This window comes from Streptomyces mangrovi (genome assembly GCF_900114215.1).
Lineage (GTDB): Bacteria > Actinomycetota > Actinomycetes > Streptomycetales > Streptomycetaceae > Streptomyces > Streptomyces barkulensis.
This window is the reverse complement of record NZ_FOSG01000006.1, coordinates 57,672-113,731: the sequence shown is the minus strand read 5'-3', so window position 1 is coordinate 113,731 and position 56,060 is coordinate 57,672. Positions and strand designations below refer to the sequence as shown.

Sequence of the window (56,060 nt, the reverse complement as noted above, 5' to 3'; positions counted from 1 at the left end):
AGGAGTTGCGATGCTCGGCCAGCTCCGGGATGCGCAGCGGCTCCGGGTGGCGGATCAGCTCGCCCAGCAGCCCGTGGCCCGACGGCAGCGGGCCGATGGCCTTGACCGTCTCCGCGTCGATGCCCACCGGGATGAACTGGGACAGCCTGCCGTCCTCACCGATGACGCCGAGGGCGCCGTACTCGGCGTCGACCAGCAGCACCGCCGCCTCCACGATCCGCTGGAGTGCGTGGGACAGCTCCAGCTCCTGCCCCACCGACATCACGGCCTCGAGCAGACTGTGCACCCGGTCCCGGGTGCCGCGCACCGCGTCGACGCGAGCCTGCAGCTCGTCCAGCAACTCGTCCAACTGCAACCGAGGCAGACGCCCTGCGTCCTTCTCGCTCCCCATGCCCACCGGTCCTTCCGTCAGGCCTCAGAGCCTTTACCCAAAGGTATCGGTTCACCCCGGCGGACCGCTGCCCCACCCCAGGGGGTCCGGTCCAGGCCGCTCTGTCTGACCTGTTCGACCTGTTCGATTTCTAACTTTGTCATATGAACTGCTTGGCACACTATTTAGTCGGACGGGGATCCGACGGCCTCTCCTCGCTCGGCTCATCGGGTGAACTGCGGCGCTCCCGGGACAGGTGCCTCCGCCCGGCCGGGAAAGTCTCCACCTCGGACGCCCCGGCCCCGGGCCGGGTGTCCACCGAACACCGAAAGCGCCCGAGGACACCCGAAGAGCACTGGAGAGATCCATGGACATGCCCGCTGTGACCGAATGCGCCGTGGAGCCCTGCGCGTACAACAGGGAGCACGCCTGCCACGCGCTCGCCATCACCGTCGGCGACCCCCAGCAGGCCCAATGCGACACGTTCTTCACCGCTCCGCGCAAGGGCGGCAGCCCGGAGGCCGCCGCGCACGTCGGCGCCTGCAAGATGTCGGACTGCCGGCACAACACCGACTTCGAGTGCCAGGCGACCGGCATCTCGGTGGGCGCCCTGCACGGCACGGCCGACTGCCTGACCTACTCCCCGAACTGACCCGTCCCCGAGCCGGCCCCACCACTCCCCGTCCCGCCCGTCACCGGACCGCGGCAGCGCCCCGGAACGGGCACCTCCTGTGAGATCCCGCCCACCGGTTGCGGATACGGCCTCGCGGGGTACCCGGTCTCGTACCCGGGGCGCGCGGAGGCCGGACCACGGCACCGGAGGGCGGGCTCCGGAGAGCTTCGGAGAGCGGTGACGACCATGCACGCGGAACTGGGAGACGAGCTGATCATCGAGAGTCCGGCCACGGGCGTCGCCCGGCGGGACGGCGAGATCATCGGGCTGCACCACGGCGACGGGACACCGCCGTACGACGTGCGCTGGTCGGACACCGGCCGGGTCTCGCTGGTCTTCCCCGGGCCCGACGCCCACGTCCGGCATCTGCACCACCGCGAGGACCCGGGCACCATCCCGGGCACCGCCCCGGACACCGCGCAGCCGGGCGGGGCCGGCGGATCCGGCCGGGGGTGACCCGGCCGGATCGGGCCGTAGCGCGTCGTGCCGCGGCACGACGCGCTACGGCCCGATGTCGAGCACCTCGCCCGGCGGGCGGCGCGGGGTGCCGGGCCCCGGCGGCCCGTATCCCAGCCGCAGCACCATCTGCACCCGACCCCGGCCCGACACCGGATCGCGCAGCGGCCACCGCAGGTCGGGCCACTCAACGGGCTGGGTGGCCGGCGAGCCGACCAGGCCCTCCAGGGTGGCCAGCAGCAGGACGCGCTCCATGGCCTGCCCCGCCCTCAGCCAGTCCCCGGGGCGGTCCTTCACCGTACTGAGCAGGGCGATCCGCGGTTGCCGCTCGAAGGTCTCCGAGCGGCGCCCGGCCACGCGCCCGGTGCCCGCGAAGTCCCGTACCGGGGCGCGCCCGTCGAACTTGCGCGGCCCGAAGGCGTACTCGGGGACCCCGTCACCGGCCGTGTCCACACCACCTACGGGGTCCGCCCCGGCGGTCGCGGCTGTCGCGGCGGCTCCGGTGCGGGTCCAGTGGGCCAGGTCCTCCGCCTCGCCGCGGTCGGCGCGGTTGCGGGCCTCGGCCTCCTCCACCAGTTCCAGCACCCACCGCAGATGCCTCGGCCCCGGGAAGTCCAGCAGGGCTCCCTCCCTCAGGGCGGCGTCGGACAGCGCGGTGCGCAGCGTCTGGGGGATCTCGGTCCCGGTGAACGGCAGGCGGCTGGTGTGGCGGCGGTGGACGGCCGGGTGGAGCGCGCCGATCCCGTCCTCGCCGTCTCCACCGCCCCCGGATCCCTCGCCGTCCCCGGGGCCGGCCGGACGCACCACGGCGAGCAGGGCGGGATCGTCCGGGTCCGGCAGCAGCCGGGTCACCGGCCGCAGTCCCTCGTGGGCGAGCGCGACCCTCAGGTTGAACAGGGCGGCGCCGCAGCTGACGTGGAGGGCGCGCCCGTCGGGATCGGCGTGCGGGAGCTCCCGGCCGAAGTCCGCGCGCACCTGGAAGGCGCCCTCGCTCCTCGAATAGCGGAACCGCCACGGCTGGGTGTTGTGCATGGACGGAGCCGCGGCGGCGTCGCGGACCGCGGCCGTCACTCGTTCGTCGGACATCTCCCGTGTGCTCATCGGGCCTCCCCGCTCCTGACGGCCCGCCGACCTGCCGGTGTGGACGGCTCAGAGGGGCGCGCCCGCGGGCCGGGGGCGCGCCCGGGACCCGGTCGAGCCGGGTATCGAGCCAGGCGCCGACCCCGGATCCCCGGCCGTGGCCGGGGATCCGGGGTCGGCCTGGGTCAGGGCCCGGGATGCGCCACGCCCTCGATGTCGGTGCGCGCGACGCTCAGCAGCTTCTGCGCCAGGTCGTTCATCGCGCGTCCCGCCGCGAGTTCGTCGCCGATCTCGGGGACGTCCCTGTCGTGCGGATTGCGCCGCGCGACGCCCTGCCCGCTGATCTCCGTGCCCCCGAGGTCCAGTACCGCGTGGGCCTTCGTCGTGCCCTCCTCCTCGAAGAGGTGGAGGCGGACCTTCCAGTCCTGTGTGTGAGCCATCGTCTGCTCCCTGGGGTGGTGCGGGGCCGATGGGTCCGGATGCGTTCGGCCCGGTCCGTGTGTCCGCGCCTGCCGCGGCCCTCCCCGGCCGTCCCGGCACGGCCGTGTCTCCCGCGGCGCACTCCGCCCGCCGGCCCACCGGTTCCGGTGGTCGCCGCACCGGGCATAGCCGGCGCCTCCTCGGCGTGGATACGCCCGCGGCCTCCGCCTTCCACGGTAACCCCGGTGCCGTGAGGGTTCCATCGGACGGCGTACGGGCCGCGCCCCGGTCCGGACGGGCGCGGGTTTCCGAAGCGGCCTTCCCGGTACTCCCCACCGGGCGGGGCCGTCGTCCGCGCGGACCCCGCACGACCTCAGCACGCGCTCGACAGCACGCCCGACGGAAGCCAGGGAGCCACAGGATGCCCACACCCCCGACCTCCGGTCCCGGCTCCCGCTCCGGCGCCGACCCCGGCACCGGAGCGGGAGCGGCACACTTTCCGCGCGCGGAGGCCGGCGAGACCCACACCGCGGTGCTGTTCTTCCTCGGGGACCGCGTCTACAAGCTGAAGAAGCCGGTCGGCCTGGGGTTCGTGGATTTCACCACCCTCGCCGCCCGGCGGCGGGGATGCGAACGGGAGATCGAGCTCAACCGCCGTTTCGCGCCCGACGTCTACCTGGGGCTCGCGGAGATCCGCTGTCCTTTCGATCCCCCCTCCGGACGGGAGGAGGACGGCGGGCCCGAGCCGGTCGTGGTGATGCGCCGTATGCCGGCCGGGCGCCGGCTGTCCGCCCTGGTACGCCGGGGCGAGGACGTACGGGAGCCGCTGCGGGCCGTGGCACGGCTGCTGGCGGCCCGGCACGCGGACTCCCCGCGCGGCCCGGAGGTGGTGCGCGAGGGCACCCGGGACGCGCTCGCCGGGCGCTGGGAGGCGAACTTCACCGAGGTCCGCGCCCTGGAGGACGCCATCGAGCTGCCCGAGGGGGTGCCCGAGGCCGAGCGGCTGGTGCGCCGCTACCTCGGCGGCCGCGAGGTGCTGTTCGAGACGCGCATCCGCCGGGGCCGGGTCGTGGACGGGCACGGCGATCTGCGGGCCGAGGACATCTTCTGCCTCGACGACGGCCCGCGTGTCCTGGACTGTCTGGAGTTCGACGACCGGCTGCGCTACGTCGACGGTCTGGACGACGCCGCGTTCCTCGCGATGGACCTGGAACGGCTGGGCGCGCCGGACGCGGCGGCGTTCTTCCTGGCCCGCTACAGCGAGTACTCCGCGGACCCCGCGCCGCCCTCCCTGTGGCACCACTACGTCGCCTACCGCGCCTTCGTCCGCGCCAAGGTCTCCCTCATCCAGGCCGTCCAGGGCGCGCCGGGGGCACGGCAGGAGGCGCGGGGGCTGGTGACGACGGCCCTGCGCCACCTGCGCGCCTGCGCCGTACGCCTGGTGCTGGTCGGCGGGCTGCCGGGCCGCGGCAAGTCCACGCTCTCGGGGGCGCTGGCGGACCGGATGGGCGTCACGCTGCTCAGCAGCGACCGCGTCCGCAAGGAGCTGGCGGGCATCCCGGCCGAGCAGCCGGCGCCCGCTCCTTACGGCGAGGGCCTGTACACGCCCGAGCGGACGCGCGCCACCTACTCCGCCCTCCTGGACCGCGCATCCGCCCTGCTGTCCTCGGGCGAGTCGGTGGTGCTGGACGCGAGCTGGACGGACCCGGAGCAGCGGGAGGCGGCCCGGCGGACCGCCGGGCGCGCCGGCGCGGAGCTGGTCGCCCTGAACTGCCGGACGCCAGGTGATGTGGCCGACTCCCGGCTGGCCGGCCGCGCACCGGGGGTCTCCGACGCCGGGGCGGAGGTGGCCGCCGCGATGGCGCGGCGGGAGGCGCCGTGGCCGGAGGCCGTCACCGTGGACACCTCCGGCCCGCTCCGGGCGGCGGCCGACCAGGCGCTGGCGGCGGTGTACCCGTACGGCACCGGGCCCGCGCCGGCCTTCCGCCGCCCCTACATGGAGCCGGGCTGACGGGCGGCCGGGCTGACGGTCGAGAGGGGCCGGGCCGGGTGGAGGTGCGCCGGGCCGCGCGCGGAAGGAGACTGCGGACATGACCGGACAGATGACCGTCCCCGGAGCGCTCACCACGGACCTGTACGAGGTGAGCATGGCCCTGGCCTACCTGCGCGAGGACATGACCGGCGAGGCCGTCTTCAGCCTGTTCGTGCGGAAGCTGCCGCCGCACCGCGGCTTCCTGGTCGCGGCGGGGCTGGAGTCGGCGCTGTCGTACCTGGAGGGGCTGCGGGTCGGCGCGAGCGAGGCCGCCGCCTTCGCCGAGGCGCTGCACCGGCCGGTGGAGGACCTGGAGCCGATGCGGGGCCTGGAGTTCACCGGCGAGGTGCGGGCGGTGCCCGAGGGGCGGATCGTGCTGGCGGGCGAGCCGCTGCTGGAGGTGACCGCCCCGCTGCCGCAGGCACAGCTGGTGGAGACCTGTCTGCTCAACCAGCTCAGCCACCAGACGGCCGTCGCCTCGAAGGCGGCGCGCTGCGTCCTGGCCGCCGGCGGCCGCCCGGTGGTGGACTTCTCGCTGCGCCGCACCCACGGGGTCGAGGCGGGCCTGCGCATGGCCCGGCTCGGCGCCCTGGTGGGTTTCGCCGGCACCAGCAACGTGGCCGCGTCCGGCGCCTACGGCATTCCGGCGGTGGGCACCATGGCGCACTCCTTCGTGGAGGCGTACGAGGACGAGGAGGCGGCGTTCCGCGCCTTCGCCCGGGTCCATCCGGGCCCGGTGACCTTCCTGGTGGACACCTACGACACCGAGAAGGGCGTGCGGACGGCGGCGCGGGTGCTGCGCGACCTGGGGTACGGGCCCGGCTGCGCAGTCCGGCTCGACAGCGGCGACCTGGGCGAACTGGCCCTGCGCGCGCGGCGGATCCTGGACGGGGCCGGGCTGGAGGAGGTGCGGATCACCGCCAGCGGCGGTCTGGACGAGTACGGCGTCGACCGCCTGGTGCGCTCGGGCGCCCCGATCGACGTCTACGCCGTGGGCACCCGCGTCGGGGTCTCGGCCGACGCACCCTATCTGGACTCCGCCTACAAGCTGGTGTCCTACGACGGGCGGCCGGTGATGAAGCTGTCGGCGGCCAAGGTGACCGCCCCGGGGGCCAAGCAGGTCTTCCGCGGCCCGGGTTTCGCCGATGTCGTCGCCCTGCGGGAGGAGGAGCCGCCGCCCGGTGCCGAACCGCTGCTGGAGACGGTGATGACCGGCGGCCGGCGCGTCGCCGCCCCCGCGACCCCGGCGGCCGCCCGCGCGCGTTTCGAGACCGATCTGGCCCGGCTGCCCGACGAGGCGCGGCGTGTGGTGGATCCGGTGCCGCCGCGTCCCACCGCCTCCGGGCCCCTGTCGCGCCTGACCGCCGAGGTGCGCTCCCGTATCGAGGAGCGGGTGTCCGGAGGCCGTGCGGCGGCCGGCTGACCCGCGCAGGTCGCGGGCCGTACGGCGGCGCGGCACGGCCCGCGGCGCGACGGGCCCCGGGCGGTGGCCTGGTCGCCGCCCGGGGCCCTTGGGAGGGGGAGCCGCCGCTCCCCCGGTCAGTCGGTCAGTCGGTCAGTCGGTCAGTCGGTCACGGTGATCTGCGAGGCGGGGTCGGTCGCGTCGGTGATGTCGTAGGTGGCGTTGAAGACGGAGCTGCTCGCGCTGGTCGGGCAGCCGAACCCGCCGACGACGTCGACGGGCACGGAGACGTTCGTGAAGGTGAGCTTGGAGGGCGCCCCGTTGGTCCAGGTGCCGGGGATCGAGGCGCCGGCGTCGGGCGCGGCGGTCACGGTGCAGTTGGCCAGGCCGCTGGTCTGGACGACCAGGCCGCCGCTGGGCATGGACAGGGTCGCGGTGGACGGAGCCCCGTGCTGGACGGAGACGCCCCATTCACCGCTGGTGGTGACGGTGGCCCAGACGCCCGGCATGCTGGTGCGGCAGGAGCTGTAGGTGGGTGCGCTGAGCGGGCCTCCGACCGGGCCGGCGGCGTTGTGGTTGTCCGGCGCGGCGGGGACGCGGTTGGCGTCGCCGGAGCCCGTGGGGGCGGAGCTGGAGACCGTGCAGGTCACCGTCACGATGCCGGCCTTGAAGGTGGCGCTGCCGTTGAGGTCGGCGGCGAAGTAGTGCCCGGCGGGGGTGACGGTCGTGGAGCCCGCGACGGCGGCCGGCTCGGCCGCGGCGGTGCCGCCGCCGGCCAGGGTCAGGGCGGCCGCGGCGGCCAGACCGGCGCCGATGGACAGGGGGGTGCGGGAACGTGATGCGCTGAGGGTCACGCTTCCTCCTCGACTAAGGGGGGGTTGGGGTGGGGGGATTCCGGCGCGGGCGCCGTCCTCGGCTGCCAGCCGAAGACGAGCCCGCCGCCGATGAGTCCGGCGACCGTCCCGATCAGGAAGCCGCCGAGATTGGAGAGAACCAGCGCGGCCGCGGCGATCATGGCCGTGAGGATGCCGGTGAGAGTGCGGTAGTGCGGCGTGAACCAGGCCGACAGGCCCAGCACGATCAGTACGGCGCCCAGGAGGACGGACATGGCGCCCGCGACCCCCTGGTGCAGCATGACCTTCATCGGGGCCAGGGGGATGACCGCGATCTCCACGCCGGCGGCGACGGTGACCAGCCCTCCCCAGAAGGGCCGGCCGCGGCGCCAGCGCCGCCATCTCAGAAGCATTCGCGCTTGCCCTTGGTGATCTTCATGCTGAGGTCGGCGAGCTTGAACGTGCCCGCGTTGGTCGCCCACGCGGTCTGCTTCAGATCGCTGATCTCCAGGGTGTCGGCCTGCTGGGAGAAGGCGTCCTGCATGCCCTGGCCGCCTTCGGGGCCCTTGTCCAGCGTGGAGGCGTCGCGGCCGATCTCGATGTTCTTGAACGAGGCGTCACCGGAGAGCTGGGTGGCGTCCACGAACAGGTCGGTGGCCTCCACCGGCTTGTCGCCGGTCCCGGCGGAGAGCTTGAGCGAGATGTCGCCGAGGATGGGCAGGGTGGTGACGACGGACTGGCACAGGCTCTCCATCTCCGCCTTCTTGATGCCGGTCACCGCGACGGGCAGCAGCTGGTCGCGGGCGTTGACGTCCACGCTGCCGTACTGCACGAAGCCTTCGCCGGTGAGCCGGTCCGCGGACACCTTGAACTGCTGGCCGGACACGGCGAACGACGCGGCGAGGGCTCCCTCGGCCAGCGCGACGGCCAGTACGCCGGTGACGGCGAAGCCGGGCACGCACACGGCGGCGAACCTGCGCCATCTGACGCGGCCGTCCACCGGTCTCTCCTGCTCGTCCTTCATGAAACACCCTTCCGGCGGAGCCCGCGAACATCTCGCGGACGTGCCTGTGGCATACGGATTGCGAGGTTCTGTGCTGGTGCGGTGCTGGTGCTTGCTCGGTGCCTGCTTGGTGCTGGGCGGGTGCACGCGGCCCGGTGACGGGCCGACACCCGCGGTGGCGCGGCTCCACCCCGCGCCCGGCCGGGGCACACGGGGGGCTCCTCCGGTATTAGTGAGCATGTCAATACCGGCGAGTAGGTTGACTGTATGTACGCCACTGGTCACTGGCAAGGTTCCGCACAGCTCCTTTTCGGCCATTCGGCGCCCCCCGACGACCCTCCGGCGTCCCTTCGCCGGCACTCCGCGAAAGGGCCGGCCCCGGAACCCTTGAAGGGTTCCGGGGCCGGCCCGGGGCACGTCGCGCGGCTCGGGGCCGCCTCGGCCTCAGCGGCCGCCGCGGCGGCTCCGGCTCGTCGTCGTCCTGCGGTATCCGAACGGGCCGGGAAGGTTCATCGACGTGCTGCGGCGTCCCCTGGACCCGAACGTGCGCCTGGGCCCCTTCCCCTTGCCCAGGGTGAGCGACCAGGAACGGCGGTTGCGGTTCAGTCGCACTCCGGGCAGGATCCGGATGCTCTTGCGGAACGTGACGGCCATACGGTCCTCCTCGGCTCGGCTGTCCTCGGCGTACCCGGCGGCGAACCGCCCCGCCGAGTACGGATGTTGCCCGTATGCCCGACTTCGGCTCCACTGAACTCAGCCGTCTCCGCCCTCCCTGCCGCTCTCCCCCTCCTCCGGCGAGGCGGCGCGGCGGGCCGCCTCCGTCAGGGCCTGCTCCCTGTTCATCCCGACGAGCACGGCGGCCGGGACCGCCGCCGCGGCGCAGCCGCCGTCGTGGTCGTACGCCAAGTCGTCCAGGAAGTCCCGCCTGCGCAGGGACCACACGCGCGGACGCACCGTCAGCGGGCGCCCGCGCAGCAGCAGCGGCCCCCCGCACACGCAGCAGTGCGTCACCTCCGGCTCCCACGGGCCGCCGACGGCGCGCACGACGGACTCAGACATCGCGCCCCTCCCTCCTGTCCTCTCTCCGGCCGGCCTCTCCCCGCCCGTCCTCTCCCCCGCCGGCCCGGGCGGCGCGCAGCAGCGCCCTGCGCGTCCACCACTCCCGCAGCGTCCATTCCAGCTCCGCCAGGGCGCCGGCCGCCAGCACGGCGCTCGCCGCCCAGCGGCACGCCGCGTGCCAGAACGAGGCTCCCTCGGGGGCCGCGAGGGCCAGCGCCCCGCCCGCGCCCAGCAGGGCGATCCCCAGGTTGTAGGTCAGGGCCGCGCGGCGGCTCAGCCGCAGCCACTCCCCGAAGTGGCGGCGCTGCTCCCGCCGCAGCAACTCACCGGAGGGCCTGAAGGAGTCCGGCGGGTGCCAGGTCTCCACGTCCGCGGGGGAGTAGAGGTGCCGGCGGGCGTGGAAGCCGTACTGCACGCTGCCGACGAGCGCGGCGAAGGCGAGGGTGAGCAGCAGCATCGCCGGCCCGGGCCAGCGGAACTTCTCCGCGTCCGCGCCCAGCACGCCGACGGTGGCGATGCAGGCGCCGGCCAGCAGCGGCGCCGCGACGAAGTGCGCCGCCTCGGAGGCGCCGCCCTGCCCCAGCGGCACCGGCCTGCCCCAATTCCCCTGCCCGTCGGCCATGTTCACCCTCCCCCACGCCGTCCCCACACCGTCCCCGCACCAGTTTCCCGGCCGAGGGCGCGGCCCGTAAAGCGCCCTCCGAACGCACCGGTCAGCCACAACCGGCAAGGTGACGCACGGAGCCTGGGGGCCCTGGTCAGGGTGGTCCGCCGGGCGCCACTACGATCGGCTTCGTGGAGCGGGAGGAGCGGGAGGGGGCACCGGTGTCGGCAGGTGTCGGGCTGGCATATCTGCCGACGCGGGCCGACATGGCCGAGGCCCTGCGCGCACGGTCCGGTTCCCCCGCGCGCTGGTGGCTTCTTCCATTGATCGCCGGGCTGATCACTGCGGCCGTTCCTGTGGTTCTCCTCATGCTCTCGGCACCCAAGGGCGTGACTGTGCTGGTGGCCGTAGCCCTGTGCCCGGTTCTGGGGAGTCTCGTGGGCGGGTGGGTGAACCAGCTGTACCGGGTGCGGCAGATGACCAGGTACGCGCGTTCCCAGGGCGAGTACACCATGCGGGCGGACGACAACGGCGTACACGCCGCCACAGCACTCGTGGAGACCACGATCCCGTGGGCGTCGTTCCGCCACTACATCGAGACGGCGAACCTCTTCGTACTGGTCATCGACGACACTGTGGGCGGAATGGCCCTACTGCCGAAGCGCGGACTGCGCGGCGGGGCGGACGTCGACGGGATCCGGGCGGTCGTGGCGCGGCACCTCGAACCGCTTCCGTCCAGCGTCTGACCGGGCGGCGAAATCCCGCGGAGGGCGACACCGGCCGGTCGGGGTCACCGCCCTGAACCGACGGCCCGTGGCTGAATGCCCCAACGGTCACGATCAGAATCGTAGAGGGGACGGCATTGCTGTGCCCTGTGTCTCCAGGGGAGTTGGGAACACAGGGCACAGGCGCGACGTGAACGTCAGACGTGCGAGCGGGACGCCAGACCGAGGAAGGACGCCCAGGCGTCCGGACCGACCGCCAGGCCGGGCCGGGCGGTGTCCTTGGAGTCCCGTACGCGGACGCTCTCGGGACGGGTGGCGACCTCCACGCAGTCACCGCCCTCACCACTGCTATAGCTGCTCTTGAACCAAGCCGGTTCAGCCGTGCTCGGCTTCGACTCTCGATCCCTCATGTCTCTCCCAGCAACCTCTCGATGAAGGCCATCGACTCACTCGGAGTGAGCGCCTGAGCACGGATGATCCCATACTGCGCTTCGAGTTCACGGACTGACTTCCGTTCCGTGTAGAGGGTGCTGCTCTTCTGTACCTCGGCATAAGCGATGCGTCGTCCCTCACTGGTCTCGATCAGTTTGAACGGACCAGCGAGACCAGCGTGTTCCTCACGATTCGTCGGCATCACCTGTACATCCACGTTCCGCTTCTGCCCGACCTGGAGGATCCGCTCCAACTGGCCTCGCATGACGCAGGTGCCACCGATAGGCCGCCGCAGCACCACCTCTTCCATGACATAACTCATCAGTGACACAGAGCCCTTGGTGAAGACCTCCTGTCGAAGCATGCGAGCCGCCAGACGCCGTTCGATCGTCTCGTCGTCCAGCGCAGGCCGGTGCATCTCGAAGACGCACCGCGCGTAGTCCTCCGTCTGCAACAGGCCGTTGACCACCTGCGAGTCATAAGCGTGCAGCTCGACGGCTTCCCGTTCCAGCGTCGCCGCCCCCTGGAAGAACAGGGGATAACGGGCCTTGCGGATCTCCTCCTTCATCTCCTTGAGGACTTCGCTCGCGTCCAGCATCTCGTCGGCCTTGTCGATGAAGTGGTCCGACGGGATGCGCCGCCCCTGTTCGATCGAGGCGATCGTCGCGGGCGAGTAACCCGTCACCAGGCCGAGTTCCTCACGGTTCATGCCCAGGCGCATCCGGAACCGCTTCACCTGGCGGCCGAACACGTACAGCACCCCCGTGCCGCGTTCGAACTCGAGCTGTGTGTCGTCGTCCGTCCCGACTTCGGTCATGCCGTCCCCTTCCGTCACCGGGCGCAACGCGGCTCCGCCGCGTCACGACACGGCGCGGAGCGCGTACAACGGCCGCCGGAACGCGTACAACCGCTCCCGTGCGGCCCGCGTCCCTCGCGATCACGCGTGGGCAACTGCCCGGCGGCGCACCGGCGTCCTCGGGGCATGACGTCTTCGAGATCCGGTCCGTCCCCGGCGCTGATCTTCTGGCCGCACTGCGGCCGGGGAGCCGACTCCGCCGATCCGGCCGGCTGCCCCGGCATCCTCCTGACCGGCCACAGCACATGCCTGGCCCACCTGGACGAGGCCGACCGCACCGCCCACCTGGCCGCCCTGTCGCCCGGCGACGACATCGACCTTCGCGGCACGCCCTTCACCCAGGACCTGCTGAACGAGCTGTTACGCGCGCTCACCGACCCCGCCACGAACCGGCCCCGCCTCGGCACCCTCCTGCTCGAAGGGGCGCACTTCGACGGCGGTCTCCGGCTCGACGGCGCGGACCTCGGCGGCGATCTGCGGCTGGAGGGCGCGCGCGTCGACGGCGACGTCTCCATCGGCGGAGTGAGCGTCGGTGGCGAGATCTCGTTCCACGAGGCGCGGATCGACGGCGACGTGCTGCTCGGCGGGACGGAGACCGGGGGCGACCTCTCGTTCCAGCAGGCACGGATCGGCGGCCACAGCCTGCTCACCAAGGTGCGAACGGGCGGCGACCTGCTGTTCGTCCGGACGGAGATCGGCGGCTACCTCATGATCGGCGAGACCGCGACAGACGGGGGCGCGCAGTTCTACGACGCCAGGATCGGCGGGCCCGTCCAGTTGCTGCACACGCGGATCGGCGGCTCCGCCGGGTTCGCCTGGGCGCGGGTCGACGGACACCTCTCGTTCCACGACACACGGGTCGGCGGACGCGCGTGGTTCACCGGGACGGTGATCGGCGGCGACGCCCGGTTCGCGGGGATGCTCTTCGAGCGCACCACCAAACTGGGGCCGCTGGTGTGCGCGGGAACGCTGGATCTGTCGGAGGCGGTGTTCGGAACCGCCGTGACCGTCGAGGCGGCGGCGAAGGCCGTACGGTGCAGGCGGACGCGGTGGACCTCCACCGCCGCGCTGCGGCTGCGGTACGCCGAGGTGGACCTGAGCGACGCGGTGCTGGAGTACCCGGTCGGCGTCGCCGCCCACGCCCGGCCCTTCGCCGCACACCGTTCGAAGGTCCCCGAGCCCGGCCTGACCGATCCCCGGGTAAGCGTCGTGTCGCTGCGGGGCGTGGACGCGGCGCATCTGATGCTCACCGGCACCGACCTCACCGACTGCCTCTTCGCCGGGACCGTCCACCTCGACCAGCTGCGGCTGGAGGGGCACTGCCGCATGGCCGCCGCTCCCGCCGGGCTGCGTCGGCGCGGGCTGCGGCCGGTGCGCCGGACGCCGCGCCGCACCCTGGCCGAGGAGCACCACTGGCGTGCCGCGCACGGCGGGCACGGGGACGGCTGGACGCCCGTCCCACGCGGGGAGGAGGTGCCGGAACCGGCCGTACTGGCGCCGGTGTACCGGCAGTTGCGCAAGGCTCTGGAGGAGGGCAAGGACGAGCCCGGAGCGGCGGACTTCTACTACGGCGAGATGGAGATGCGCCGCCACGACCCCGGAACCCCGTGGGCCGAACGCGCCCTGCTGGCCGCCTACTGGGCCGTCTCCGGGTACGGGCTGCGCGCGGCCCGTGCGCTGGGCTGGCTGGGAGCGGCGATGCTGGCCACCATCGTGCTGCTGATGGGCTTCGGGATCCCCGAGGACTCCCCGAAGCAGGAGGCGACCGGCACCGTTCCGCCCGGCGGCGGCACGGTCACCCTCACCATCGACAAGGCGGATCCGCGCAACCCCACCGGAGACAGGTTCACCGGCGAACGCTTCGAGAAGGCGCTGAACGTCACGCTCGACTCGGTGGTGTTCCGCTCCTCCGGCCAGGACCTGACCACCACGGGCACCTACACCGAGATGGCCTCCCGCCTCGTCGAGCCCGTCCTGCTGGGCCTGGCGGTCCTGGCCGTCCGCAACCGCGTCAAACGCTGACCCGGACGGAGGCCCTCGGCTGGCAGGCATACAGCCCCGGCGCGACCACCTACGTCGGGCCCTCGGGCGGCATCGTCCGGCCGGACCCGGTCGCCGTCTGCGTCGACGTCGTTCCCGTCCCGGAGCCCAGGACGGCGGCGAAGAACCGTGTACACCTCGACCTCGCCACCCCCTCCGAGGCCCATCAAGCGGAGCTGGCCGCACACCTTGAGGCTCTCGGTGCGACGCCCGCCGACGTGGGCCAGGGCGAGGTGCCGCGGACATGCATGGCCGGTCCCGAGGGCCGCGAGTTCTGCGTCCGCTCCCTGTCCTGACGCCCCGGCACGGAGCCGTACCGGCATGTCGGCACACGAATCCTGTGCTCATCAGCCATGGGTGTCCAGGCCGTTGCGGTCGAGTGCCGAACGGAGTCGACCGAGCCACTCGATGCCCAGCCGGCGTCCGCCGGGGAGTTGGTCGTCCCGGTCCCAGCGCCACGCCGTGATCATCGCCAGCACGAGGATCCGGCACTCGCGCAGCAAGTCCCGGTCCACACCCGGATAGTGCTCGCCGACCTCCTCGGGCGCGTGGGCGAGGTCGAACTCGACGGGCCCGTGGCAACAGGTCTCGAAATCTATGAACAGCGGCCCGTTCTCCGTGCTGAGCACGTTGCCCGGGTGCGGCTCGCCGTGCAGCAACTGCCCGGCGCCGCCGCGCTCGCCGATCGCCCGTCCCAGGCTCCGCAACGCGTCGCCGAGCAGTTCCCGGTCCGCGTCGGCGAGCGCGGGAGTGCGGTCGCGGTCCGCCACGAGCCGTCGGGCCTGCTCGACCCGGTCCGTGAAGTGCGGTGCCGGGAGGTCGAGTCCGCGCATGCCGGTGTGCAGCCGCCTGAGCGCGTCGGCGTAGTCGGCCGGCGGGACCTCTCGGAGCACCACTGGTTCGTAGTAGGTCCACAGGGTGACCACGAAGCCGTCGCGCTCATGGACGCGTGGCTCCACGCGAGGTTCGAGGGCGGCCACGGGGCGTCCGGCTTCGGCCAGCCGCTGGGCGACCTCGACCTCGAACCGCGCGACCTGGTGTGCCGCAGGTGCCACCCGGGCCAGGACGTCGCAGGGCAACAGGCGCAGAGTGAGCTTGTTCGAGTCGTTGAGAGCGATCGCTTCGTCGGCGGTCAGACCGAGCGACCGAGCGATCGACAGGGCCGCTGCCACCGCACGCCGGGCCTCTGATGCCTGCATCCCCCAGCCCCTCTCCATTGGACGCTGCCCTGCCTCTCCGAGCGGCGCGGCCCGCGCACCGTACCAAGCCACCGGTGGGAGACCGCGGCCGTGCCCGGCGGCCCCTACGGGGGCGGGCACGAAAAACCCTCGCCCCTGCCCGCCTCGCCCAGTACGGTCACGTGCGTCCTGGCGGTTCCCGTACTGAAAGCAGGTCTTCGTCGATGGCATGTCGTATCAGTGAGCTCGTACTCGGTTGCCGCGATCCCGAGGTGCTGGCGCGGTTCTGGTGCGAGGTCCTGGACTTCGTGGTGCTCGACCGCGAGGAGGACTGCATCGAGATCGGCCCGCGCGAGGGGTTCGGCGGCCCGCAGCCGACGATCATCCTCAGCCGCAGGGACGAGCCGGAGCCGGGGAAGTCCCGGCTCCACATCGACGTCAACGCCACCGACCGCGACCAGGACGCCGAGCTGGAACGCCTTCTGGAGCTCGGGGCACGCCCGGCCGACATCGGCCAGACCGGTGAGGAACAGTGGCATGTCCTCGCCGACCCGGAGGGCAACGAGTTCTGCCTGCTCAAGGCCCGCCTCAGCCCGCTCTGACGTCCTTTGGCCACGCCCGCCCGGGGACCGTGCTCAGTTACGGGCGGCGGGGCCGGGGGCCCGGCCGGTGGGCCGGTCGGCGCGGTAGACGTGGTGGGCGCGGCCGTCGGCCGGGTTGTCCGGGTCCAGGTCGGCCGTGCCGACCCTGCGCAACCCGGCCTTCTCCAGGGCCCGCCACGACGCGCGGTTGGCCGCGTTCACCGGGACGACGACGGCGGACGCGTCCGGGTGGTCGGTCCAGGTGGCCGCCACGACCGCCCGGATCACGCGCGGCCCCAGACCCCGCCCCACCCGGTCCGGGTCGCCGATCAGGTAGTCGATCGTGACCGCCGAGTCGGGCAGTTCGACCTGGCCGGCCAGGTCCGCGCGGTATTCGGGGTAGTCCGCGAAGCGGCACCGCTGCACCAGGGCGATCGGTGTGCCGTCCTCCATCACCAGCAGGTCCTCGGACGGCTCCTCGCCGCGCGCCGCCGGGCCGAAGTCCCGCGCGACCGCCTCCGCGGACGTGTCGTGGTGCCACCACCGCGCCACGTGCGGCCGCGCGAGCCACTTCCGCAGCAGCCCGAAGTCCCCCTCGGTCACCCGCCGCCATGTGAGCATCCCGCCTCCCCGTCGTCCTCGGTCCGCGCCGGCCGCGGCGATCGGCCGCGCCGGAGGTCCGCCAGGGGATGATCCCGGATGCGGGCGGCGGCGGTAAAGCCGTGTGACGTGCGGCGCCCGATCATCGATACTCCGCGCGTGGCCACGTCAAGCACCTCGAACACCCCGAGCGCCCCGGACAGCCCGAGCGCCCCGAGCGCCGGCGGGACCGGAACCGGCACGCCCGCGCCGTCCTCCCGGTCCCCGCTGACCGCGTCGGCCGGTCGCGTCTTCGACGCGGTCCCGCCGACGGCGCTGGTACTGCTCGGCATCGTCAGCGTCCAGGTGGGCGCGGCGCTGGCCAAGAACCTGTTCAGCGCGGCGGGCAGTTTCGGGACGGTCGCGCTGCGGCTGTTCTTCGCGGCGGCGGTGCTGATGCTGCTGTGGCGGCCGTCGCCGCGCATGAACCGCCGCGCGTGGACGGTGGTGCTCGGCTACGGCGCGGTCCTGGGCCTGATGAACCTGTGCTTCTATCTGGCGCTGGCCCGGATCCCGCTGGGGATCGCGGTGACCATCGAGTTCCTCGGGCCGCTGGGGGTGGCCCTGGCCGGGGCGAGGCGGTGGCTGGACGCCTTCTGGGCCGTGCTCGCGGGGGGCGGTGTGGTGCTGCTGATGGAGGGGCGCGGGGAACTCGACCTCGTCGGCTGCCTGTTCGCCCTCGCGGCAGGAGTGTGCTGGGGGCTGTACATCCTGCTCGGCGCGGCGTTGGGCCGCCATACCGCGGAAGGCGGCGGGCTGGCTCTGGGGATGGCCGTCGCGGCGCTGTTGGCCGTGCTGTTCGGCGTGGCCGACAGTGGAACGGCGCTGCTCCAGCCGTGGGTCCTGGCCGCGGGACTCGGGGTGGCGCTGCTGTCGTCGGTGATCCCGTACTCGCTGGACCTGGAGGCGCTGCGCAGGATGCCGCCGCGGGTGTTCGGCATCCTGATGAGCCTGGAGCCGGCGGTGGCGGCCCTCATCGGCCTGGTGGTGCTGCGGGAGTCGCTGTACTGGTCGCAGTGGGCCGCGGTGCTGTGCGTGGTGGTCGCCTCGGCAGGCGCCACCCGCGCCGTCCGCCCGGACGCCTGACCGCCGGCGGCGGGCCACCGGGGGCCGGCGGCGGAAGGAGGTCTCCCGGCGGCCCGCTGCGGGGTGCGGGCGGATGCTGCGGGCAGGCCGGCGGGCCGGTCCCGGGCCGGGTCCGTGTCACTCCTTCCGCGACCGCGGTGCGAGGACCGCCTGGGTCTGGGTGGTCCGGCCCGCGTGGCGGCCCTGCCCGTCGTACAGGTCGGTCTGGACCACTACGAACGACCGGCCGGTGTGCACCGGACGGGAGACGGCCCTGACGAGGTCCTGGCGGACACCGCGGAAGAAGTTCGTCTTGGACTCCACCGTGCTGGTGGCGGCTCCGGGCGGGAGGTTGAGGAAGGCGCAGACGGCGCCGGTGGTGTCGGCGAGGGACATCAGGGCGCCGCCGTGGAGCGCGCCGCCGAGCGTGGTGCGTTCGGGGGCCCAGCGCAGGTGGCCGCGGACGACCTCGGGGGTGGCCTCGTCGATGCCGACACCGATGGCACGCGCGTAGGGCATGGTGTCCAGAAGCCCGGCGGGGGTGTGCGGGGAGCAGGCGTCCGCGGGCGCCTCCCGCGGAGTGGGAGCGGGGCCGAGGGCGAGCGTGAGGTGGTAGAACTCCAGCTGGATGCCGTCGGGGTCCCGGAAGGCGACGGCCGCGCCGGTGGGTTGGTGGACGATTCCGCCGTGGGGCACGCCCAGAGTGTCGAGCAGCCGGACCCGCCGCCGTAGTTCCCCCTCGTCGGCCACGGCGAAGGACAGGTGGTCGAGTCCGACACGGCGGGGGCTGAACCGGGGGTCCTCGGTGCGGCGGTGGCGGATCAGTCCCAGAAGCACCCCGGCCCCGGTGCGCAGGTAGCGGAAGTCGAAGTCCTGGCCGTCGTCGGCGCCTTCCAGGATGCGGTCGCCGCCGAGCAGATCGAGGTACCAGCGTTCGGAGCGGTCGAGGTCGGTGACGCTGAGGTCGACGTGGGACAGGCCGGTGGCGGACACGTGACTGCCTTTCGGTGGACGGTGAGCTGTCGTTCGGTGATCCGGTCCGGAGAGCCGGCCCGGACGGAGGTCAGCGCAGGGCCGCCTCGACCCAGGCGCGGAGTTCGTCCGCGGACATGTCGCGGACCCGCTCGGCGTCCGCGGCCACGCGCTCGTCACCGCCGAGCCCGATGAACTTCTCCCGGACCAGTTCGGCATGGTGGGCCCTGGTGTCCGGTCCGGCGGCGGCCACCGGGGTCATACGGCTGCGGGAGGCGGTCCGGCCGTCGGCGAGGCGGACGGTGACACGTGCGCCGGTGGCCTTGCACGCCTCCGTGAAGTCACGGCGGGGGCTCTGCCGCAGGACCTCGTCGGCCAGTTCGGCGAGCTCGGGCCCGCCGAAGTCGCGGAGCCACTGCTTCGCGGCCGCGCCGGCCTGCCGGAGGGCCTCCCCGAAGGGTGCTTCGGAGGTGAGCAGGGCCCGGGTCATCCCGGCCTCGTGCACCAGGCGTACGCGCCGGGCGGTCCGCCAGCGCAGGGGCTCGTCACGCCGGGATGTCGTGAAGTCCTCGACGGTGAGGCGTCCGGTCAGCAAAGTGGTGGCGACCGTGTAGGGGACGTGGAGCACCAGCGCACCCAGCGGGGCACCGGGACCGTCGACGTAGGGCTCCGCCTTGCGTCCGACGGCAAGGGTGTAGAAGGAGGCATCCACGACGATCTCGGCGATGTCGTCCGGGTCCAGGGGTGCGAGTTCGCGGTGGAGTTCGGCGGCGCAGTCCACGGCCGCGTCGATGCCGGGCCCGCCGGGGTGCATCTTGAACGAGAGGGTCTCCGTGTGCCAGCGTTCGCCCAGTCCTTCGGTGACGGCCTCCGGGAGCGGAACGGTGGCGAAGCGGCCGAGGAAGCCGTCGGGGTGCTCCAGTATGTCGGAGGGGCCCTGCAGCCCGGCACGTGCGGCGTCGCAGGCGTCCATGGCGGTGCGTACGGGCGTGAAGGTGTTGAACAGGCGCGCGTCGCCGGCCAGGAAAGCCCGCAGCAGAGGCCAGTTGGGCATGGCGAAGGCGAGGCCGAGGGCGCTGGTGAGCTCTGCCGGGCCGGCGCCCTCACAGTGCATCCGGCCGCTGACGGCCCCGGCGAGGTGGGTGTGGACGGCGCTGTGTCCTCGCAGGGGCCCCAGGGTGGCGGCCGCGGTGATCCGGGCGGCGCACTCGTTGGCGGTGACGACGGCCGTGAGCAGAGCGGCCCCGTCGAGGCCCAGACTGTGGGCGTACGCGAGCGGTACGGCGACGGTGGAGTTGGACAGATGTCCCGCGTAGGCGGTGTCGTCGAGGTTGAGCCAGGACCCCAGTCCCGCCAGTACGCAGGCCGAGGTACGCGCGTCTCCCCGGAAGGGAGCTCCGAACCCCCCGATCATGCGGCGCCCCTGGGGTTGGGCGGCACCGGCGCGGATGGAGGCGAGCTGGGACAGGAGCTGGCTGGCGGCGAGTGCGTGCACACGGTCGGGTATGTCCCCGGGACGCAGGGCGGCGGCCCAGTGGGACAGCTCCTCGAGGGCGGGAACGGCGCGGTTCCGGCCGGCCGCGGGACTGGCGGGCGGAGGCGGGGTGCTCATGCGGCGGCCGTCCTCTCCTCACTTCGGGGACCCCACGCAGGAATCATGCCGGGCAGGACGTCGAGGGTCATGGTGCGCCAGTCGCCCCGCTGCAGTTCGCCGTCGTGCTCGAAGCACAGGGGCGCCCCGTCCAGGCGCTCGACCGTGATTCTCCGGCCACGGGAGTAGACGACGCCGGGACGGTCCAGATGGCCTCCGGTGAGGGTGAGCCCGGGTACCTCCCGGGGGTGGACCTCTGCGCCGATGACGCAGATGTCGAGCAGTCCGTCGTCGGGCAGGGAGTGCGGCAGCACCAGGTACTGGCCGCCCCGGAACCGGCCGCCGCCGATGTTGGCGAGTACGGTGTCGCCTTCGTGGAGCAACGCCCCGTCGACGGTGACGCGGCCCGGGTAGGGGATGAAGGACGCGGCGGTCCGCGCGAAGGCCCGTTCGTAGCGCGGGCGGCCGGTGAGGGGTATGCCGCGGGCGGTCTCCAGAGCCTGGGCGATGACGCCGGAGCAGGCGCCGAGGAAGACCAGCCCACCGGTCTCGGCGAGCGCGGCCAGGTCGAGGCGGCGTTTCCGGGCGCCGCCGGCGGGGCCGCCGAGGACGGCCCCGAGACTCTCCCGCCAGGGGCGGTCGCCCCAGAGCATGCGGTAGCCGGAGTTACCGGTGCCGGCGGGGACGATGGCGAGGGCGGCGGTCGCGGGCCGCCTGCCGGGGACCATTCCCTCGACCACCTCGTGGACGGTGCCGTCTCCGCCGATCGCCACGACCAGATCCGGGGCTTCCTCCCGCCCTTTTCCGCGCAGCGCCTCGCGTACGGCACCGGTGGCGTCCCCGCGGCACGTGGTGACGTGCACGGTGGTTCTCCCCAGCCGTTCACGGCAGGTTTCGACCACTTCTTCCACCAGTTCGGTGCGCGTGGTGCCGGCCGCGGGATTGGCGACTATCAGCGCGTTTCTCGGCGGTTCGTCCTGGGCTGTCGTGTCGTTGACTTCCAGGTGGGCATACGTCATGTTTTCCTCACGGGGGCGCGGAGGCGAGGAGAGGAACCTGACCGGTCGCGCCGCGGGATTTTCCGGCGCCGCATGACCGTAAGAGACCGACCGTCGGTCAGTCAACCGGCCGGAAGCCCGGAGGGTCGCTTCCCCGCTCTTGTCCTGCGCTTCCTTCGCCCTGCGCCCGCACCGTCGGTCCCGGGGAACCGGTGACTCCCACCTCGCAGGGTCAGTCAGGCGTCAGTTGCGAGTCAGACGGCGCTGACAGGATCGACGTGCTTCGAACGCAGACAGCCGGACGAGCCGAAAGCGCGACGTCACGGTTCCCGAATTCATGGACAACCGGTGTCGTACTTGCCGTTCCGGATGGAAAAGCGAGCGATCGGAAAGGCCTGACAATGATCCTCGACGGACCAGCAGAGGAAACAGCCTCCGGGGGTTCCCCGTCCGAGGCCGTCGCCGGAGGAAGAAGCGACACACCATTTCGCAGCTACAAGCTCTACATCGCCGGAAAGGACATCGAGGGCGACGGCTGGGTTTACACGGTCAGCGGCCGGTCCCTGCTCGAAGACGTCTTCACCAGCGTCAGCCTGAAGAGGTCGCTGGAGCAGGACCCGGACTCCGACGCCGCCTCGCACCCTTACGTGGTGGGCCGCTGCGCGGTCGCCGGCGAGTCCGCCATCGACCTGGCCTCCGAGGCGGCCGCCGCGGCCGCGCCCGGCTGGGCGGCCGTACCGCTGGACCGCCGGATGCGGCTGGGAACCCTCTTCCGCGATGAACTCGTGCGCCGGCAGGACGAGTTCATCGACATGCTGGTCGCCGAGGCGCACCCCGCCAAACTCGCCCGCTGGGAGCTCAGCTGTCTGCTGCAGATCTACAGCGAGGAGAGCCTCGGCTGGTACCGGCAGCAGATGCACACCGAGTTCGAACACAGCGGGCGGCGGCTGATCGTGCGCAGACAGCCGGACGGCGTCGTCGCCCTCAATCCACCGCAGAACGCGCCCCTGCCCAGTGCGGCCCTGGCCGTCCTGTGCCTGATGGCCGGGAACGCGGTCGTCGTACGGGCTCCGCGCAGCATCGCGCTGAGCACCATGTGGCTGCTGCGGGACGTCGTGGCCCCTCTGCTCGACGAGATCGGAGCCCCGCCCGGTGTGCTCAACGCCGTGTGCGGCAATCCCAAGCAGATGCTGGACCGCTGGGTGGCCAGCCCGCTGATCCACGACATCTTCTACATCGGCGGCAGCAAGGAGGGGATGGAGTTCGAGCGACGCTGCGTCGCCCACGGCAAGAAGCCCATCCTCGAGTTGGCCGGCAACGACGGCATCGTGGTGTGGGCCGACGCCGACGTCGGGCATGCGGCCGAGGCCGTCACCGAGGCCTTCTACGGCTCCGGCCAGATCTGCATGGTGCCCAACTACGTGCTCGCGCACCCGGCGGTCGCCGACGCGCTCATCGCCGAACTCGAAAGGCGGGCCGAACGGATCCGCCCCGGCTTCCCGGAGGACGACGACGTCCTGCTCTCCCCCGTACGCCGCAGCGAAAGGTTCTTCCGTCTGCTGCGCCAGGCCGAGGAGAACGGTGGCGAGGTGATCACCGGAGGCCGGCGCACCGAGGTGGACGGCACCCCGTCGGAGACGGGTGTCTTCCTCCAGCCCACCGTGGTGAAGGTCACGGGCCTGGCCCGGGCACGCGAATACGACCTGGTGCGCGAGGAGACCTTCTTCCCGCTCATTCCGGTGATCGTCCCCGAGGAAGCTCCCGACGGCGAACTCCTCGACCGGTTCATCGACTTCGTCAACACCAACGAGTACGGGCTGCGCAACTCCCTGTGGGCACGCTCCGGGACCGTGATCGACCACTTCGTGCGGCGCGTGGGCAACGGCGGCCTGCTGAAGGTCAACGACTCCCACATCGGGTTCCTGCCCTACCTGCCCAGCCACGGCGGAACCGGGCTGACCGGCGGCGCCTTCGGTGAGGCCAACTACCCGATGCTCAAGACCTCGCACGTCCAGGGCGTGAGCATCGCCCGCGGCATCAGCCCGCACGAGGCCGTCTTCGGCGTCTGACCCGACCGGCCTTCCCTCGCCTTCCCCCTCCTCTTCCCCTTCGACACCGGAGGTTTTCCGTGCGCTCCCTCGATCACGCCCGCGCCGCGTGCGAGCGACACCACCCGGGGCTGGTGAAGGCCCTGGAGGAGGTCCCCCCCGCCGAACGGGAGAGGACCGGCAGCCCGGTGATCGGCCTCTTCCGCGACCACGGGGGGACCGGCCTGCTCGTTCCCCCCGAGTACGGGGGGCAGGGCGCCGACCCCCTGGAAGCCGTCCATGTCCAGCGGGCCCTGGGGGCGCTTTCACCATCCCTCGCGGCCGCCGTGACGATGCACCACTTCACGGTCGCCATGCTGTACTCGCTGGCGGAGCGGAACGGGAGGCTGACCGCGGCCCAGACGGAGCTGTTGCACGGCATCGTCCCCGGACGCGGTCTGATGGCCTCCGGGTGGGCCGAGGGGCGCACCCGGCAGAACATCCTCGCCCCGACGGTGACGGCCCGGCCGGCCGACGGCGGTTACCTTCTGTCGGGCTCGAAGAAGCCGTGCAGCCTGTCGCGCTCGATGGACCTGCTCACCGCGTCCATCGCCGTGCCGGGCCCGGACGGCGGGCCGGAGCTGGCACTGGCGCTGATCCCTGCCTCCTCCCCCGGCCTGACCGTGCGCCCCTTCTGGGGCAACACGCTGCTGGCCGCCGCGGAGAGCGACGAGGTGCGTCTGGACGACGTCTTCGTGCCGTCCGAGCTGGTGGTGCGGACGTCGGCGGACGACCCCCGCCTTCTGGACGACCTGCAGACCGCCGGCTTCGTCTGGTTCGAGATGCTGATCTGCGCCGGTTACGCGGGGGCCGCCGCCGCTCTGGTCGAGGAGGTGCTGCGCCGCGGGCGCGGCAGCGGCGCCGACCGCGCCGCCCTGGCCGTGGAGAGCGAGTCGTCGTTCGGTCTTCTGGAAGGGGCCGCCCGGGCCGTGCGGGACGGGCTGCGCGGGGAGGCGGCGGTCGCCGGAGTGCTGGTCGTCCGCTACCGACTGCAGCAGACACTGCCGTCGATCGCCAACCGGGCCCTGGAACTGCTGGGCGGGCTGGACTTCATCCGCGGTTCCCACTTCGCGCAGTTGGCCGCGTCCACGCGTCCGCTGGCCTTCCACCCGCCGTCCTGGGGCGCCACCGCGGAGCCCCTGCTGCGCTGGTTCGACGGCGCGCCCCTCGAACTTGCCTGACGTCCCACCGTACGCCATCGGAGGTGATGATCCGTGACCGTGATCCAGGAGGCCCCGGTCGACACCGAGGAGCAGATCCTCGGCTTGTACCGGGCCCATCTCAGCAAAGGAAGGGCCACGCTCGCCGAGCTGTTCGGCAGCCACATGGAAGTCGAGTCGTCCGGAGCGTGGCTGACCACGAGCGACGGGGAACGGTTCCTCAACGCGGGCGGCTACGGCGTGTTCATCATGGGCTCCCGCCACCCCGTGGTGATGGAGGAAGTGGAACGCCAGCTGCACCGGCATCCCACCGCGACCCGCATCCTGCTGGAACCGACCGTGGCACGGGCCGCCGAGGCGCTGGTGTCGGTGGTGCCGCGGGGGCTGGACCGGGTGCACTTCGCCCTCTCCGGCGCCGAGGCGGTGGAGACCGGTCTCAAGCTGGCCCGTGCGGGCGGCTTCAAGCGCACCGTGTCGATGCACGGCGGCTACCACGGCAAGACCCTCGGCGCGCTGTCGGCCACGGCCAAGGAGGTCTACCAGCAGCCGTTCCGGCCACTGGTACCCGACTTCCTGCACCTGCCGTTCGGCGACGCCGACGCGCTGGAGGCGGAGCTGTCCGCCCACCCCGGCGAGGTCTGCGTCATCCTCGAACCCGTCCAGGGGGAGGGCGGCGTCATCATCCCTCCCAAGGGCTACCTGAAGAAGGTCGAGGAACTCGTCCGCTCCTACGGGGGCTTCCTGATCCTGGACGAGATCCAGACCGGCTTCGGACGGCTGGGCGAGTGGTGGGGGGCCGACACGGAGGGCATCGTGCCCGACGTGCTGCTGGCCGGAAAGGCGCTGGGCGGAGGGGTGCTTCCGGTGTCGGCGGCCATCGCCGGCCGCGAAGCGTTCCGCCCCTTCGACAAGGACCCCTACGTCCACACCTCCACCTTCTCCGGGCAGCCGCTTCTCATGGCCGCCGTCAAGGGTGCGATCCGCGCGATCGAGGAGGAGCGGCTGGTCTCCCGGGCCATGGACCTGGGCGCGCGGCTGTTGCCGCGGATAGCCGAGACGGCCCACCGCAACATCCCGGACCTGGTGGTCGACGTACGCGGGCAGGGCCTGCTGATCGGCGTGGAGCTGGTGGAGGCGGGAATCGCCGGCGAGCTGCTGATCGAGCTCTTCAACCACGGGGTGGTGGCCAACCACTCCATGAACGGCAGCTCGGTCGTACGGTTCACGCCCCCCGCGATCCTCACCGACAGCGATGTCGACCACCTCGTCGACTCCTTCGACAAGGCCACCCGCGACCTCGTCCGGGGAGCGGCCAGAATGCCGGAAGGCGGTAACTGATCTTGCGACACGTGGAACTGAAGGCCGTGGTGCGCTCCGAGCGGGCGGTGGACGTCTTCGACGCGGTCAGCCGGTGGGAGAAGTACCCGAAGCTGGCGCCGCACGTGAACGCCACCACCGTGCACGCCGCCTTCCCCTCACCCGAGTGCTCCTCCAGCTGGGAGCTGCACTTCCGCAGTGGACTGCTGCGCTGGACCGAGCGGGACGACTTCCGCCGGGAGGAGCTGGAGATCGGCTTCGAGCAGACCGACGGCGACTTCGACAGCTTCGGCGGGACCTGGACGCTCCGGCAGGACGGGCCGGACACCCGGGTGCTGTTCGCGGCCGACTTCGACTTCGGCATCCCCAGCCTGGCGGGGATCCTCGACCCGATCGCCGAGCGGGTCATCAAGGAGACCGTCGCCTGGGCGGTGACCGGGCTGTTCCCCCGGACCGAGCTGCAGGACACCGGTATCGACCTGAGCGGTTCCGGGCTGGGCCCGGTCGCCGCATGACATCCTTCTCCGTCAGGAGCTGAGCCGTGGATCAGGCCAACCCCTTCGAGACACCGAGAACCTTCGCCCTCCACCGGGCCGAGTACCTGGTCGGCTTCGCCGTCGCCACCGGGCTGATCATCGCCCACCTCGACGAGATCCGCTGGCTGCCGGCGATCGTCCTGTTCCTCCACATCGACCTGATCGGCTACATCCCCGGAGCCATCGCGTTCCGGCGCAGCGGCGGGCGGCCGATCTCCAAGGTCTACTACGTTCTGTACAACATCATGCACAGCCTCATCACCCAGGCTGCCGTGGCGGCGCTGTGGTGCTGGCTGATCGGGCCGGAGTGGGCGCTGTTGGCGCTGCCCTTCCACCTGTTCGGCGACCGGGGGCTGTTCGGCAACTTCACGAAGTCCTTCGCGCTGCCCTTCGAGCCGGTCCGGCAGCCCGGTTACCTGCGGCTGCTGGACGACCTGGGGGTCACGCATCCCAAATCGGCCGGGCACACGTCCGACCCGGCGCCGGTCGGGCACATCCGGCCCGCGCGGGGTCGTCCGGAGACGGTGCGATGAGCACCACGGCCAGGCCGCTCGCCGGGCCGGCCGCGGTACGGGAGGCGGCCGACGTGCCGAGCAGGCTCCGACGGCGGCGCGCGCTGTACCGCCTCGCCTCTCCCGTGTCGGTTCTGACCGTTCGCCACGCGGAGCGGCCGCACGGCACCACCGTGAGCAACATCGGCACCGTCTCGCGCGAGCCGCTGCTGCTGGGAGCGTGTCTGCGGTCGGGGTCCCTCCTGGCGGAGCTGGCCGCCGCCGAGGGGCGGTTCACCGTCAACGTCCTGGACGCCTCCCAGACGGACATGGCCCGCTACTTCGCCGATCCCGACCGTCCCGACGGGGAAGCGCAGTTCGCGCACTGGCCGTGGACGACGGATCCGTACACCCGGGCTCCCCGGCTGGAGGGGGGCCTGGCCCACTACGCCTGCCGTGTCTTCGGCAGGCCCCGGATCGGTGACCACGAAGTCCTGCTCGGCCATGTGACCAGGACGGCGGTCGGCGAGGGGGAACCGCTGCTCAGCTACGCCGGAGGCCTGTTCACCGGCCGCCTCAGCCCGGTGCCCGAGACGGGCCCGGACCATCGGACGGGAAAGGAGAGCACGACATGAACGAATCCGTGGCCCCCGAGGCCGACTGGGACAGGGCGCCGGGTCTGCTCGACGGCGCGAAGGAGCTCACGCTCGGCCCCGAGGAGTGCGACCTCGCCTACTGGATCACCTCGGTGGCGCAGGGGACGCTGCGCGACCGGGGTGAAACCGGGCACCACAAGGACGCGCTCGTCCCCGACTTCCTGAAGAAGCCCGGACCGCTTCGGGACGCGCTCGTCCTGGAGTTCGGCTTCCGCGGGATGGCCGAGGAGATCGCCACCCGGCTGCTGGGCCACTACGTCTCCATCGCGCCCGGCGTACCGGAACTGGAGTTCTACGCCACCCAGCTCATCGACGAAGCCCGCCACGCCCGGGTCTTCCGCAACCACCTGGTGGAACTCGGACAGCCCGCCGGGACCCTGCTGGAGGACATCGACGAGATGGGGGCCGACTACCGGCGTCGCGTTCTCCAGCCGGTGGTGGACTTCACCCTGGACATCGTCCGCGACAAGGCCGACTTCGCCGGCGGTGTCGCCGTGTTCGCCATCGTCATCGAGGGGGTGCTCGCGCCCGCCGCCGAGCTGAGCGAGCGCAAGTGGACTCCCCTGTCCCCCGCCACCGGGGAGATCTCGCGGGGCACCGCCATCGACGAGATCCGCCATCTGACCGTGGCCAGCACCATCCTGCGCGACCATGTGGCCCGGAACCCCGGGTACCGGCCACGGCTGCTGGAGATCCTGCGGGCCGGCGCCAGGCTGTGGGACGAGATCCCCGACCGCGAGTTCGTCATCCACCGCGAGGAACTGTTCCAGGAGGGCATGCTGGAGCACGCCGACAGGATCGGCGACTACGAGCTGTGGCCCGGCGTGCGGATGCTCGACACCACGCCCGAGCAGCGCTACGACATGGCCGAGCGGTGGACCGACGAGATGGCCGAAGCCCGCATGGCCTACATGAACCTTCCGGTGGAGGTGCTCTCCAGCCCGGGGAGTGGGGCATGACCACTTCAATAGCCGTCCCGCCCGGGCGCTCGGCGGTGCTCACCGGCGTCGGCGGGTACGTACCGCCGACGCGGGTGACCAACGAGGAGCTGACGGCGCGGCTGGAGACCTCGGACGAGTGGATCCGCACCCGCACCGGGATCACCGCCCGTCACATGGTCTCCCCCGGCACGGCCACCTCGGACCTGGCCGTCGAGGCCGGGGGGCGGGCGCTGAAGTCGGCGGACGAACCGCGGGTCGACGCGCTCGTGCTGGCCACCACCACACCCGACCGGCCCTGTCCGGCCACCGCACCCGAGGTGGCGGCCCGGCTCGGCCTGGGGACGGTGGCGGCGTTCGACGTCGCGGCGGTGTGCTCCGGTTTCCTCTACGGTCTGGCCGCGGCGGCGGGCCTGATCGCGGCACAGATCGCCGACCGGGTCCTGCTGATCGCCGCGGACGCGTTCACCACCATCGTCGATCCGGCAGACCGCACCACCGCGGTGATCTTCGCGGACGGTGCGGGGGCGGCGGTGCTCAGAGCGGGACACGCCGACGAGCCGGGGGCCGTCGGTCCGATGGTCCTGGGCAGCGACGGCGAGCTCGGCCATCTCATCGAGGTGCCGGCCGGCGGTTCGCGCCAGCGCTCGACGGGGCTGGCGGCCGCGCCGGAGGACCTCTTCTTCCGGATGCACGGCCGTGACACCTACCGTCACGCGGTCGAGCACATGACCACCGCGTCCCGGCAGGCGGTGGAGCAAGCAGGGTGGCGCGGCATGGCGGACGTGGACCGCTTCGCCGCGCACCAGGCCAACGCCCGCATCCTCACCACGGTCGCCGACCGGCTGGAGATTCCGGAAGGGCGGCGGCTGTCCAACATCGAACACGTCGGCAACACCGGCGGCGCCTCCATTCCGCTGCTGCTGGCCCACTCCGCCCGGGCGGGCCGGCTGGCGGCGGGCCACCGGCTGCTGCTCACGGCGTTCGGCGGCGGGCTGGCCTGGGGCGCGACCACCCTGGTGTGGCCCGAGGTCGGCACCTTCTGACCGCACCGCGCACCGAAACACCCCTTTCCCCGGCCGCGGCCGGGGACCCACCTGGGAGGAAGCATCATGTTCGAGCGGCTCAAGAGCATTCTCGCGGACAAGCTCAAGGTCTCCCCGGACCGGATCACCGCCGACGCGACCCGAGAGGACATCGAACTGGATTCACTGGCCGTCGTCGAGTTGTCGCTGCTGTTGAAGTCCGAGCTCGGACTCGAGATCAGCGACGACGACCTGCTGGAGGCGGAGACCGTCGGCGACATGGTCCGCCTGATGGAGGAGCGGAGCGCGAAGGTCTGATGACCGGCATCGACGTCGCCGTCACCGGAATCGGCCTGGTCACCCCCGGTGGCATCGGCACCGGGCCCAGTTGGGAGGCGGTCCGCGCCGGGCGGCCGACCGCCGCGGTCGACCCGGCCCTCCGGGACAACTCCGTACGGATCTCCTGCCGGGTGCCCGGTTTTGACGCCGAGCGACTGCTGGGAGCGCGCCGGGCACTGCGGCTGGACCCGTTCGTGCAGTTCGCGCTGGTGGCCGCCCGGGAGGCACTGGCCGACGCGGGCCTCGACCCGCAGACGTGGGACGGGGCCCGGGTCGGCGTGGTGCTGGGGTGCGCCGACGGTGGCCCGGGGACGGTGGAGGCCCAGCACCACGTGCTGGGCGAACGGGGCGCGAAAGCCGTCTCGCCCCTGTTGCTGCCGATGCAGTTGCCGAACATGCTGGCCGGTCAGACGGCCATCGAGTTCGGTGCGACCGGCCCCAACCTCGTGGTGGCCACGGCCTGCGCCTCCGGGGCCACCGCCATCGGCACGGCCCGCGACCTGCTCGCGCTCCACCGGTGCGACGCCGTCCTGGCGGGCGGCAGCGAGGCCATGATCACACCTCTGGTGATGGCCGGGTTCGCCCAGATGGGCGCCCTGTCGCGCCGTGAGGACGACCCGGCGGCGGCTTCGCGTCCCTTCGACGCGGATCGCGACGGGTTCGTCGCGGGCGAGGGTGCCGGAGTCCTGGTTCTGGAGCGCGCCGTGGACGCACGGGCCCGCGGCGCGCACGTCCACGGCCGGATCGTGGGCTACGGTGCGTCCGCGGACGCGCACCACATGACCTCCCCGCATCCGGACGGCACCGGAGCCGAGCTGGCCGTGCGCGCGGCCCTGGCCGACGCGGGGGCGGCCCCCGGGGACGTGGAGCACTTCAACGCGCACGGCACCTCCACCCCCCTCAACGACCTGGCCGAGGCGGTCATGGTGCGCCGGACCCTGACCGGGGACCCGGTGGTCACCTCGACCAAGGGGGTGACCGGGCACCTGCTGGGGGCGGCCGGTGCGGTGGAGGCCGCTTTCACGGTCCTGGCCGTGGAGCACGGGCTCGTGCCGCCCACCGCCAATCTGCACACGCTCGATCCCCGCATGGACATCCGGGTCGCGGACACCGCCGCCCGGTCCCCGATCGACTTCGCGCTGAGCAACTCCTGCGGGTTCGGCGGCCAGAACGCCGTGCTGGCCGTCGCCGCCGCGTGACTTCGTCCGGCGGCCGCCGGATGCCGGATGCCGTACGGCGGCCGATCCGGGCCGACCGGGCCGCCCCGACGGGGGCCGGACGACTCCCCCGAGCCCGCCGGGAACCCGTTCGAGGCGGACGCCGGCGGCCGTGAACCGTTCCTCGTCCCCACCGCGGAGGTGCCACCGACGTGTCCGGCCCCCGGCGAGGGCCCGCTCCCCGCGGGCCCTCGCCGGCGTACACCGGCTACCGGCCCGCATCCCCCTGCTTCCGCGCCGAGCCGGGCGCGTACGGCCCCCGGCACGCGGGCGTGTGCCGGGGGCCGTGGGGAACGGAGGGGTGTCCCTGCGGGCGCACGACGCTACTTTCACAACACGCCCTACTGCCGGAGCGTCGCGTCGGCGGCGGTCAGCACCGGGTCGTGGGACAGGATGGCGTGCTCGACACGGCGCAGCGACGGCGAGGGTTGGACACCGAGTTCCTCCGAGAGCCGCTTCCACATGTTCCGGTAGGTCGCAAGGGCGTCGACCTGGCGACCGGAACGGTAGAGGGCGACCATCAACTGTTCGCAGAAACGTTCTCTCAAAGGGTGATCGATGTGGGTCTCCCGTAACTGGGCCAGGATGCCCTTGTGCCGCCCGAGACTCAGTTCGGCGTCGAAGTACAGCTCCATGGCCCACAGACGGTGTTCCTCGTAGCGGACGGCGACCATCCGGCACATGGGGCCGCCGGGCAGGTCGCCGAAGACCGGTCCCCGCCACATGGCCAGAGCCGAGCGCAGCAGTCGGGAGGCACCGGCCGGATCGGAGAGAAGCATCTCCTCCGCCCGTTGGACGTCGCGCACGAAGTTCGCGGCGTCGAGCTCACCGTCCTCCACGACCAGCCGGTATCCAGCCGGGTTCGTGACCAGGCGGGACGGCCGCCGCTCCGGCTCCAGCGCCCTGAGCCTGCGACGGATTCTGCTGATGTGCGCCTGAAGCGCGTTGGTCTGATTACCCGGGGGAGCGCTCCCCCACACTTCCTCGACGAGCGTCTCACCGGAGAGGTGCCTGCCCTCACCGGCGAGCAGTACCTGAACGAGCGTCCGCTGGAGGTCGCCCGGGATCTCGACCTGCCCTCCGGGGGTACGGATCTCCAACGCTCCCAGTATCGAGAAGTTCAGCACGCTGTTCTCCCTCACCGTTCTCTGAGCGGAAATCAGTGGTGTGGCACGGTCCTGGCACAGCGAGTCGCCACCCGCGGGCGTATCGACCGGAGAGGCGGATCGACCGGGCACGGGAGAACACCGCGCCGCAGCCCTGTCGACCGCGCCGGACCCGCCCCGGGCGCGTGCCCCGGGGCGGGTCCGGCACTTTCCGTCCCGCTGATCCTCCCAGAAAAAATTCCCACTGGAAGGTATTTTTAAGACCCGTGACAGTCGGTTTCCGACCCCTTTCCCGGGAGGGCACGAGCCCGGCCGCGGTACCCGCGACCGGGCGGCGCCGGAGCACGGCCGGACTACGTCCGCCCCGTGTTCCGGACCCGGGAGGCGAGGTTCGCGGCGTGACCGGGGATGTGCTCCTCGGCCCTCATGCGGATCACATCCCCCCACATCAGGACGTCGTCGAAGACCTCGTTGCCCCCGCGGTCGACGAGCCGCGCCTGTACGGCCGCCCCCACCCCCGCGTCGGGGGTCCGCTCCAGCAGACCGAGCAGTTCCATCGCGTTGCGGCGCACCATCTCCGTCCGCTCCTCGTGCGTGGTGGAGGCCAGCAGAGAGGCGATCGCCGTCTTCGACATGGCCGGCGCATTGTCGATGCGCGCCGGCTCACCGGCCAGAACCTGACGCGCGGCACCGGCGAGGGCGCGGTCGCTCAGCGCGACGTGCGCCAGCACCCAGTCGACCTGCGCACGGTCGGCGTCCGGCAGGGGACTGTCGTCGGTTACGGACTCGGCGGCCGCCAGCAGCTTCTCGTAGGCGAGGGCGAGGGTTGTGGTATCCACGTGAGACTCCGGGTGAAGGCGAGGACGGTCGGGAAGCCCGCGAGACCGGACGGCACCGGGGCCGCCGGTCCGGCGTCACCCGGTGGTAACGCGTGAGGCGGGAGCGGGGGAAGCGGGCGTCGTGGTGGGCCGCTTCCCCCGGCCGGGCAGGACGACCAGCGCGAACAGCCCGCCGACGATGGTGCCGACGGCCGCCGCGGCGAAGCCGATGCGCAGCCCGTCCGTGAAGACCGGGGCCACCGCGTCCATCACCGGGCCCTGCAGCCGGGCCGGCAGGTCGCCGATGGCGCCGAGGTCGCCACTGGAGAGGGCCTCGACGGCCCGGTCGCGCCGGGCGGCGGTCATGTCGATCGAGGAGAGCGCGCCGGGGACGGCGTCGCCCAGGTGCTGGACCAGCAGGGTGCCGGTCAGGGCGACACCGAAGACGCTCCCGACCTGGCGGAAGGTGTTGGAGACCCCGGAGGCCGTACCGGCCTGCTCAGGACGGACGGAGGAGAGCAGGGCGACCGTGGCCGGGGCCCCCACCAGGGAGACGCCCGCCCCGAGCAGTGCCATGGCCCACCAGTAGCTGTCGTAGCCGCCCCCCGGCTCCAGCCGGGAGAACTGGAACAGGCCGACCGCGCTGGCCGCCGATCCGATCAGAATGGGGATCTTGGGGCCGTACCTGGCGGCGAGGACGCTCGCGACGTAGGAGAAGAGCATGATCGCCAGGTTCAGGGCCAGGAACCGGACACCGGTCTCGATGGTGGACAGTCCGTTGATCTGCTGGAGGTAGAAGGTGAGCAGGAAGATGCTTCCGTAGAGTCCGAACAGACCGAGGAAGTTCACCGCTCCGGCGACCACCAGCACGGGGCTCCGGAACAGGCCCATGGGCAGCATCGGGTCGTCCTGGCGCAGTTCCCACAGGACGAAGGCGGTCAGGGCGACGGCGGCCGCCGCGAAGGAACCGAGGATGACGGGGGCGCCCCAGCCCTCGGCGCTGGCCTCGATCAGGCCGTAGACCAGGCCTGCCATCGCGGCGATGAACAGGAGCTGGCCGACGACGTCGGCGCGGCGTCCGACCGGCGACCTGCTCTCGGGCAGCATGCGGACCAGCGCGGCGAGCGCGACCAGGCCGACCGGCACGTTGACCCAGAAGATCGACTGCCAGCCGAGGGAGTCCACCAGCAGACCGCCGAGGACGGGGCCCGCGGCCAGGGCCAGTCCGCCGACACCGGCCCAGACGCCGATGGCACGGGCCCGAGCTGCGGGCTCGGGATAGGTGCCGGAGATGAGGGCCAGGGAGACCGGGATCATGATCGATCCGGCGGCGCCCTGCAGGACTCGGGCGACCAGCAGGAACTCGTAGCTCGACGCGGCGGCACACAGCACGGACGCGGCGAGGAAGCCGACGAGGCCGCCGAGGAAGATGCGCTTGCGCCCCAGGATGTCGCCCAGTGTGCCGGCGGTGAGCAGCAGGCACGCCACCGCCAGGGCATAGGCGTCGATGACCCACTGGAGCTGGGTGATGTCGGTCGACAGATCGCGCTGTACGGCGGGAAGCGCGACGTTCACGATCGTGGAGTCGAGATAGACCATGAAGATGCCGACGCAGATGAAGGTCAGCAGAGGGCCTTTGCCGCGGGCTGCGGCCGGGTTGTGACTTGTCATGTCGTCCTCGCGTTCGCGCGGAAGCGGAAGCTGGAAGCCCTGGCCAGGGAGGCGCGAGGAGCCGGGGAGGCGCCCCTCACGACGCGACGACCGTAATTGACTGACCGCCGGTCAGTCAATCGACCGCCGGTCGGTCATGTAGGGTGGAGGGGTGACCGACAGGAGGTGTGCGTGATGACCCGGCCGACGGTCCGAAAGAGGCGCAAGAGGGTCGTCAAGAGCCCCGAGGAGCGCAGAGCGGACATCCTGCGCGCCAGCCGCGAGGTGTTCGAGACGATCGGCTTCGCCGACGCCAAGATCGTGGACATCGCCGAGGCCGCCGACATCGGCAAAGGCACCTTCTACGCGTACTTCGAAACCAAGGATCACGCTCTCGGCGCCCTGTGGGAGGAGTACGTCGACGCTTTCGTCGCCACCACCGAGGAGATCCTCGCCAAGGGAGAGGCGTGGTGGCCGACGATCGACGAGCTGCTGATCACCCTGATCGAGCACGCCGTGGACAACGCCGGACTGCACCGCATCGTCTACGGGTCGGCGAACGCCAAGGCGCTGGAACTGTGCAAGGAGTCCAACGCCCGGGTGGTGGACCTCATGTGCGACTTCGTCAGCCGGGGAGCCACCGCGGGCGCGTTCCGGTGCCACAACCCCGACTGGGCCTTCCGCATGGTCTACCACGCGGCCGACGGCCTGCTGGACGACCTCATCGCCCGCCGGACTCCCATCGACACCGCGGAAGTCACCCGCAGCGTGCTCGAACTCGCCCACCGGACGCTCGGCGATCACGACCTGAAGGAGAAAGCCGGCGACCGATGATCCTCCGGCCCGCAGGCCATCGGACGGAAAGACGGTGAAAAGCTTCGGCGCACCACGCTCCCACGTGGTGCGCCGAAGCTTTTTCCCCACTCGCGGGGGTTTTCGGTGGGGAAATCACGGAATCGACCGGCGGAGAGGGCAGGATTCGAACCTGCGTGGGCCGTGAAGACCCGACTCCGGGTATAACCCGAGTCCCCGATAAGCCACTCCGGGCACCTCTCCTCGCTCCCGGCCCGGTCTCCCGCGCCGTTCACATCAAATACTCTGGCAGGTCTTCCTGATATTCGGCTGACGCCCCGCTGACATACCGAAAGAATACTTCGGAGCCCCTTCCTGGGACCTGCTTCCCGGTGCTCTACTCTCCATGGCGGAAATTCCGTCGGAAGGGAGCGTGGATATGTCCGTGACCGCAACGGACAACCCGGTTCTCCGGGCTGTCATGACACACACCCGGGCCGAGAACCCCAGTTCGTTCCTGGCTCTCAACACGGGCAACGACGTCTTCACCGCACCGGACGCGGACGGCGTGATCGTCTACCGGCGCACGGGACGGTACGTGGTCCAGTTCGGCGGCCCGTTCACCGCGCCGGAGTCGTACGAGGCCCTCCTCGACCGCTTCGCCGGCCACGTCCGCGCCCAGGGGCTGCGACTGGTCGCCGTGCAGTTGCAGCGCGCCGACGCCGACGTCTACGCACGCCGCGGATACACCGTCAACCAGATCGGTGCCTCGTGGGCGGTGCGCCTGCCCGGGTTCTCACTGCGCGGCACCCGCTTCATGCAGCTGCGCAACAAGATCTCCAGGGCATACCGCAACGGGCTGCGGATCCAGGAGGTGGCCGCCGACGAGCGGCATGACGCGCTCGCCGCGATCGACGACGCCTGGCTGGGCTCCAAGAACGGGGCACGACCACTGGAGTTCCTGGTGGGGCAGGTGGGAGGAGAGGCACAGCGGTACCGCCGCCTCTTCATGGGCTCCGTGGACGGCGACCCGGTCGCCTACATCTCCTACTCCCCCGTCTTCGGCGCTCGTTCCGGCTGGATGCACGACCTGAGCCGGCGGGTCCCCGGAGGCTCGCCCGGGCTGATGGAGGCGATCAACGCACACGCCATCGAGGTGTTCGGGGCGGAGGGCGTGGAATGGCTGCACTTCGGCTTCACCCCCTTCACCGGTCTGGACGAAGGCCATGAGGTTCCCGGGTACAGCCCGGCCTTCCAGTGGCTGATGCACCACCTGTGGGCCGAGGGGGCGGCGCTGTACCCCGCCCGGACCCAACTCGCCTACAAGCAGAAGTGGGCCCCGGACACACTGATCCCCGAGTACGTCGCTTTCGACGGCCCCGCGTCACTGGCCGGATTCGCGCACATCTTCCGCGCCTGCAACGCCTTCTGACACCTCCGCGAACACCTTGGCTCCCCCTCACTTCCGTCCCCGGCACCAGGAGGATCGCAGTGCTCCCGCACGAACTCGGCACAGAAGCCCTTCGCCAGTCGATGGTCGAGTCACTCATGCGCGTCATCGGGCTCCCCGACGACGAGGACACCGCCCGCGAGGCGGACGACGTGCTCCAGTCCCTGGACGCCCGGCTGCGCGCCGAGCCCACGGCGGCCTGAGCCGCCACCCGGCCTCGCCAGTCAATTCGACATCCGTCAGTTCGACATCAGCGCCACATCAGCCGCAGATGACAGGCTGAGTTTCACGTAGGCCCGCCTGACGCCCGGTGCGGAACACCGCACTGGCGTGGCATCGGCACGGTCAACGGCAGCGGGAACGCACCGGTACGGCCCGTGGGTCCGCGCCGTGCGGTCTCCTTCGTGACGACGGCTGCCCTGCCGCCCGCATCGGGCACATTCGCCCTAGGAGAGCACCCCATGCAATCTCCGCACGTATCCCGGTCCCGGCCCGGTGCGGCCGGGCCACCGGACGAACACCGGCCCGCCTCGGCCCACCCCCGCGCCGGGGCCTCCGCGAGCTTCGCCGAGCTCCTCAAGCGCGTCAAGGCGGAGGGGCTGCTGGATCTCGACCCGCGCTACTACATCGGCCGTCTGGCCCTGAACACCGGACTGCTGGCCATCGGTTTCGTCGCGTTCTTCGCCCTCGGCGATTCGTGGTGGCAACTGCTGGTGGCGGTGTGGATGGGGCTGTGCGGAGGCCAGAGCGCCTTCATGTGGCACGACGCCGGGCACAAGGCGATGTTCCGCGGCAAACGGGCCGCCTCCGCCGTCGGGTACATCCACGCCAACCTCGTCAACGGGGTGAGCTACGGCTGGTGGGTCAATCACCACAACCGGCATCACAGCAACCCCAACCATCTGACCATGGACCCGGACATCGGCCGGCGCACCGCGATCTTCGACATCAAGCAGTACGCCTCCCGCAGCGGTTCGCAGCGGTTCGTGGTGCGGTACCAGAGCGTGCTCTTCTTCGTGCTGCTGGTGCTGGAGTCCTTCAAGATGAACAGGACCGCCGTACGGGCGATCGCGCGGGGGCAGACCAGACGCCCCGTCCTGGAGTCGTCCCTGCTGCTCCTGCGCGCGGCCGTCTACCTGACCGCCGTCTTCACCGTGCTGTCGCCGGTGCCGGCCGTGCTGTTCATCCTGGTGCAGCACGCCTCGCTGGGCGTCTACTTCGGTCTGATCTTCGCACCGAACCACAAGGGAATGGAGGTGCGCGACGGCGCGGAGGAGACGCTGGACTGGCTGGAGCGGCAGGTGCTCACCTCGAGGAACATCCGCCCCTCTCTGCTGGTCGACTTCCTCTACGGCGGCCTCAACTACCAGGTGGAGCACCATCTCTTCCCCGCGATGCCGCAGAAGAACCTGCGCCGTGCCAGGGAGTTGACCCGCGAGTACTGCGCCGAACGCGGTGTTCCCTACCACGAGGTGGGTTTCTGGGCCTCGTACCGCGAGGTGGCCTCGTACCTGCACAAGGTCAGCGCGCCGATCCGGCGCGGTGAGATCGTGCCCGCCCGGCGGGCAGCCTGAGCGCAGCGTGACGGCCGGCGGCCGCACCGGGTACGGCCGCCGGCCACTCCGCCCGTCACCGCACCGTCCTTCCCCTCCCCCACCGTTCGCCTCCTCCGTCCGGGCCGTGCCGCGCCGTCGCGCCGATGCGCCCCACGGCCTCCCTCCCGCCCAGGAGTTGCCGCACCCATGCTTGACGCCATCGGGAACCGGCCGGTCGCCAAGGCGACGATCGGCGACCGGCTGGATCGCATGCCGATCACGGCGATGCACCGCAGACTCACGGCGGTCATCGGCGTGGGTCTGCTGTTCGACATCTTCGAGAACAACCTCTCGGGGACCATCTCCAAAGTCCTCCAGGAGGACTTCGCCTTCGACGGCACCACGCTCAAGCTGGTCCTGGCCTCCGCCTTCGTCGGGCAGTTCATCGGCTCGCTGGTGCTCGGCCGGGTGGCCGACCGCTACGGCAGGCGCCGCGCGTTCCTGGTCAACCTGGCGCTGTACTCGGGCTTCTCACTGCTCGGAGCCTTCTCGCCGAACGCCGCCTGGCTGATCGCGACCCGGTTCCTGGCGGGCATCGGCATCGGCGCGGAGCAGACGCTCTCCGACTGCTACCTGGCGGACGTACTTCCTGCCGCCAAACGCGGCCGGTACATCGCCTGGGCCTACACCCTGGCGTTCTGCGGCGTCCCCGCGGTGGGATTCGCCGCACTGTGGCTGGTCCCCCTGTCGCCGCTCGGAATCGACGGGTGGCGCTGGCTGTTCGTCATCGGCTCGCTGGGGTCGGCCGTGGTGTGGCTGCTGCGCCGCAGACTGATCGAGTCACCGCGCTGGCTGGCCGCCAACGGGCGGACGGAGGAGGCGGAGCGCCTGGTGACGCTGATGGAGGCGCAGGCGCCCGCGGGGGAGACGAGGGCCGCGGACCCGGCGGAACCGACGCCGGCGCCCTCCGCCGCGGACCGGACTCCGGAACGGACACGCCTCCGGGTCATCTTCCACCCCCGTTACCGGCGGCGGACCGTGATGCTGTGGACCTTCAGCGTGCTGTCGGTCTTCGGCTACTACGGGTTCGGCTCACTGGTACCGCAGATCCTGGCCGCCAAGGGGTACGACATCGTGGCCGGGCTGGGGTACACCGCGCTGACCTTCCTGGGGTACCCGGTCGGCTCGGCCCTCTCGCTCCCGGTGATCGACCGGTTCGAGCGGAAGGTGCTGGTGGCCGCCTCGGCGGGGTCGATGGTCGTCACGGGACTGGGATTCGCGTACGCGGGATCGGCCTCGCTCATGGTCGCGTTCGGCTTCGGTTACACCCTCACCAGCAACGTCTTCTCCAACGCGTCGCACGTCTACCTCGCCGAGCAGTACCCCACCGCCTTCCGCGCGGCCGCCTCGGGGGCCGCGTACTCACTGTCCAAACTGAGCGCCGCCGCTCTGCCGTTCGTGCTGCTGCCGGTGCTGGAGGGCCACGGCCCCGGTGCCCTGTTCACAGTGATAGCCGTCGCGATGGCCGTGATGGCCGTGACGGTCCTGGCTCTGGGGGACCGCACCACCGGCGACTCCGTCGACGGTGTGCGGTCCTGAGCCCCGCCCCGTCCCCGCCGGGCTTCGCCCGGCCGAACCGACCCGGCCGGCCACGGCCGGCAGAAGGGAGCGAATTCGCATGAGCGGACTCCTCGCGGGAAAGCGCGTCCTGGTCACCGGCGCCCTCACCGAGGGATCCATCGCCTTCCACGCGGCCAAGGTCGCGCAGGAGGAGGGCGCCGAGGTCGTTCTCACCGGCTTCGGCCGGCTCTCCCTGGTCGAACGGACCGCCGCGCTGCTGCCCGAACACGCGCCCGTCGTCGAGCTGGACGTCACGGACCGCGCGCAGCTGGACGGCCTGGCCGCCAGAGTCCGCGAGCACCTCGACGGGCTGGACGGTGTGGTGCACTCCGTCGCCTTCGGCCCTCCCGGGGTCTTCGACTTCATGGGAGCGGACTGGGCAGACGTCTCGACGGCCCTGCACACGTCCGCCTACTCGCTGAAATCACTGGCCACGGCATGTCTGCCGCTGATGGGCCGCGGCGGCTCGATCGTCGGCGTCACCTTCGACGCGACGGTGGCCTGGCCCGGATACGACTGGATGGGCGTGGCCAAGGCCGCTTTGGAGGCGACCGGCCGCTACCTCGCACGTGATCTGGGGGCCAGGGGCATCCGCTGCAACATGGTCGCGGCCGGGCCGGTGAGGACGACCGCGGCGAAGTCCATCCCCGGTTTCGGGGAACTCGCGCAGATGTGGAGTCAGCGTGCCCCGATCGGCTGGGAACCGGCCGACCCCGAGCCGGCCGGCCGCGGTGTGGCCGTTCTGCTCTCGGATTTCCTCGCCGGGACCACCGGTGAGATCCTCCATGTCGACGGCGGCTTCCATCTGACGGGTGCCTGAGGGACGGGGGAACGCCTCACACGGCCCAGTCGTCGGCCCCGGCCCGCCGCCGAAGCCCCGCCCGAAGTCCCTCCCGAAGTCCCTTCCCGAGGCTCTCGCCGCCGCGCGGGAGAGGGCCGGTCACCGGCCCCGCGAAGCCACGCCCCGTGGGAGGGCCGCGCCCGGCCGGCCGGGGAGGTGAGGCAGCGGTGGAGTCCGGTGAGCGCGCCGGCCTTCACGGAACAGGTGCTCTCGGCGCCGGCGACGGGCCGGACGGCCGCCCGGGTTCACATGTCGTCGCACAGGTCGCCGGAGACGGTCGCGGTCGGTTCGCGAAGTGCCTCCGCGGCGGTTCCGGGCGCCTCGCCCCCATCCCCCAACCCCCTCCAGGCGCCGGCGAACCGCTGGACGAGAGCCTCCGCCGGCCCCTCCGTGGAACAGAAGCGTGCGTACGGCGCGCCCTTCGTCATGCCGATGCGGGCGGCGACCGCGTGCACGGCGGTGCCGGCGTAACCGTTCCGGGCGGACTCGGCGCAAGGGCAACCGCTTCCCGGCCCCCGCCGGTCCCGACAGCCTCGACAGCCCCCTGCTCCGCTGCGGGAGGACCGCACAGGCCGCCACATGAGACACGCTCGCGGTGCGTCACCCGATACCCTCGGCCTCATCCGCGAGAGGTTGGGGGCATGACCGGAACTCACAGGCCGCAGACCGCCCGGGACGCCGCGCGCCACGGCCCGGCGCTCAAGCAGGAGCGCGCCTTCCAAACGCGCGCCCTCATCCTCGACAAGGCCGCGGAACTGTTCTCCGAGAGCAACTACCGGAGCGTGTCGATGCAGGACGTGGCCGATCGGGTCGGAATGACCAAGGGCGCGGTCTATTTCCACTTCCGTTCCAAGGAGGCCCTCGCCGCGGCCGTGGTCGCATGCCACTACGAACGCTGGCCACCCGTGGTGGAAGAGATCAGGAACGGGGGCCTGAGCCCCCTGGAAGCCGTCGAGGAACTCCTCGACCGCGCGGCCCTGGCGTTCCGGGACGACCCGATCATGCAAGCCGGCACCCAACTGCAGTTGGACCGGGACACCATAAACGCCGAACTGCCCGCGCCCTACGTCTACTGGACGAACCTGCTCACGGATCTTCTGGACGCCGCACGCGCCGAGAACCAGTTGCGCACGGGTGTGCGGCCCGACTCCGCGGCACGGGCCCTGGTGGCGGCCTTCTTCGGGATACAGCACATTTCACACACCCTCACCAGGCACGGTGACATAGTCGGACGCTGGCAGGAACTGCGGGAGCTGTTCTTCCACTCCCTGCGAGCGTGAGGGGCGCGACCGTGGTCGGCTGTGTGTGCGGCAGCCGGCCGGTACGGCGCGGGAACGCGTCCCGTGGCCCCTCGGCCCCTCCGGGACCGGCACCCGGTTGCCGGAGGGGAACGCCGCCACGCCGGAACCCGTCGGTGAGGACCGGAAACCCACCCTGCGCGGCGCGCCTCCTGTACCACGTGATGCACGCGTCCCGGCGCGAACCAACCGGCGCCCGCCGTCGGCCTCGGCCGCGTACCCGTTGCGCATGGGGAAGGAGTGCACGTTCCGCACACCGAACACCTTGCACGCCGGCTTCGGAGCCTGTCCCGCGTCGTCAACAGTCCCGGACACATACTGAGCGGTGATCGTGGGGAACCATGACGGCATGGACAGCGGAACCGACGTGGTGGAGAGGGCCAAAGCCTTTGACCGGGGAGCTCTGGCCGACGTAGTCGCAAGAGCCGCCGAGGACCGTCAGCGAGTGCTCACCGAGTTCCCTCGCGAGGACTGGCCCACCCTCCCGGTGGAACGATACGCACTCGGCGCGCAACAGCACGGGGACACCACCCGCTCGTTCTGCTGGCTCATGGAGTACGGAACCGAGGCGTTCGGCAGCATCCGGGGCGGGAGCGCCGCCAAGCACATCATCTACCGCCACCGCAGCGGCGAATGGCGGCTCCCGGCTCCACTGCGCAAGCTCGATCACCTCGAGGCGTGGAGCACGGTCCGCCAGGAATTCACCGAAGCCTTCGACGCCGCCGAGGGCGGCGACTTCAACAGGATCAACGACCTTGGCACACTGGTGTACGGGCAGGCACTCGTCACCAAGACGCTGGCGCTCTACTTCCCCGACGAGTTCCTGCCGGTCTTCTCCGCCGCCCACGTACGGCACTTCAGCGAACTCCTCGGCGGCAAGCCCTACCAGACCTACGGAGGCGTCCGCACCTGGCAGGCCAACCGGAACCTGCTCTCCCTGGTCCGGGACCGGCCGGTGTTCGACGGATGGCATCCGCAGGAAGTGATGCGCTTCCTGTACCGGCACTACGACCCGCGGCCGCGTCAGCGGGCGGTGTGGAAGATCGCACCGGGCGAACGCGGCCGACTGTGGGAGGAATGCCGCGAGGGGCGGTACATCCGCGTCGGATGGGACGAGATCGGCGACCTCGGCCAGTACGAGAGTGACACGGAGCTGAAAAGCGCCCTGGACGCCGAGTGGCCGCGGTCGGCCGGCGGAAACCTGCGCCTGGCCCGGCAACTGCTGGCGTTCCGCGACCTGGAGGAGGGTGACCTGGTCGTCGCCAACCGCGGTACGACCGAAGTGCTCGCGCTGGGGACGGTCACCGGAGGCTACGCCTTCGACGAGAAGCACACGGAGTACCGGCACACGGTCGGCGTGCGGTGGGACGACTCCTACGCGCAGACCCTCGACGCGCCGGAGAACGCCTGGCGGCAGACATTCGCCAAGGTCCCCGAGAAACTGATGCGGCGTATCCGGGAAGGGCGCAGGACGACACCGTCCACCGGCGCCGTGCCTGATCCGGCCCTGACCGAGCTTCCGGCCTCGGTCAAGTACGCCATGGACATCCTCGAGCGCAAGGGGCAGATCATCGTCCACGGCCCGCCCGGCACGGGGAAGACCCGGCTGGCGCTCAGCGTGGCCCTGGCGGTGGCCGACCGGGCCGATGCGATCGAAGCACCGGCGGCGGACCGCTCAGCGGCGGTGACCGGCCTGCTCGGCGACTCCGGCGGCAGCGGCGTACCGGCGGTCACCATGGTGACCTTTCACCCCTCCTACGGTTACGAGGACTTCGTCGAAGGGTTCAAACCCGCCCCCGCGGAAAGCGGCCCGGGGCTGAACCTCCGGTTGCAGGAAGGGCTCTTCCTGCAAATCTGCAAGGCGGCCGCGAAGGCGCCGGACCGGCGGTTCCTCCTCGTCATCGACGAGATCAACCGCGGTGACCTGGCGCGTGTCCTCGGCGAACTCGTCACCTTGCTGGAAATGGACAAGCGGGGCACCCCGGTCAGGTTGCCGACCAGCGGGAAATGGGCCGCGGTGCCGCACAACGTCCGGGTCGTCGGCACCATGAACACGGCCGACCGGAGCATCGGGCACCTCGACGCGGCGATCCGCCGCCGCTTCGGGTTCATCGAGGTCCCCCCGGACCCCGAGACACTCGACGGGTCCGTCGGCCCCCTCGACCTCGGGGTCTTCCTCTCCGTACTCAACGACCGCCTGGTCGCCGAGTTCGGCCCGGACCACCGCATCGGCCACGCGTGCCTGCTGTGGAACGACCGCCCGATCACCACCGAGGAGGAGCTCGAGGCGGTCTTCTACCACGAGATCGTCCCCCAGATCGAGGACTACGCACTCGGCCGGCCGGAGCCGCTGAGGGCGGTGCTCGGCGAACTGGTGGATCAGGCCTCGGGGCGGGTCGCCCGGATGGGTGCTCAGGACCTCGCCGCCAAACTGGCCAACGAGTTCGCCGAAACCGGTGATGTCCTCGATGACTGACCACCGGGCCGGGCGAACCACTCTGACTCCGCTCGTCGTTCAGGAACACGAATCTCTCCAGCTGCGCCGCGACCAACTCACCGAGGTAGACCTCCGCACGCTGACCCTCCTGCGGGACATCAAGAAGATCGGCCTACGGGAGACCCGTAGAGGCTGGACCCTGACGGCCCGCTCCACGGTCGGTGTACTGGCACTGGACCGGGTACGGCTGGCCCTCGGCCCGAAGCTGGACATACCGGGAAAACAACTGATCACCTGGCTCTGCTACGCCCAGGGCACCCCTGTGCCCCACGAGCCGACCGTCCGGAAATGGCTGATCGGTGAATCCGGCTATGCCGACATCGCGCTATCCGCCCTCCTGGCCGAGTGCTTACACCTTCTGCACCACGGACTGCGACGCGACTACCGGCGAATGGACCGGGTCGAACCGGTACTGCGCGGACGGCTCGACGTACGTGCCCAGGCGACTCGCCGCTACGGTGCCGTCGACCGGCTGCACGTCCGTACCTTCGAACGTGATGCGCGCGTCTGGGAGAACCTGGTCTGCGGGGCCGCGCTGTCCGCTGCGGCAGACCTGGCCACCGATCCGGCGCTCGCCCACACTCTGAGGGAGACGGCAGCGCGCTTCCCCCGCCCCGCCCGCCCCGGCGACGCACCCCGCATGCTCGCGCGAGCCCGGTACACACGGCTGAACGGGCACTACCGGCTCGCCCACACCTGGGCCCGTCTCGTCCTCACCGTGGAGCGGGGAGGGGTCACCGACCTTCTGACCGAACGAGGACTGCGGGCGGACAGCATGCTCCTCAACATGGACGTGCTGTGGGAACGGGTCGTCCGCCGCATGGCCCACCACGCAGCCATCGAGTTCGGCGGCCGTCACGTGAGCAGCGCCGACGGACACGGGATCAGGACGACCGGTGACATCGGCAAGACCAGAAAACCCTTCGTCCCCGACGTGTTGCTGCGCTTTCCCGCTTCGCAGCCCCGCTTCCTGCCCATCGACGCCAAGTACAAGACGTACACCGAAAAGGCCGTGAACTCCGAGGACCGGCACCAACTCCTGACCTACATAGCCGGCTACACCACTCCCGACGCCCCTCTCGCGGCCATCGTCCACCCCGGGCCTCAGGGCCCGACCCGCCGCACCCTGACCATCACCGGTCCACGCGGAAGAACCCTCGGAAAGATCAGGGTCCTGGGCCTGGACACCCGCCTACCGCCCCACCAGGCGGCCGGACCGCTGAGAGAACTCGCTGCCGACTTCACCGCGATCACCGACCAGGCGTAGTCGGCTTCCTCCGGCCCGGCAGCCCTCGCGGAACCGGCCGGTGACGGGCAGCGGCTTCCCGGCACCTCCTGCTGCCGGACCGGCGCGAACCCCACGACCGTTCCCGACCCGTCATCACGGAAGGGCCGCACCATGGACGCCGAACCAGTGAACTCCGACGCCTGGACCGCTTACGGCGCGCATCATCTGACGCGTGGCACCCACATACCCGACGTGGACCGCTTCACCTGGGGTTTCCGGCCGAACGGCCCCGGAGTCGAGATCCTCGGGGCCGTCTCCGGTCGCCGCGTGCTGGATCTCGGCTCCGGGACAGGCAGGTACGCCGCCCACCTGGCCCGTGAGCACGGTGCCCTGGTCGACGCGGTCGACGCCTCGGCCACCCAGCACGAGCGCGCCCGCACCCGGTACGGCCGGCAGCCCGGCCTGAATCTGATCCTGGCCGACGCCGTCGAACATCTGCGCACCGCGGAGCCGTACGACGTGATCTACTCCGTCCACGGTTTCGCCTACATCGACCCCCGGCGGCTCCTGCCCGCTGTCGCCACCGCGCTGCGCCCCGGCGGCCGCCTGGTCTTCTCCGTCCTGCACACCGACTCCGACGGACACGGCCCCTCGACCACCGTCACCGCCCGGCCGGAGACCCTGCCCCTGGCCGGCGGCGGCCGGCTGACCGTCCGGATGTGGGTCCTCACACCCGAACTGTGGGAGGACCTGCTCACCGAGCACGGACTCGTCGTCGACCAGGTGGACGTCCTCGACGCCCCGGGGGACGGCGACCCCCTCTCCTGCCGTCTCTTCCAGGTCCGTCACCGGACGGCAGGTCACCAACCACACGACCACTGGGATTCCGGGAGTGCAACCCGCATGGCTTGAGGCATGGGGAATCCGCCGTGCTCCTGAAGTACCGGTGTTCTCCCGCACGAGGCGTCACGGCCGATGGGGCACCGGTCCATCACAGGCACGGCGGACCGCCGGGGCTCCGGGTCGGCGGATACCGAACGCGCGTAGCGCGCGGCGCTGGGCCGGGGAGGGCTTGGCCGGGAAGAGGATGTGACAGATGCCTCCCGTACCGCTTCTGACCTGGCCTTTGACGGTGTAGCGCTTGGTGCGCAGCCAGATGTTCTCGAACTGCTACAACCCGCCTTACCAGAAGCGGCACCGCACGGCAAACGACCAGTTCAACGGCGTGGACCCGTCCCCTGCGGGCGGGCCCACGCCACCCCGTGCCGACTCGGTGCTGACTCCGCCCACCGGCCCGGGACACCGGCGCCCTCCCCGCACCACGCTCCCCCGCCCAGACGGCTACCTCTCACCGAGGGTGACCGCCTGCAGAGGAACGGACAACGCCTTTGGCGCGGCCGCTCCTCCATACCTTCGTCCTCCCCAGGTGATCAAGTCATCCGGAGGCACCATGACCGAGCCGCTCCGGGATGTCACCGCCCTGGCCGAGTTCCTCGGAAAGCCCGTCTCCCGGGTCTACGACAACCACCCCAAAGACGGCGTCCTTCCCCGTCCAGCGCCGGTGACCTTCGCGGGCCGCCACCGCATGCGCCCGTACGGCTCCGGCCCCATGGGCGCGTGCGATGGCGGCCCGGCCCCCCGGAGACGCGACGGACGGTTCACCCGGTCTCCCCTCCCCCACAGGTGACTCTCAGTAGATTGAGGTAATCCGAGGAGGGCCTCCGAAGGGACGGAATGGCGACACCGGGCATGCACCGGGACTTCCTGCTGGAGTTCGCCGGGTTGGAGAAAGCCGTCCAGAGACGCGTGTACGAGGTGTTCGAGAAGTTCGCTGCGGCCACATACGCGGGACTCCACCTCGAAAAGCTGACACACCAGCGGGACCCGCGGATCCGGACCATCCCACATCACCGACTTCTGGCGGGGCGTCGTCCTCAAGGCGGAAACCGGTGACGGCTACCTGCTGCTGGGAGTCCTTCCCCACGACAAGGCCAACGAGTGGGCCGCGAAGCACCGTGCCTCGGTCAACGAGGCCACCCAGGGCGTCGAGATCCGCAACGACGTCGCTCTGGAGCGGGTCACGGCCGGGCTGCGCGCCCGGGCGGCCGAAGAGCCCGCCCCTCTGTTCCCCGTCCCGAAGTTCCCGGACAAGGTGCTTCGCAGCCTCGGCGTGGACGAGGAGATCCTGCCCATCATCCGGCTGGTGCCGGACGAGACTCATCGGGAGGCACTGCACAAGGTGCCCCCGGAGCAGCAGCACGACGTGCTCCTCGGACTCGCCACCGGAATGGAACCGGCCGAGATCCACCGGGAGATCGTCCAGGCATACGCCCGGACCGCGCCGGATTCGGCCGACTCCTCGGGCGGTGACGAACTCTCGACCACCATGGCCCGTTCACGCGGCCGGGGCGCACTGGTCTCCGGCACCGACGAGCTGCAGGAGATCCTGGCGCGGCAGCTGCCCGCCGACGCGCCCGACGGCTGCGTGCTGCTGACTACCTACACCAAGGACCTGGCCGCCGAACTCGAGCGGAGCCTGGAGCTGGTCTTCGACCAGAAGGAGATCACCGCACGCTGGGCGCGGATCGCCCGCCGCCTGGATCTCGACTTCACGGACGTGTTCCTGGACCAGGATTCGAGGAGCAGTTGCGGCAGGCCGGCGAGCGGGCCTTCCTGCAGGTGCGCGCCGAGGCGGCGCGTGTCGCGGAGGAACTCGGTGAGCGGCCGTTCCGGCACGTGGTGGTCGACGAGGCACAGGACCTGCATCCCGCACAGTGGCGGTTCCTCCGGTCCCTCTCGGCCCCCGGTCCCGACGACCTGTTCATCGCCGGCGACACCCGCCAGCGGATATACGGCAACCGTGTCTCACTGCACTCGCTCGGCATCCCGGTGATGGGACGCTCGCACAGGCTGCGGATCAACTACCGCACCACGCAGGAGATCCCCCTGTGGTCCGCCTCGCTGCTGACCGGCGAGGAACCGGACGACATGGGCTGCCAAGCACCCCCTGACCCGCCGCCTCCAGCGTTCTGTCGCCCGCCCGAGTCCCCTCACCTCACCCGGTGTTCACCGCGGACGGAGAACAACGGCTGCTGCCCCACCCCCTACCCGGGTATCACTGCCGACTTGGCTCCCCGGAGTGACGCCCCGCTCCCCGCCGCCTTCCTACCTTCCCACCGTCACCACGGACGCGACGGAGGAGAGGGACGGATGCGCCGCTTCAGGAAGACTCTGATCACCGCCCTGCTGACCGCACTGCTGGCCGGCGGCACGGCGGGCCGGGCCGCGGCGAGCGCCCAGAGCCCACCGATCGGTCCGCTCCCCGGCACCGCCGCCTGGCTGGCGGACGGCTTCCCGGGCAAGGAGCCACCGGACCCCGCCACGGCCGGCCCGCACGAGGTCGCGGCCTTCTTCGCCGGTCTGACCGGCGCCCAGCAGCGCGGACTCGTCAGGGACCACCCCACCGTGGTGGGCAACCTCGACGGCGCCCCCGTACACCTCCGTTACGAGGCCAACGCCCATGCGGGCGACCAGGTCCTGGCGTACGACCCGCGCGGCCGCGGCATGATCGCGCAGGTCGCGGGCGACCTGGAGAACGCCGCCCACATCGCGGTGATCGTCCCCGGCTCGGACACCGGCCTCTCCGCGTTCGGCACCACAGCGCAGCAGGCGGCCGCCCTTCAGGAGGAGGCGGGCGACGACACGGCCGTCATCGCCTGGGCCGGCTACACCACCCCCTCCGGTATCGGCCCGGACCTGGCGACGGGCCGGCTCGCCGAGGCCGGCGCCGAGCGCCTCACCCGTTTCACCGACGGCCTGGACGCGGCGGGCCTACCCGATCCCTCCCTCTTCTGTCACAGCTACGGTTCGGTGGTCTGCGGCCTCGCCGCCTCCGACACCGACGCGGGCGACATCGTCGTCATGGGCTCGCCCGGCATGCGCGCCGACGACGTCACCGCACTCGGCACCGACGCCCGCGTCTGGGCGGCGAAGTCCCCGAAGGACTGGATCGACCGCGTCCCCAACGTCGAGATCCTGGGCCTGGGCCACGGCGCGGACCCCACCTCGCCCGGCTTCGGCGCGACCGTCCTGCCCGCCGACGACGTCCCGGCACACGACGGGTACCTCACCCCCGGCACCTCCACTCTGACCGCGTTCGCGGCGATCACCCGCGGAGACCTGCGGTGAAGGCCCCCGCGAAGCTCGTGAAGCTCACCACCGGGATCGACGAACGGACCCCCGCCCACCGCGACCGCGCCGTCGACGGCCTGCGCGCGGCGGCGCTCCTGGCCGTCCCGACCGGCCACTGGCTGCTGGGCGGCCTCACCCTCGACAGCGGCGGCGGCCTGCACAACGCCAGCCCGCTGGCCGCGTTCGGCTCGCTGGCTCCGGCAAGCTGGCTCCTCCAGATGCTGGGCGTCTTCTTCCTGGTCGGCGGCCACTCCTCGTACCTCTCCTTCCGCCGCCGCGCAGGTTCGGCCCGCCAGTGGACCGCCGGCCGCCTCAGGCGACTGGGCCGCCCCGTCCTCGGCGTCACCGCCGTGTGGGCGCTGCTCCTGCCGGCCCTGCACTACGGCCTCGGCATCCCGACCGCCACGTTGCACACCGCGTCGACCCTGGTCGTCCAGCCCCTGTGGTTCGTCGGCGTCTACGGCGTGATCACCGCCCTCACCCCGTACTGCGTCCGGGCATCGCGGCGTCTGGGCTTCTGGGCCGCGGCACCGCTGCTCGGCTGCGTCGCGGTGGTCGACTTCCTCCGCTACGGGCCTTACGCGGACGCCGTGCCGTCCTGGCTGAGTCTGCTCAACCTGCTCCCGGGCTGGATGTTCGCCTACCAGTTGGGCGTCTCCTGGGCGGACAGGCGGCTGGGCCGGCGTGAGGCGTGGCTGCTGATCACGGGCGGCGCGGCCCTGTTCGCCGCCCTGCTGCTCGTCTTCCACTACCCGGCGTCGATGGTGGGCGTGCCCGGCCGGTCCCGTACCAACTCCCATCCGCCATCCCTGCTGGTCCTCGCGCTGGCGGCCCTCCAGTGCGGTGCGGCGATCGTGCTGCGCGACCGGCTGGCCCGGCTGCTCCGGCGCCCCGTCCTGTGGGGCCCGGTGGCGGTCGTCAACCTGTCGGCGATGACGATCCTGTGCTGGCACCAGACGGCGATGCTCGCCGCCGCGGTTCCCGCCTCGCGCTTCGGTGAGGTCCCCGGCCTGACCACCACGCCGGACACGGCCGGATGGATTCTGGCGCGGCTGGTCTGGATGCCGCTCTTCGCGGGGCTGCTCATGGCGATCGCGAAGTTCGCCCGGCCCCTGGAGGCCCCGTGGGACCGCACCGGCACGGTCCTGCGCGCGGCGGCGGGCGTGCTGGCGGCGGGCTTCTTCTACTTCGCACTCGCGGCGTGAGCGATGTGAGCGGCGTGTCCGCACCGCCGTGTCACCACGGTCCGGTGCCGCCGCGGCACGGACCCTCGCCCCCGGCGGCACCGGGCACCTCGAACGATCGGACGAAACCGAGCACCGCGACCCCCTCCATCGAACACCGGAGCGCAACCATGTCCACACCCGGCATGCCCACAACCGACGAAACCGCTCTGCCGCACCCCGCGAGAACCGCCGCGAGGCAGCCCGCACCGGAAACCGGCAGCGAGTTCGCGCCCCTGCTGCGCGACATCAGGGAACAGGGGCTGCTCAACCGGCGCACCGGCTGGTACGCACGCGTCATAGCGGCCAACGCGCTCGGTCTGGCCGCCGTCGTCACCGGCATGGCGCTCACCGGCGACTCATGGTGGGTACTCGTTCTCGCCCCCGTCCTCGCCGTCCTGTGCGCCCGCACCGCGTTCATCGGCCACGACGCGGGCCATGCCCAGATCAGCGGCAGCCGGGCCACCAACCGCCGGATCGGACTCGTCCACGGCAACCTGCTGCTCGGTATGAGCCACGGCTGGTGGAACGACAAGCACAACCGCCACCACTCCAACCCCAACCACATCGACAAGGACCCCGACGTCGCCGCCGACGTCCTCGTCTTCACCGGCGAGCAGGCCGCCACCCGCACGGGCTTCCGCGGCCTGCTCACCCGCCACCAGGCCTGGCTCTTCTTCCCGCTCACCCTCCTCGAGGGCATCGCCCTGAAGCTCCACGGCTTCCGGGACCTGCGCCGCCGGACCGGCCGCGAGCGCCTGGTGGAAGGCGCCCTCCTCACCGCCCACGTCACCGGATACCTCACGGTGCTCCTGACGACCATGCCGCCGGCGCGGGCGCTCGTCTTCGCCCTCCTCCACCAAGCCCTGTTCGGGCTGCACCTGGGCATGGCCTTCGCGCCCAACCACAAGGGGATGGACATGCCCGACCCCGACGGCGAGAAGTGGGGTCACCTGCGGCGTCAGGTCCTCACGTCCCGCAACATCGAAGGCGGCGTCCTCACCGACTGGTTCCTCGGCGGCCTCAACTACCAGATCGAGCACCACTTGTTCCCCAGCATGCCCCGACCCCACCTGAGGCTCGCCCGGCCCATGGTGAAGGCCCGCTGCCACGACCTCGGCGTCCCCTACACGGAGACCGGTCTCGTCGACTCCTACCGCCGAGCCCTGCGGCACCTGCACGAGGTGGGAGAGCCTCTCCGTGCCGACATCGGATGAGCCGGCGCCGCTCACCCTCGCCGCGCCTAAGCTGGAGCCCATGGACTCGGGGGGAGAGCAGCGGCCGCGCGCGCTGCTCGCCGACGCGTCGCGCCGGTGGGTACGGCTGCTGCCGTGGGGCGTGGCGTTCGTGCTGTGCGTCGCCCTGCTGCCCACCACCATCCATGTACTCGGCACCGACTACGGCCTGAACGGCGGCGTGGCGAGCGCGCTGGCCGTCGCGCAGACGGCGCCGCTGCTGCTCGCCGTCGTCCGTCCGCTGCGGGCCTGGTACGTGATCTTCACCGCGGACGTGGTCGGGGCGCTCGCCCTGCTCGCCGTCGACTTCGAGGAGCGGCTCCTGTGGCCGTTCCCGCCCATGGAGATCGTCGGGTACGTCGGCCTCTGCATCGCCCTCGGCCTGCGCGAGCCGCGCCGGACGCTTGTGCCGGTGTGGCTGGCGACGGTGGGCGCGGGCGTCGGCCTGGAGTTCGCCGCGCCCCACGACACGAACGGCAACACAACCCTGCTCATCGTGCTCAGCGGCGCCGTGCTCGTACTCTGCGGTGCGCTCCGCGAGCGGTACGAGGCGCAGCGCAGACTGGCCGAGCAGGAGACCATCAGCGAGGCCGAGCGCGGCCGGCGGACGCTGCTGGAGGAACGCGCCCGCATCGCGCGCGAACTGCACGACGTGGTGGCACACCACATGTCCGTCATCACGGTGCAGGCGGACACCGCGGCGTACCGCCTCGACGGCCTGCCGCCGGACGTGCGGGAGGAGTTCACCTCCATCGCGGCGACCGCGCGCGAATCGCTCGGTGAGATGCGACGGCTCCTCGGCGTACTGCGGAGCGAGGAGACGCACGGCGAACTCGCGCCCCAGCCGGGCCTGACACAGGTCGGGCAGCTGGTGGATGCGACGGTGAGAGCGGGCGTGCCGGTGGAGTTCACCCCCTGCGACGCCGACGTGCCGGAGATGGTGGGTCTGGCCGCGTACCGCATCGTCCAGGAGGCCCTCGCGAACGTCGTGCGGCACGCGCCGGGCGCTCCGGCACAGGTGTCGGTGTCCGCGTCGAAGTCCGCTTTGGGGGACGGCGCGCGGCTCACCGTCCTCGTCGTCAACGGGCCGTCGCCCGCCCCGCCCACCGCGCCGTTCGAGGAGGGTCGCACCGGGCACGGCCTGGTCGGCATGCGGGAGCGGGTGCGGCTGCTGGGCGGCGAACTGGACACCGGGCCGCTGCCGGACGGCGGCTTCCGGGTGGCGGCACGGTTGCCGGTGACGTCGCCGGTGGCGGAGGACGACAGAGAGGGAGCGGCATGACGATCCGGGTCATCGTCGTCGACGACCAGGCCATGGTGCGGGCCGGCTTCGCCGCACTGCTGGCCGCCCAGAGCGACATCGACGTGGTGGGCGAGGCCCCCGACGGCGCGCAGGGCGTCGAGCTGAGCCGGCGCACCCACCCCGACGTGGTGCTGATGGACGTCCGCATGCCCGAGATGGACGGCCTGCGGGCCGCACACCACATCCTGGCGCCTCCACCGGGCGTGACGCACCGTCCACGCGTCCTGATGCTCACCACGTTCGACGTCGACGACTACGTCTACGAGGCGCTGCGGGCGGGCGCGAGCGGCTTCCTGCTCAAGGACGCGCCGCCGGCCGACCTCATCGCGGCGGTACGCGTCGTGGCCTCGGGCGACGCACTGCTCGCCCCCTCGGTGACACGCCGCCTCATCGCGGACTTCGCCCGGCAGCGTCCCGCGGCCCGGGGCAGGCCCGCGCTGCGGCTCAAGGCTCTGACGGAACGCGAGACCGAGGTCCTCACCCTGGTTGCCGGCGGCCGGTCCAACGCGGAGATCGCGCAGACGCTGGTGCTGGCCGAGCAGACGGTCAAGACGCACGTCAGCCGCGTCCTGAACAAGCTCGGTCTGCGCGACCGCGCCCAGGCGGTGGTCTTCGCCTACGAATCGGGACTGGTGACCGCGGGCGAATAGCGCGGCCCCCGCCCCGGCGGGAGGCGAGGGCGCGGCCCTCCCGGGGCGTCGGACCCATGGTGGTCTCAGCCGTGGTCCGCGGGCGGGCCGGGAGGACGGTCCGGGTCGTGCAGGGTTCCGGTGAACTCCATGGCAGCCGCTTCAGAGCGGTAATCACCGCGGGGATCACCACGGAAGCGAGCAGGGTGGTATCCCCGGACTCGTCCGGGGCCCCGCGCGGGACCACCGACCCGGACGGTGCCGGGTGTGTGCCGACGACCGTCAGGCCGATGGTGAACGGCCGATGTTCAGGAGCGGTCGCCGCCGACCCCCCGTACGGCCTGTGTCAGGCGCAGTGCCGACAGGACGATCGCGGGCCCCAGGAACCAGACGATCGTCCTGCCCCCGCTTCCGTCACCGACGAGGCAGGCCACCACGACGGCGACACTGACGGACAGCACCGTCAAGGAGAGCACCGTCGCAAGGCGGGGGTTTCGCGGTCGTGAGGCAGCCAGGAGGGTCCATCCCGCCCAGAGGAGCAGGGCGGCGATCGGTACGAGGAACACGGTGCTCCGCCTGTCTGTGGATGGGGGCCGGTGGGGCACCGAGGCGCTCTCGGTGCCCCACCGGGGTGCCTTTCACAGCCGCTTACGGACTGCTGTAACCGGGTTCTCCCTTCCAGCCCTTGAAGCAGTTGACACCCTCGGGGTTGGCGCCGGGGCCGTCGAGGCAGGGCTTGCGCGAATTCCCGGGACGGTCCAACTGACTTGAAAGTGCCGTAGATTGAGGCAGACGACAGAGCGGACACGGCAGCTTCGGCCGGGCGGCGGGTGATCACTGTGGACGGCAAGGCACTGCGCGGCTCCGCACGCCTCGACCAGTCCCGCCGGCACCTGCTGTCCGCCATCACCCACGGCCTCGCGGTCACCCTGGCCCAGGCCGAGGCCGGGTCCAAGACCAACGAGACCCGGCACTTCCAGTCCTTGCTCGCCCTCCTCGACCTGAACGGGGACGTGCTCACCTTCGACGCACTTCACTCGGTGAAAACCAACGTCACCTGGCTGGTGGAGACGAAGAAGGCGCACTACGTGGCGGTCATCAAGCGCAATCAGCCCACCGTCTGGGCACAGTTGGACGGCCTGGACTGGCATGCGGTGACCGTCCAGCACACCACCTCCGACAAAGGGCACGGCCGTCGTGAGTCCCGCTCCATCAAGACTCCGGCCATCGCCGACAACCTCGACGGCATCGCCTTCCCCCCATGGGAAGCTCGCCGTCCGGGTCCACCGCCGCCGCAAAGCCTCCGGCGGGAAGGAGACCCGCGAGACCGTCTACGCGGTCACCAGCCTCGACGCCCACGAGACGAAACCCGCCGAACTCTTCTCCCACCTGCGCGGCCACTGGATCGTGGAAGCCCAGCACAACATCCGCGACCGTACCCTCGCCGAGGACGCCTCCGCAGTCCACGCCGGCAACGCACCCCGCGCCATGGCCACCATGCGCAACCTCGCTGTCGGCGCCCTCAAAACTCTCGGAGCGACCAACATCGCCAATACCACCCGCGCCATCCGCGACCTACCAGAACGAGCCCTCCTCGTCCTGGGCATCACCCCCAAGCCAGGACTGTAAAACGTTCGGTGTGAACCGCCCCGAAGGGCAAGCCACTCGACCCCACCAACCTCACCCGCCGCTTCCGCCGCCTCCTCCACAAGGCCGAGCTCCGGACGATCTGCTTCCACGATCTCCGCCACTCGACTGCCACCCTGCTCCTGGAACAGGGCGTCGACCTCATCGTCATCAAGGAACTCCTCGGCCACGCCCACATCGGCGTCACCGCCACCGTCTACGCCCACGTAAGGCTCCGCCTCC

At 71.6% G+C, this 56,060-nt stretch carries 52 protein-coding genes, 1 tRNA gene and 7 pseudogenes (2 of these 60 cut by a window edge); 37 read left to right on the top strand and 23 right to left on the bottom strand.

All coding sequences use genetic code 11. The annotated features are described in order from the left end of the window. A protein-coding gene (locus BM237_RS10625) for a sensor histidine kinase (RefSeq protein ID WP_175540966.1) crosses the window boundary here: on the bottom strand, positions 1-391 show its start. Its footprint begins 1,325 nt before the window's first position; the window shows 391 of its 1,716 coding nt (coding positions 1-391); it begins with the start codon at positions 389-391; the stop codon falls past the left edge of the window. 346 nt (positions 392-737) lie between these two features. Here BM237_RS10625 and BM237_RS10620 point away from each other — a divergent pair, with 346 nt between their 5' ends. Both BM237_RS10620 and BM237_RS10615 read left to right on the top strand, forming a co-directional pair. Then, positions 738-1,022, top strand: a complete 285-nt coding sequence (locus BM237_RS10620; protein WP_093849328.1) for a DUF1540 domain-containing protein — start codon at positions 738-740, stop codon at positions 1,020-1,022. Between the two features lie 207 nt (positions 1,023-1,229). Beyond that, positions 1,230-1,413: pseudogene (locus BM237_RS10615) on the top strand (DUF1918 domain-containing protein); the annotation flags it as partial. Positions 1,414-1,544: 131 nt separating this feature from the next. Here BM237_RS10615 and BM237_RS10610 read toward each other — a convergent pair. Both BM237_RS10610 and BM237_RS10605 read right to left on the bottom strand, forming a co-directional pair. Next, entirely contained in the window at positions 1,545-2,600 is a 1,056-nt protein-coding gene (locus BM237_RS10610; RefSeq protein WP_093849326.1) for an Acg family FMN-binding oxidoreductase, read from the bottom strand. A 164-nt stretch (positions 2,601-2,764) separates the two neighbouring features. Next, complete coding sequence (locus tag BM237_RS10605; RefSeq protein ID WP_093849325.1) at positions 2,765-3,019, bottom strand: DUF1876 domain-containing protein; 255 nt, start codon at positions 3,017-3,019, stop codon at positions 2,765-2,767. A 401-nt stretch (positions 3,020-3,420) separates the two neighbouring features. Here BM237_RS10605 and BM237_RS10600 point away from each other — a divergent pair, with 401 nt between their 5' ends. Both BM237_RS10600 and BM237_RS10595 read left to right on the top strand, forming a co-directional pair. Then, a complete protein-coding gene (locus BM237_RS10600) occupies positions 3,421-5,010 on the top strand; it encodes a bifunctional aminoglycoside phosphotransferase/ATP-binding protein (RefSeq protein WP_093849324.1) in 1,590 nt (529 codons plus the stop codon). 79 nt (positions 5,011-5,089) lie between these two features. After that, complete coding sequence (locus BM237_RS10595) at positions 5,090-6,454, top strand: nicotinate phosphoribosyltransferase (RefSeq protein WP_245793539.1); 1,365 nt, start codon at positions 5,090-5,092, stop codon at positions 6,452-6,454. Positions 6,455-6,594: 140 nt separating this feature from the next. Here BM237_RS10595 and BM237_RS10590 read toward each other — a convergent pair whose 3' ends face one another. From BM237_RS10590 to BM237_RS10565, 6 genes are all read right to left on the bottom strand, one after another. Then, positions 6,595-7,287, bottom strand: coding sequence for a hypothetical protein (locus BM237_RS10590; protein ID WP_175540965.1), 693 nt, complete (start codon positions 7,285-7,287; stop codon positions 6,595-6,597). Further along, positions 7,284-7,679: a DUF6114 domain-containing protein gene (locus BM237_RS10585; protein ID WP_093849323.1), complete on the bottom strand. Its 396-nt coding sequence runs from the start codon at positions 7,677-7,679 to the stop codon at positions 7,284-7,286. Before BM237_RS10585 ends, BM237_RS10590 begins: the two co-directional genes overlap by 4 nt. Further along, entirely contained in the window at positions 7,670-8,290 is a 621-nt protein-coding gene (locus BM237_RS10580) for a DUF6230 family protein (RefSeq protein WP_093849322.1), read from the bottom strand. The genes BM237_RS10585 and BM237_RS10580 overlap by 10 nt, the downstream gene beginning before the upstream one ends. Positions 8,291-8,713: 423 nt before the next feature. Continuing rightward, positions 8,714-8,923, bottom strand: coding sequence for a DUF4236 domain-containing protein (locus tag BM237_RS10575; protein ID WP_093849321.1), 210 nt, complete (start codon positions 8,921-8,923; stop codon positions 8,714-8,716). A gap of 99 nt (positions 8,924-9,022) precedes the next feature. Next, positions 9,023-9,328: a hypothetical protein gene (locus BM237_RS10570; protein WP_093849320.1), complete on the bottom strand. Its 306-nt coding sequence runs from the start codon at positions 9,326-9,328 to the stop codon at positions 9,023-9,025. After that, positions 9,321-9,950 carry a hypothetical protein gene (locus BM237_RS10565; protein ID WP_139238086.1) on the bottom strand — a complete coding sequence of 210 codons (630 nt, stop codon included), beginning with the start codon at positions 9,948-9,950 and terminating at the stop codon, positions 9,321-9,323. The genes BM237_RS10570 and BM237_RS10565 overlap by 8 nt, the downstream gene beginning before the upstream one ends. A 350-nt stretch (positions 9,951-10,300) precedes the next feature. On the opposite strand from BM237_RS10565, the gene BM237_RS10560 reads away from it, so the two are divergent. Further along, positions 10,301-10,678 (top strand): YcxB family protein, encoded by a 378-nt coding sequence (locus BM237_RS10560; RefSeq protein WP_175540964.1) that lies wholly within the window; start codon positions 10,301-10,303, stop codon positions 10,676-10,678. A 176-nt stretch (positions 10,679-10,854) separates the two neighbouring features. Here the strand turns inward: BM237_RS10560 and BM237_RS10555 are convergent, their stop codons facing one another. Further along, a complete protein-coding gene (locus BM237_RS10555) occupies positions 10,855-11,067 on the bottom strand; it encodes a DUF397 domain-containing protein (protein ID WP_093849317.1) in 213 nt (70 codons plus the stop codon). Then, entirely contained in the window at positions 11,064-11,906 is an 843-nt protein-coding gene (locus BM237_RS10550) for a helix-turn-helix domain-containing protein (protein ID WP_093849316.1), read from the bottom strand. Before BM237_RS10550 ends, BM237_RS10555 begins: the two co-directional genes overlap by 4 nt. 165 nt (positions 11,907-12,071) lie before the next feature. Here BM237_RS10550 and BM237_RS10545 point away from each other — a divergent pair, with 165 nt between their 5' ends. After that, entirely contained in the window at positions 12,072-13,967 is a 1,896-nt protein-coding gene (locus tag BM237_RS10545; protein WP_245793538.1) for a pentapeptide repeat-containing protein, read from the top strand. Then, positions 13,964-14,266: pseudogene (locus BM237_RS10540) on the top strand (VOC family protein); the annotation flags it as partial. The gene BM237_RS10545 and the pseudogene BM237_RS10540, both read left to right, overlap by 4 nt. A 66-nt stretch (positions 14,267-14,332) precedes the next feature. Here BM237_RS10540 and BM237_RS10535 read toward each other — a convergent pair. Continuing rightward, complete coding sequence (locus BM237_RS10535) at positions 14,333-15,184, bottom strand: phosphotransferase enzyme family protein (protein ID WP_093849315.1); 852 nt, start codon at positions 15,182-15,184, stop codon at positions 14,333-14,335. 203 nt (positions 15,185-15,387) lie between these two features. Here BM237_RS10535 and BM237_RS10530 point away from each other — a divergent pair, with 203 nt between their 5' ends. Further along, positions 15,388-15,765 (top strand): VOC family protein, encoded by a 378-nt coding sequence (locus BM237_RS10530; protein ID WP_093849314.1) that lies wholly within the window; start codon positions 15,388-15,390, stop codon positions 15,763-15,765. Between the two features lie 33 nt (positions 15,766-15,798). Here the strand turns inward: BM237_RS10530 and BM237_RS10525 are convergent, their stop codons facing one another. Further along, on the bottom strand, positions 15,799-16,365 hold the full coding sequence (locus tag BM237_RS10525; RefSeq protein WP_093849313.1) for a GNAT family N-acetyltransferase: 567 nt from the start codon (positions 16,363-16,365) through the stop codon (positions 15,799-15,801). Between the two features lie 138 nt (positions 16,366-16,503). On the opposite strand from BM237_RS10525, the gene BM237_RS10520 reads away from it, so the two are divergent. Continuing rightward, positions 16,504-17,469 carry an EamA family transporter gene (locus tag BM237_RS10520; RefSeq protein ID WP_245793537.1) on the top strand — a complete coding sequence of 322 codons (966 nt, stop codon included), beginning with the start codon at positions 16,504-16,506 and terminating at the stop codon, positions 17,467-17,469. 117 nt (positions 17,470-17,586) lie between these two features. On the opposite strand, the gene BM237_RS29850 is transcribed toward BM237_RS10520, so the two are convergent. From BM237_RS29850 to BM237_RS10505, 4 genes and pseudogenes are all read right to left on the bottom strand, one after another. Beyond that, the gene (locus BM237_RS29850; protein WP_245793556.1) at positions 17,587-17,967 is read right to left on the bottom strand and encodes a PaaI family thioesterase; all 381 of its coding nucleotides are present in this window, start codon (positions 17,965-17,967) and stop codon (positions 17,587-17,589) included. A gap of 108 nt (positions 17,968-18,075) precedes the next feature. Further along, a pseudogene (locus BM237_RS29845) lies at positions 18,076-18,441 on the bottom strand (VOC family protein); the annotation flags it as partial. A gap of 70 nt (positions 18,442-18,511) precedes the next feature. Beyond that, entirely contained in the window at positions 18,512-20,032 is a 1,521-nt protein-coding gene (locus BM237_RS10510; protein WP_093849310.1) for an MmgE/PrpD family protein, read from the bottom strand. Next, on the bottom strand, positions 20,029-21,030 hold the full coding sequence (locus BM237_RS10505; RefSeq protein WP_093849309.1) for a diacylglycerol/lipid kinase family protein: 1,002 nt from the start codon (positions 21,028-21,030) through the stop codon (positions 20,029-20,031). Before BM237_RS10505 ends, BM237_RS10510 begins: the two co-directional genes overlap by 4 nt. 380 nt (positions 21,031-21,410) lie before the next feature. Here BM237_RS10505 and BM237_RS10500 point away from each other — a divergent pair, with 380 nt between their 5' ends. The 10 genes from BM237_RS10500 to BM237_RS10455 all read left to right on the top strand — a co-directional run bounded on the left by BM237_RS10500 (position 21,411) and on the right by BM237_RS10455 (position 30,757). Then, positions 21,411-23,078 carry an aldehyde dehydrogenase family protein gene (locus BM237_RS10500; protein WP_093849308.1) on the top strand — a complete coding sequence of 556 codons (1,668 nt, stop codon included), beginning with the start codon at positions 21,411-21,413 and terminating at the stop codon, positions 23,076-23,078. Between the two features lie 59 nt (positions 23,079-23,137). Continuing rightward, entirely contained in the window at positions 23,138-24,277 is a 1,140-nt protein-coding gene (locus BM237_RS10495; protein WP_093849307.1) for an acyl-CoA dehydrogenase family protein, read from the top strand. 33 nt (positions 24,278-24,310) lie between these two features. Beyond that, positions 24,311-25,594 carry an aspartate aminotransferase family protein gene (locus tag BM237_RS10490; RefSeq protein WP_093849306.1) on the top strand — a complete coding sequence of 428 codons (1,284 nt, stop codon included), beginning with the start codon at positions 24,311-24,313 and terminating at the stop codon, positions 25,592-25,594. 2 nt (positions 25,595-25,596) lie between these two features. Beyond that, positions 25,597-26,088, top strand: coding sequence for an SRPBCC family protein (locus BM237_RS10485; RefSeq protein ID WP_093849305.1), 492 nt, complete (start codon positions 25,597-25,599; stop codon positions 26,086-26,088). 26 nt (positions 26,089-26,114) lie between these two features. Beyond that, a complete protein-coding gene (locus BM237_RS10480; RefSeq protein ID WP_093849304.1) occupies positions 26,115-26,642 on the top strand; it encodes a hypothetical protein in 528 nt (175 codons plus the stop codon). Further along, positions 26,639-27,235, top strand: a complete 597-nt coding sequence (locus BM237_RS10475; protein ID WP_093849303.1) for a flavin reductase family protein — start codon at positions 26,639-26,641, stop codon at positions 27,233-27,235. Before BM237_RS10480 ends, BM237_RS10475 begins: the two co-directional genes overlap by 4 nt. After that, positions 27,232-28,215, top strand: coding sequence for a ferritin family protein (locus BM237_RS10470; RefSeq protein WP_093849302.1), 984 nt, complete (start codon positions 27,232-27,234; stop codon positions 28,213-28,215). The genes BM237_RS10475 and BM237_RS10470 overlap by 4 nt, the downstream gene beginning before the upstream one ends. Then, entirely contained in the window at positions 28,212-29,240 is a 1,029-nt protein-coding gene (locus BM237_RS10465; protein ID WP_093849301.1) for a beta-ketoacyl-ACP synthase III, read from the top strand. The genes BM237_RS10470 and BM237_RS10465 overlap by 4 nt, the downstream gene beginning before the upstream one ends. Positions 29,241-29,306: 66 nt before the next feature. Continuing rightward, positions 29,307-29,537 (top strand): acyl carrier protein, encoded by a 231-nt coding sequence (locus BM237_RS10460; protein WP_093849300.1) that lies wholly within the window; start codon positions 29,307-29,309, stop codon positions 29,535-29,537. Further along, on the top strand, positions 29,537-30,757 hold the full coding sequence (locus BM237_RS10455) for a beta-ketoacyl-[acyl-carrier-protein] synthase family protein (protein WP_093849299.1): 1,221 nt from the start codon (positions 29,537-29,539) through the stop codon (positions 30,755-30,757). The genes BM237_RS10460 and BM237_RS10455 overlap by 1 nt, the downstream gene beginning before the upstream one ends. Positions 30,758-31,116: 359 nt before the next feature. On the opposite strand, the gene BM237_RS10450 is transcribed toward BM237_RS10455, so the two are convergent. The 3 genes from BM237_RS10450 to BM237_RS10440 form a co-directional block, all read right to left on the bottom strand. Next, positions 31,117-31,902 (bottom strand): AfsR/SARP family transcriptional regulator, encoded by a 786-nt coding sequence (locus BM237_RS10450; protein ID WP_093849298.1) that lies wholly within the window; start codon positions 31,900-31,902, stop codon positions 31,117-31,119. A gap of 332 nt (positions 31,903-32,234) precedes the next feature. After that, entirely contained in the window at positions 32,235-32,720 is a 486-nt protein-coding gene (locus BM237_RS10445) for a hypothetical protein (RefSeq protein ID WP_093849297.1), read from the bottom strand. A gap of 75 nt (positions 32,721-32,795) precedes the next feature. Continuing rightward, a complete protein-coding gene (locus BM237_RS10440; RefSeq protein WP_093849296.1) occupies positions 32,796-34,370 on the bottom strand; it encodes a DHA2 family efflux MFS transporter permease subunit in 1,575 nt (524 codons plus the stop codon). 174 nt (positions 34,371-34,544) lie between these two features. Here BM237_RS10440 and BM237_RS10435 point away from each other — a divergent pair, with 174 nt between their 5' ends. Further along, positions 34,545-35,183 carry a TetR/AcrR family transcriptional regulator gene (locus tag BM237_RS10435; protein WP_093849295.1) on the top strand — a complete coding sequence of 213 codons (639 nt, stop codon included), beginning with the start codon at positions 34,545-34,547 and terminating at the stop codon, positions 35,181-35,183. 130 nt (positions 35,184-35,313) lie between these two features. On the opposite strand, the gene BM237_RS29250 is transcribed toward BM237_RS10435, so the two are convergent. Then, positions 35,314-35,405 (bottom strand) — tRNA-Ile (locus BM237_RS29250). A gap of 175 nt (positions 35,406-35,580) precedes the next feature. On the opposite strand from BM237_RS29250, the gene BM237_RS10430 reads away from it, so the two are divergent. The 8 genes from BM237_RS10430 to BM237_RS10390 all read left to right on the top strand — a co-directional run bounded on the left by BM237_RS10430 (position 35,581) and on the right by BM237_RS10390 (position 46,522). Then, positions 35,581-36,573 (top strand): DUF2156 domain-containing protein, encoded by a 993-nt coding sequence (locus BM237_RS10430; protein ID WP_093849294.1) that lies wholly within the window; start codon positions 35,581-35,583, stop codon positions 36,571-36,573. 479 nt (positions 36,574-37,052) lie between these two features. After that, complete coding sequence (locus BM237_RS10425) at positions 37,053-38,165, top strand: fatty acid desaturase family protein (RefSeq protein ID WP_093849293.1); 1,113 nt, start codon at positions 37,053-37,055, stop codon at positions 38,163-38,165. A gap of 168 nt (positions 38,166-38,333) precedes the next feature. Then, the gene (locus BM237_RS10420) at positions 38,334-39,725 is read left to right on the top strand and encodes an MFS transporter (RefSeq protein ID WP_093849292.1); all 1,392 of its coding nucleotides are present in this window, start codon (positions 38,334-38,336) and stop codon (positions 39,723-39,725) included. 79 nt (positions 39,726-39,804) lie between these two features. Beyond that, on the top strand, positions 39,805-40,566 hold the full coding sequence (gene fabI, locus BM237_RS10415) for an enoyl-ACP reductase FabI (RefSeq protein ID WP_093849291.1): 762 nt from the start codon (positions 39,805-39,807) through the stop codon (positions 40,564-40,566). Between the two features lie 662 nt (positions 40,567-41,228). Further along, a complete protein-coding gene (locus tag BM237_RS10405; RefSeq protein WP_093849289.1) occupies positions 41,229-41,867 on the top strand; it encodes a ScbR family autoregulator-binding transcription factor in 639 nt (212 codons plus the stop codon). A 367-nt stretch (positions 41,868-42,234) separates the two neighbouring features. Continuing rightward, on the top strand, positions 42,235-44,361 hold the full coding sequence (locus BM237_RS10400) for an McrB family protein (RefSeq protein ID WP_093849490.1): 2,127 nt from the start codon (positions 42,235-42,237) through the stop codon (positions 44,359-44,361). Beyond that, positions 44,354-45,649: an McrC family protein gene (locus tag BM237_RS10395; protein WP_175540962.1), complete on the top strand. Its 1,296-nt coding sequence runs from the start codon at positions 44,354-44,356 to the stop codon at positions 45,647-45,649. The genes BM237_RS10400 and BM237_RS10395 overlap by 8 nt, the downstream gene beginning before the upstream one ends. Before the next feature lie 132 nt (positions 45,650-45,781). Further along, positions 45,782-46,522, top strand: a complete 741-nt coding sequence (locus BM237_RS10390) for a class I SAM-dependent methyltransferase (protein ID WP_093849287.1) — start codon at positions 45,782-45,784, stop codon at positions 46,520-46,522. Positions 46,523-46,636: 114 nt separating this feature from the next. On the opposite strand, the pseudogene BM237_RS30520 reads toward BM237_RS10390, so the two are convergent. After that, a pseudogene (locus BM237_RS30520) lies at positions 46,637-46,780 on the bottom strand (peptidase C39 family protein); the annotation flags it as partial. A 1,509-nt stretch (positions 46,781-48,289) separates the two neighbouring features. Between BM237_RS30520 and BM237_RS30515 the strand changes: the two are divergent. From BM237_RS30515 to BM237_RS10350, 6 genes and pseudogenes are all read left to right on the top strand, one after another. After that, positions 48,290-48,415, top strand: a pseudogene (locus BM237_RS30515) (UvrD-helicase domain-containing protein); the annotation flags it as partial. Positions 48,416-48,820: 405 nt separating this feature from the next. Beyond that, positions 48,821-49,798: an alpha/beta hydrolase gene (locus BM237_RS10370; RefSeq protein WP_093849489.1), complete on the top strand. Its 978-nt coding sequence runs from the start codon at positions 48,821-48,823 to the stop codon at positions 49,796-49,798. Further along, positions 49,795-51,006 (top strand): acyltransferase family protein, encoded by a 1,212-nt coding sequence (locus BM237_RS10365; protein WP_093849284.1) that lies wholly within the window; start codon positions 49,795-49,797, stop codon positions 51,004-51,006. Before BM237_RS10370 ends, BM237_RS10365 begins: the two co-directional genes overlap by 4 nt. Before the next feature lie 164 nt (positions 51,007-51,170). Further along, entirely contained in the window at positions 51,171-52,241 is a 1,071-nt protein-coding gene (locus tag BM237_RS10360) for a fatty acid desaturase family protein (protein WP_093849488.1), read from the top strand. Positions 52,242-52,281: 40 nt separating this feature from the next. Continuing rightward, positions 52,282-53,541, top strand: coding sequence for a sensor histidine kinase (locus tag BM237_RS10355; protein ID WP_093849283.1), 1,260 nt, complete (start codon positions 52,282-52,284; stop codon positions 53,539-53,541). Then, positions 53,538-54,212, top strand: coding sequence for a response regulator (locus tag BM237_RS10350; protein WP_093849282.1), 675 nt, complete (start codon positions 53,538-53,540; stop codon positions 54,210-54,212). Before BM237_RS10355 ends, BM237_RS10350 begins: the two co-directional genes overlap by 4 nt. 287 nt (positions 54,213-54,499) lie before the next feature. Here BM237_RS10350 and BM237_RS29245 read toward each other — a convergent pair whose 3' ends face one another. Further along, positions 54,500-54,658, bottom strand: a complete 159-nt coding sequence (locus BM237_RS29245; protein WP_175540961.1) for a hypothetical protein — start codon at positions 54,656-54,658, stop codon at positions 54,500-54,502. A 363-nt stretch (positions 54,659-55,021) separates the two neighbouring features. On the opposite strand from BM237_RS29245, the pseudogene BM237_RS29835 reads away from it, so the two are divergent. The 3 genes and pseudogenes from BM237_RS29835 to BM237_RS10340 form a co-directional block, all read left to right on the top strand. Continuing rightward, positions 55,022-55,348 (top strand): annotated as a pseudogene (locus tag BM237_RS29835) (ISAs1 family transposase); the annotation flags it as partial. A gap of 40 nt (positions 55,349-55,388) precedes the next feature. Next, positions 55,389-55,820, top strand: a complete 432-nt coding sequence (locus tag BM237_RS29830; RefSeq protein WP_245793563.1) for a hypothetical protein — start codon at positions 55,389-55,391, stop codon at positions 55,818-55,820. 14 nt (positions 55,821-55,834) lie between these two features. After that, positions 55,835-56,060: pseudogene (locus BM237_RS10340) on the top strand (tyrosine-type recombinase/integrase) (its annotated part continues 89 nt past the right edge of the window); the annotation flags it as partial.

Bases quoted from the DNA above. Each gene is read 5' to 3' on its own strand.
- BM237_RS10560 (WP_175540964.1), top strand. From the start codon at position 10,301: ATGCTCTCGGCACCCAAGGGCGTGACTGTGCTGGTGGCCGTAGCCCTG.
- BM237_RS10470 (WP_093849302.1), top strand. From the start codon at position 27,232: ATGAACGAATCCGTGGCCCCCGAGGCCGACTGGGACAGGGCGCCGGGT.
- BM237_RS10460 (WP_093849300.1), top strand. From the start codon at position 29,307: ATGTTCGAGCGGCTCAAGAGCATTCTCGCGGACAAGCTCAAGGTCTCC.
- BM237_RS10620 (WP_093849328.1), top strand. From the start codon at position 738: ATGGACATGCCCGCTGTGACCGAATGCGCCGTGGAGCCCTGCGCGTAC.
- BM237_RS10505 (WP_093849309.1), bottom strand. From the start codon at position 21,030: ATGACGTATGCCCACCTGGAAGTCAACGACACGACAGCCCAGGACGAA.
- BM237_RS10350 (WP_093849282.1), top strand. From the start codon at position 53,538: ATGACGATCCGGGTCATCGTCGTCGACGACCAGGCCATGGTGCGGGCC.
- BM237_RS10535 (WP_093849315.1), bottom strand. From the start codon at position 15,184: ATGCAGGCATCAGAGGCCCGGCGTGCGGTGGCAGCGGCCCTGTCGATC.
- BM237_RS10455 (WP_093849299.1), top strand. From the start codon at position 29,537: ATGACCGGCATCGACGTCGCCGTCACCGGAATCGGCCTGGTCACCCCC.
- BM237_RS10420 (WP_093849292.1), top strand. From the start codon at position 38,334: ATGCTTGACGCCATCGGGAACCGGCCGGTCGCCAAGGCGACGATCGGC.
- BM237_RS10435 (WP_093849295.1), top strand. From the start codon at position 34,545: ATGACCCGGCCGACGGTCCGAAAGAGGCGCAAGAGGGTCGTCAAGAGC.
- BM237_RS10575 (WP_093849321.1), bottom strand. From the start codon at position 8,923: ATGGCCGTCACGTTCCGCAAGAGCATCCGGATCCTGCCCGGAGTGCGA.
- BM237_RS10525 (WP_093849313.1), bottom strand. From the start codon at position 16,365: ATGCTCACATGGCGGCGGGTGACCGAGGGGGACTTCGGGCTGCTGCGG.
- BM237_RS10390 (WP_093849287.1), top strand. From the start codon at position 45,782: ATGGACGCCGAACCAGTGAACTCCGACGCCTGGACCGCTTACGGCGCG.
- BM237_RS10440 (WP_093849296.1), bottom strand. From the start codon at position 34,370: ATGACAAGTCACAACCCGGCCGCAGCCCGCGGCAAAGGCCCTCTGCTG.
- BM237_RS10510 (WP_093849310.1), bottom strand. From the start codon at position 20,032: ATGAGCACCCCGCCTCCGCCCGCCAGTCCCGCGGCCGGCCGGAACCGC.
- BM237_RS10595 (WP_245793539.1), top strand. From the start codon at position 5,090: ATGACCGGACAGATGACCGTCCCCGGAGCGCTCACCACGGACCTGTAC.
- BM237_RS10465 (WP_093849301.1), top strand. From the start codon at position 28,212: ATGACCACTTCAATAGCCGTCCCGCCCGGGCGCTCGGCGGTGCTCACC.
- BM237_RS10605 (WP_093849325.1), bottom strand. From the start codon at position 3,019: ATGGCTCACACACAGGACTGGAAGGTCCGCCTCCACCTCTTCGAGGAG.
- BM237_RS10550 (WP_093849316.1), bottom strand. From the start codon at position 11,906: ATGACCGAAGTCGGGACGGACGACGACACACAGCTCGAGTTCGAACGC.
- BM237_RS29850 (WP_245793556.1), bottom strand. From the start codon at position 17,967: ATGCCCTACGCGCGTGCCATCGGTGTCGGCATCGACGAGGCCACCCCC.
- BM237_RS10400 (WP_093849490.1), top strand. From the start codon at position 42,235: ATGGACAGCGGAACCGACGTGGTGGAGAGGGCCAAAGCCTTTGACCGG.
- BM237_RS10555 (WP_093849317.1), bottom strand. From the start codon at position 11,067: ATGAGGGATCGAGAGTCGAAGCCGAGCACGGCTGAACCGGCTTGGTTC.
- BM237_RS10610 (WP_093849326.1), bottom strand. From the start codon at position 2,600: ATGAGCACACGGGAGATGTCCGACGAACGAGTGACGGCCGCGGTCCGC.
- BM237_RS10570 (WP_093849320.1), bottom strand. From the start codon at position 9,328: ATGTCTGAGTCCGTCGTGCGCGCCGTCGGCGGCCCGTGGGAGCCGGAG.
- BM237_RS10530 (WP_093849314.1), top strand. From the start codon at position 15,388: ATGGCATGTCGTATCAGTGAGCTCGTACTCGGTTGCCGCGATCCCGAG.
- BM237_RS10580 (WP_093849322.1), bottom strand. From the start codon at position 8,290: ATGAAGGACGAGCAGGAGAGACCGGTGGACGGCCGCGTCAGATGGCGC.
- BM237_RS10370 (WP_093849489.1), top strand. From the start codon at position 48,821: ATGCGCCGCTTCAGGAAGACTCTGATCACCGCCCTGCTGACCGCACTG.
- BM237_RS10475 (WP_093849303.1), top strand. From the start codon at position 26,639: ATGAGCACCACGGCCAGGCCGCTCGCCGGGCCGGCCGCGGTACGGGAG.
- BM237_RS10430 (WP_093849294.1), top strand. From the start codon at position 35,581: ATGTCCGTGACCGCAACGGACAACCCGGTTCTCCGGGCTGTCATGACA.
- BM237_RS10600 (WP_093849324.1), top strand. From the start codon at position 3,421: ATGCCCACACCCCCGACCTCCGGTCCCGGCTCCCGCTCCGGCGCCGAC.
- BM237_RS10585 (WP_093849323.1), bottom strand. From the start codon at position 7,679: ATGCTTCTGAGATGGCGGCGCTGGCGCCGCGGCCGGCCCTTCTGGGGA.
- BM237_RS10545 (WP_245793538.1), top strand. From the start codon at position 12,072: ATGACGTCTTCGAGATCCGGTCCGTCCCCGGCGCTGATCTTCTGGCCG.
- BM237_RS10500 (WP_093849308.1), top strand. From the start codon at position 21,411: ATGATCCTCGACGGACCAGCAGAGGAAACAGCCTCCGGGGGTTCCCCG.
- fabI (WP_093849291.1), top strand. From the start codon at position 39,805: ATGAGCGGACTCCTCGCGGGAAAGCGCGTCCTGGTCACCGGCGCCCTC.
- BM237_RS10395 (WP_175540962.1), top strand. From the start codon at position 44,354: ATGACTGACCACCGGGCCGGGCGAACCACTCTGACTCCGCTCGTCGTT.
- BM237_RS10360 (WP_093849488.1), top strand. From the start codon at position 51,171: ATGCCCACAACCGACGAAACCGCTCTGCCGCACCCCGCGAGAACCGCC.
- BM237_RS10565 (WP_139238086.1), bottom strand. From the start codon at position 9,950: ATGGCCGACGGGCAGGGGAATTGGGGCAGGCCGGTGCCGCTGGGGCAG.
- BM237_RS10425 (WP_093849293.1), top strand. From the start codon at position 37,053: ATGCAATCTCCGCACGTATCCCGGTCCCGGCCCGGTGCGGCCGGGCCA.
- BM237_RS10405 (WP_093849289.1), top strand. From the start codon at position 41,229: ATGACCGGAACTCACAGGCCGCAGACCGCCCGGGACGCCGCGCGCCAC.
- BM237_RS10355 (WP_093849283.1), top strand. From the start codon at position 52,282: ATGGACTCGGGGGGAGAGCAGCGGCCGCGCGCGCTGCTCGCCGACGCG.